The sequence below is a fragment of the Meiothermus sp. genome, assembly GCF_026004115.1.
Taxonomy (GTDB): domain Bacteria; phylum Deinococcota; class Deinococci; order Deinococcales; family Thermaceae; genus Meiothermus.
Map to the genome: position 1 here is coordinate 2969837 of NZ_BPIM01000001.1, position 57671 is coordinate 3027507.

At 59.6% G+C, this 57671-nt stretch carries 47 protein-coding genes, 2 tRNA genes, 1 pseudogene and 1 riboswitch (2 of these 51 running past the window's edge); of the genes and pseudogenes, 24 read left to right on the plus strand and 26 right to left on the minus strand.

The window, feature by feature from the left end; translation table 11 throughout:
- Positions 1-92, plus strand: partial view of an aldehyde dehydrogenase family protein gene (locus tag Q0X23_RS14335; RefSeq protein ID WP_297860910.1) — the 3' end only. The gene continues 1510 nt to the left of window position 1, outside the view; only the last 92 of its 1602 coding nucleotides appear in the window; its start codon lies off the left edge, out of view; its stop codon occupies positions 90-92.
- Between the two features lie 153 nt (positions 93-245).
- Positions 246-707: a hypothetical protein gene (locus Q0X23_RS14340; RefSeq protein WP_297860911.1), complete on the plus strand. Its 462-nt coding sequence runs from the start codon at positions 246-248 to the stop codon at positions 705-707.
- 11 nt (positions 708-718) lie between these two features.
- Here Q0X23_RS14340 and Q0X23_RS14345 read toward each other — a convergent pair whose 3' ends face one another.
- The 7 genes from Q0X23_RS14345 to Q0X23_RS14375 form a co-directional block, all read right to left on the minus strand.
- Positions 719-1939 carry a VWA domain-containing protein gene (locus Q0X23_RS14345; protein WP_297860912.1) on the minus strand — a complete coding sequence of 407 codons (1221 nt, stop codon included), beginning with the start codon at positions 1937-1939 and terminating at the stop codon, positions 719-721.
- Positions 1940-2011: 72 nt separating this feature from the next.
- A complete protein-coding gene (locus Q0X23_RS14350; protein ID WP_297860913.1) occupies positions 2012-2908 on the minus strand; it encodes a MoxR family ATPase in 897 nt (298 codons plus the stop codon).
- Positions 2905-4035, minus strand: a complete 1131-nt coding sequence (locus Q0X23_RS14355; RefSeq protein WP_297860914.1) for an XdhC family protein — start codon at positions 4033-4035, stop codon at positions 2905-2907. Before Q0X23_RS14355 ends, Q0X23_RS14350 begins: the two co-directional genes overlap by 4 nt.
- A 106-nt stretch (positions 4036-4141) precedes the next feature.
- Entirely contained in the window at positions 4142-4591 is a 450-nt protein-coding gene (locus tag Q0X23_RS14360; RefSeq protein WP_297860915.1) for a carbon monoxide dehydrogenase subunit G, read from the minus strand.
- A 95-nt stretch (positions 4592-4686) separates the two neighbouring features.
- On the minus strand, positions 4687-7086 hold the full coding sequence (locus tag Q0X23_RS14365; RefSeq protein ID WP_297860916.1) for an aerobic carbon-monoxide dehydrogenase large subunit: 2400 nt from the start codon (positions 7084-7086) through the stop codon (positions 4687-4689).
- 58 nt (positions 7087-7144) lie between these two features.
- Entirely contained in the window at positions 7145-7633 is a 489-nt protein-coding gene (locus Q0X23_RS14370; RefSeq protein ID WP_297860917.1) for a (2Fe-2S)-binding protein, read from the minus strand.
- A gap of 18 nt (positions 7634-7651) precedes the next feature.
- A complete protein-coding gene (locus Q0X23_RS14375) occupies positions 7652-8530 on the minus strand; it encodes a xanthine dehydrogenase family protein subunit M (protein ID WP_297860918.1) in 879 nt (292 codons plus the stop codon).
- A 301-nt stretch (positions 8531-8831) separates the two neighbouring features.
- Here Q0X23_RS14375 and Q0X23_RS14380 point away from each other — a divergent pair, with 301 nt between their 5' ends.
- From Q0X23_RS14380 to Q0X23_RS14435, 12 genes and pseudogenes are all read left to right on the plus strand, one after another.
- Entirely contained in the window at positions 8832-9731 is a 900-nt protein-coding gene (locus Q0X23_RS14380; protein WP_297860919.1) for a nucleotidyltransferase family protein, read from the plus strand.
- A 301-nt stretch (positions 9732-10032) separates the two neighbouring features.
- Complete coding sequence (locus tag Q0X23_RS14385; RefSeq protein WP_297860920.1) at positions 10033-12630, plus strand: HD domain-containing phosphohydrolase; 2598 nt, start codon at positions 10033-10035, stop codon at positions 12628-12630.
- A gap of 81 nt (positions 12631-12711) precedes the next feature.
- Positions 12712-12888: riboswitch (SAM riboswitch) on the plus strand.
- A 117-nt stretch (positions 12889-13005) separates the two neighbouring features.
- Positions 13006-14299: pseudogene (locus Q0X23_RS14390) on the plus strand (O-acetylhomoserine aminocarboxypropyltransferase/cysteine synthase family protein).
- Between the two features lie 46 nt (positions 14300-14345).
- Positions 14346-15485 carry a homoserine O-acetyltransferase gene (metX, locus tag Q0X23_RS14395; RefSeq protein WP_297860921.1) on the plus strand — a complete coding sequence of 380 codons (1140 nt, stop codon included), beginning with the start codon at positions 14346-14348 and terminating at the stop codon, positions 15483-15485.
- 457 nt (positions 15486-15942) lie between these two features.
- The gene (locus Q0X23_RS14400) at positions 15943-19317 is read left to right on the plus strand and encodes a DNA-directed RNA polymerase subunit beta (RefSeq protein ID WP_297860922.1); all 3375 of its coding nucleotides are present in this window, start codon (positions 15943-15945) and stop codon (positions 19315-19317) included.
- A 72-nt stretch (positions 19318-19389) separates the two neighbouring features.
- Positions 19390-23967 carry a DNA-directed RNA polymerase subunit beta' gene (locus tag Q0X23_RS14405; RefSeq protein ID WP_297861237.1) on the plus strand — a complete coding sequence of 1526 codons (4578 nt, stop codon included), beginning with the start codon at positions 19390-19392 and terminating at the stop codon, positions 23965-23967.
- Positions 23968-24223: 256 nt separating this feature from the next.
- A protein-coding gene (locus Q0X23_RS14410; protein WP_297860923.1) for an IS5 family transposase occupies positions 24224-25065 on the plus strand; the annotation gives its coding sequence in 2 pieces (ribosomal slippage) (positions 24224-24581 and positions 24581-25065; 843 coding nt in all).
- 196 nt (positions 25066-25261) lie between these two features.
- Positions 25262-25867: a class II aldolase/adducin family protein gene (locus Q0X23_RS14415; RefSeq protein WP_297860924.1), complete on the plus strand. Its 606-nt coding sequence runs from the start codon at positions 25262-25264 to the stop codon at positions 25865-25867.
- Between the two features lie 65 nt (positions 25868-25932).
- Positions 25933-26154 carry a hypothetical protein gene (locus Q0X23_RS14420; RefSeq protein WP_119339369.1) on the plus strand — a complete coding sequence of 74 codons (222 nt, stop codon included), beginning with the start codon at positions 25933-25935 and terminating at the stop codon, positions 26152-26154.
- 42 nt (positions 26155-26196) lie between these two features.
- Positions 26197-27066: an alpha/beta fold hydrolase gene (locus Q0X23_RS14425; RefSeq protein ID WP_297860925.1), complete on the plus strand. Its 870-nt coding sequence runs from the start codon at positions 26197-26199 to the stop codon at positions 27064-27066.
- Positions 27067-27182: 116 nt separating this feature from the next.
- Positions 27183-27809 (plus strand): hypothetical protein, encoded by a 627-nt coding sequence (locus Q0X23_RS14430; RefSeq protein WP_297860926.1) that lies wholly within the window; start codon positions 27183-27185, stop codon positions 27807-27809.
- 70 nt (positions 27810-27879) lie between these two features.
- Positions 27880-28332 carry a cytochrome P460 family protein gene (locus Q0X23_RS14435; protein ID WP_297860927.1) on the plus strand — a complete coding sequence of 151 codons (453 nt, stop codon included), beginning with the start codon at positions 27880-27882 and terminating at the stop codon, positions 28330-28332.
- Here the strand turns inward: Q0X23_RS14435 and Q0X23_RS14440 are convergent, their stop codons facing one another.
- Both Q0X23_RS14440 and Q0X23_RS14445 read right to left on the minus strand, forming a co-directional pair.
- A complete protein-coding gene (locus tag Q0X23_RS14440) occupies positions 28333-29019 on the minus strand; it encodes a Crp/Fnr family transcriptional regulator (protein ID WP_297860928.1) in 687 nt (228 codons plus the stop codon).
- A 116-nt stretch (positions 29020-29135) separates the two neighbouring features.
- Positions 29136-29699 (minus strand): TetR/AcrR family transcriptional regulator, encoded by a 564-nt coding sequence (locus Q0X23_RS14445; RefSeq protein ID WP_297861238.1) that lies wholly within the window; start codon positions 29697-29699, stop codon positions 29136-29138.
- Positions 29700-29878: 179 nt separating this feature from the next.
- On the opposite strand from Q0X23_RS14445, the gene Q0X23_RS14450 reads away from it, so the two are divergent.
- Positions 29879-29955 (plus strand) — tRNA-His (locus tag Q0X23_RS14450).
- Positions 29956-30020: 65 nt separating this feature from the next.
- Positions 30021-30105: transfer RNA gene (locus Q0X23_RS14455), tRNA-Leu, on the plus strand.
- Between the two features lie 255 nt (positions 30106-30360).
- Here Q0X23_RS14455 and Q0X23_RS14460 read toward each other — a convergent pair.
- The gene (locus Q0X23_RS14460; protein WP_297860929.1) at positions 30361-31569 is read right to left on the minus strand and encodes an NAD(P)/FAD-dependent oxidoreductase; all 1209 of its coding nucleotides are present in this window, start codon (positions 31567-31569) and stop codon (positions 30361-30363) included.
- 578 nt (positions 31570-32147) lie between these two features.
- On the opposite strand from Q0X23_RS14460, the gene tig reads away from it, so the two are divergent.
- The 3 genes from tig to clpX all read left to right on the plus strand — a co-directional run bounded on the left by tig (position 32148) and on the right by clpX (position 35310).
- Positions 32148-33362, plus strand: a complete 1215-nt coding sequence (gene tig / locus Q0X23_RS14465; protein ID WP_297860930.1) for a trigger factor — start codon at positions 32148-32150, stop codon at positions 33360-33362.
- A gap of 177 nt (positions 33363-33539) precedes the next feature.
- Entirely contained in the window at positions 33540-34127 is a 588-nt protein-coding gene (locus Q0X23_RS14470) for an ATP-dependent Clp protease proteolytic subunit (protein ID WP_119339358.1), read from the plus strand.
- Positions 34114-35310, plus strand: a complete 1197-nt coding sequence (clpX, locus tag Q0X23_RS14475; protein WP_297860931.1) for an ATP-dependent Clp protease ATP-binding subunit ClpX — start codon at positions 34114-34116, stop codon at positions 35308-35310. Before Q0X23_RS14470 ends, clpX begins: the two co-directional genes overlap by 14 nt.
- A gap of 99 nt (positions 35311-35409) precedes the next feature.
- On the opposite strand, the gene Q0X23_RS14480 is transcribed toward clpX, so the two are convergent.
- The 8 genes from Q0X23_RS14480 to aspS form a co-directional block, all read right to left on the minus strand.
- Positions 35410-36096, minus strand: coding sequence for a DsbA family protein (locus tag Q0X23_RS14480; protein WP_297860932.1), 687 nt, complete (start codon positions 36094-36096; stop codon positions 35410-35412).
- 101 nt (positions 36097-36197) lie between these two features.
- Positions 36198-37136 (minus strand): polyamine aminopropyltransferase, encoded by a 939-nt coding sequence (gene speE / locus Q0X23_RS14485; RefSeq protein WP_297860933.1) that lies wholly within the window; start codon positions 37134-37136, stop codon positions 36198-36200.
- A 92-nt stretch (positions 37137-37228) separates the two neighbouring features.
- Positions 37229-37627, minus strand: a complete 399-nt coding sequence (locus Q0X23_RS14490; RefSeq protein WP_374707482.1) for an S-adenosylmethionine decarboxylase family protein — start codon at positions 37625-37627, stop codon at positions 37229-37231.
- Positions 37628-38153: 526 nt separating this feature from the next.
- A complete protein-coding gene (locus tag Q0X23_RS14495; protein WP_297860935.1) occupies positions 38154-38678 on the minus strand; it encodes a hypothetical protein in 525 nt (174 codons plus the stop codon).
- Positions 38679-38813: 135 nt separating this feature from the next.
- Complete coding sequence (locus Q0X23_RS14500) at positions 38814-39626, minus strand: HAD-IIB family hydrolase (RefSeq protein ID WP_297860936.1); 813 nt, start codon at positions 39624-39626, stop codon at positions 38814-38816.
- Positions 39627-39685: 59 nt separating this feature from the next.
- Positions 39686-40510 carry an HAD family hydrolase gene (locus tag Q0X23_RS14505; protein WP_297860937.1) on the minus strand — a complete coding sequence of 275 codons (825 nt, stop codon included), beginning with the start codon at positions 40508-40510 and terminating at the stop codon, positions 39686-39688.
- A gap of 44 nt (positions 40511-40554) precedes the next feature.
- Positions 40555-41466 carry a PhzF family phenazine biosynthesis protein gene (locus Q0X23_RS14510; protein ID WP_297860938.1) on the minus strand — a complete coding sequence of 304 codons (912 nt, stop codon included), beginning with the start codon at positions 41464-41466 and terminating at the stop codon, positions 40555-40557.
- Between the two features lie 72 nt (positions 41467-41538).
- Positions 41539-43281 carry an aspartate--tRNA ligase gene (aspS, locus tag Q0X23_RS14515; protein ID WP_297860939.1) on the minus strand — a complete coding sequence of 581 codons (1743 nt, stop codon included), beginning with the start codon at positions 43279-43281 and terminating at the stop codon, positions 41539-41541.
- A gap of 168 nt (positions 43282-43449) precedes the next feature.
- On the opposite strand from aspS, the gene Q0X23_RS14520 reads away from it, so the two are divergent.
- Together Q0X23_RS14520 and Q0X23_RS14525 are read left to right on the plus strand one after the other, a co-directional pair.
- Positions 43450-43791: a helix-turn-helix transcriptional regulator gene (locus tag Q0X23_RS14520; RefSeq protein ID WP_297860940.1), complete on the plus strand. Its 342-nt coding sequence runs from the start codon at positions 43450-43452 to the stop codon at positions 43789-43791.
- Positions 43788-45296 carry a SulP family inorganic anion transporter gene (locus Q0X23_RS14525; RefSeq protein ID WP_297860941.1) on the plus strand — a complete coding sequence of 503 codons (1509 nt, stop codon included), beginning with the start codon at positions 43788-43790 and terminating at the stop codon, positions 45294-45296. The genes Q0X23_RS14520 and Q0X23_RS14525 overlap by 4 nt, the downstream gene beginning before the upstream one ends.
- Before the next feature lie 221 nt (positions 45297-45517).
- On the opposite strand, the gene hisS is transcribed toward Q0X23_RS14525, so the two are convergent.
- Positions 45518-46804: a histidine--tRNA ligase gene (hisS, locus tag Q0X23_RS14530; RefSeq protein ID WP_297860942.1), complete on the minus strand. Its 1287-nt coding sequence runs from the start codon at positions 46802-46804 to the stop codon at positions 45518-45520.
- Between the two features lie 58 nt (positions 46805-46862).
- Positions 46863-49058 carry a diguanylate cyclase gene (locus Q0X23_RS14535; protein WP_297860943.1) on the minus strand — a complete coding sequence of 732 codons (2196 nt, stop codon included), beginning with the start codon at positions 49056-49058 and terminating at the stop codon, positions 46863-46865.
- 244 nt (positions 49059-49302) lie between these two features.
- On the opposite strand from Q0X23_RS14535, the gene Q0X23_RS14540 reads away from it, so the two are divergent.
- Positions 49303-50919 carry an S-layer homology domain-containing protein gene (locus tag Q0X23_RS14540; RefSeq protein ID WP_297860944.1) on the plus strand — a complete coding sequence of 539 codons (1617 nt, stop codon included), beginning with the start codon at positions 49303-49305 and terminating at the stop codon, positions 50917-50919.
- Positions 50920-50973: 54 nt separating this feature from the next.
- Here Q0X23_RS14540 and Q0X23_RS14545 read toward each other — a convergent pair whose 3' ends face one another.
- Positions 50974-51321, minus strand: coding sequence for a hypothetical protein (locus Q0X23_RS14545; protein ID WP_297860945.1), 348 nt, complete (start codon positions 51319-51321; stop codon positions 50974-50976).
- 121 nt (positions 51322-51442) lie between these two features.
- On the opposite strand from Q0X23_RS14545, the gene Q0X23_RS14550 reads away from it, so the two are divergent.
- Entirely contained in the window at positions 51443-52462 is a 1020-nt protein-coding gene (locus Q0X23_RS14550) for a tyrosine-type recombinase/integrase (protein WP_297860946.1), read from the plus strand.
- A 1-nt stretch (position 52463) separates the two neighbouring features.
- Complete coding sequence (locus Q0X23_RS14555) at positions 52464-52910, plus strand: phosphate-starvation-inducible PsiE family protein (protein WP_297860947.1); 447 nt, start codon at positions 52464-52466, stop codon at positions 52908-52910.
- Positions 52911-52977: 67 nt separating this feature from the next.
- Here Q0X23_RS14555 and Q0X23_RS14560 read toward each other — a convergent pair whose 3' ends face one another.
- The 5 genes from Q0X23_RS14560 to Q0X23_RS14580 all read right to left on the minus strand — a co-directional run.
- Positions 52978-55413, minus strand: a complete 2436-nt coding sequence (locus Q0X23_RS14560) for a chromosome segregation protein SMC (RefSeq protein ID WP_297860948.1) — start codon at positions 55411-55413, stop codon at positions 52978-52980.
- Complete coding sequence (locus Q0X23_RS14565; protein ID WP_297860949.1) at positions 55374-56231, minus strand: AAA family ATPase; 858 nt, start codon at positions 56229-56231, stop codon at positions 55374-55376. Before Q0X23_RS14565 ends, Q0X23_RS14560 begins: the two co-directional genes overlap by 40 nt.
- A gap of 112 nt (positions 56232-56343) precedes the next feature.
- Positions 56344-56868: a GerMN domain-containing protein gene (locus tag Q0X23_RS14570; RefSeq protein ID WP_297861239.1), complete on the minus strand. Its 525-nt coding sequence runs from the start codon at positions 56866-56868 to the stop codon at positions 56344-56346.
- A 5-nt stretch (positions 56869-56873) separates the two neighbouring features.
- Positions 56874-57254, minus strand: a complete 381-nt coding sequence (locus Q0X23_RS14575; protein ID WP_297860950.1) for a hypothetical protein — start codon at positions 57252-57254, stop codon at positions 56874-56876.
- A 10-nt stretch (positions 57255-57264) separates the two neighbouring features.
- Positions 57265-57671, minus strand: partial view of an N-acetylmuramoyl-L-alanine amidase gene (locus tag Q0X23_RS14580; protein WP_297860951.1) — the end only. The gene runs 496 nt beyond the window's last position; the window shows 407 of its 903 coding nt (coding positions 497-903); its start codon lies off the right edge, out of view — the gene reads right to left on this strand; the stop codon is at positions 57265-57267.

Genomic DNA, 57671 nt, shown 5'->3' on the forward strand with positions numbered 1-57671 from the left:
GTAAACTCCAACTTGCCCAGATGGACACTGCCTATACCCAGCCCCAGGCCCCAACTGACTGGGCCAAGTTGCTGGAAGTTTTGGAAGAATAAGGGAGACATGCCTGCGAAGGCATCTAGTGGGTACTCAAGGTTTTGTTTTGAATCGGTGGTGGGAAAACACCACTTGCCCACACTGCGCTAACTTTGTGAAACCCTAACCGACTGGCACCCTTCAAGGCGTAACATAAAACCGGAGGAATACCTATGCGCAACTGGATTGCACTGATGCTGGTAGGCGTTGCCCTCCTGGCGGCCTGTGGCCCTACGGTGCGGGCCGACCCTGGCGAGGTAGTCTACGATGTGGGTAGTGGTTTTCCCCTTGGAAGTGTTCAGGCTGTGGGGGCCGGACATCCGATTATCGTACGGCTATCCCAATCGGTGGCCTCCTACTATGCCCTGGAAGCCCGTCCGCTTCCAGGCTATGGGCGCTGGGTACAGCGTTTGGGAACGGGTTCTACGGCCATATATGTCTCCCAACGGCTCAATGCCCAAGGACAACCGGAAGCAACCATCGAGATGCGCTGGACCTTTGCAGTTCGGGCCGATGGCTTTGGCGCAGTTCGCCTCGAGACCCTGGCCTCGGAAGCCATTGATGTGGGTTTGGTAGAGGGCCCGGCTTTTGCCCGGCTCGATCGTGAATTTCGCCGGGTGGCCAGCGCTCGGTAGGGGTGCTGGGCCTATTTGCGCAGTCGCAAGCGGTGGGTAAGTTGGGCGTATTCCTCGGGGGTGTGGGCAGCGCAGAACCGATCCAGGTAGGGGAGGGCGGTCTTCATGCAGTTGGCGTGGGGGTTGTAGCCTTCGCTCTTTAGCAAAGGGTTCAGCCAGATCAGGGCTGCGCTGCGCTGGTGTATCTGTCGCAGCGCATAGTCCAGTACTTCCGGTGCACCGGTGTCCAGGCCATCGCTGGCAATGATTACGATGCTGTCGCCCCGGATTAGGCCCCCGTACTTTTGCTCCAAATGGAGTAGGTTCTCCCCGATTTGGGTTCCACCCCCCCAGGCCTGACCCAACCGGCTGAGCCTAGGGCGTTCGGAAAAGCTTCCCGCTTTCTCGAGTTCAGGGGTAATGCGCTTCAGACCCGTTGAAAAGACAAATACCTCGACCCGGTTACAGCGCGTGCGCAGGGCAAAGGCAAATTGCAAGAGCCGGTCGGAGTAGGATTGCATCGAGCGGCTTCCGTCCAGCACAAACACAAAGCGAGGCTGGCGCTTGGGGTGGTGCTGCCAGGCGGGATAAAGCGGCTCACCCCCGGTGTGCAGGGCTTTTCTCAGGGTGCGTCGAAAGTGGAAACGAGTGCCCCTGGGTGTGCTAACCCAACGGCGGCTACGGCCCAGCCTGACCTGATTAACCAGTTGCGCCGCAGCATGGAGCATGGCATCCAGGTCTTGCTGGAGAATCTCAACCTCCGGGGTCTCGCTCCCTTGGGTACGGCTAAACATGGCCTTGAGCAGAGGGGCGGCCCAGTCGTCGGTATCGGCGTCTTCAGCCAACCTGGCTTTGCCCTGCGCCAGTGGGCTTCTTGGGTCTAGAAGGGTCTCGGAGGGGTTGTTGCGGGCAGGCTGGCTTTTCTGGCCGGTCTCGCCCTGGTTGCCGGGGCTTGCCTTGTGGGCATTGGGCTGGGCCTCGACTCGCTTGCGGCCGGGCAGAAAAAACTGGAAAAACAGGTCGTCAAAGACCCGTTCTTGCTCGAGGTTGCTACAAAAAACCAGTTTCAAAGCCAGCCTTACTTCCTGGAGGCTGCCCAGCTGAACGGCTTCTAGCGCCAGCAGGGCATCCGCTACTTCTCCAGGGCCAAGGTTGAACCGCTGGGTAGTGTGTCGCAGGTGTTCGGCAAAGGCAATCAGGTTCTCGGGCAGATTACCATACGGAAAACGCTGGGGTTCGATAGTGCTGGACATCGGTTTAACCTGATTTCAAGCTGCCAAACAGCTAGAAGGGCCTCTTTGATATACCACGTCATGCTCCCGGGCCTATGCCACCAGTTCGGCAATGCGCTTTTTGTGGGCCTCCACCAGGGTCAGGTCGTCCTTATCCTTTAGAATCACACCCCAGGTTTGCTCCAAAACCCCCATATCCAGCGCTTCCTGGTGCAACGATACAAGGGCCTCTGCCCAGTCCAGGCTCTCGGCCACGCCGGGGGCTTTGTTCAGGGGAAGTTCGCGCAGGTGCGCTACCACCGTGGCGATTTTCTGGGCCAACCGCACGTTGATACCCGGCAGCTTAGTGCAGATGATTTCGACTTCTTTCTCGAAGCTAGGGTAGTTTTGCCACAGGTACAAGCACCGCCGCCTCAGGGCATCTGACAACTCTCGAGTACGGTTAGAAGTAAGAATCACGTAGGGGCGGTGGGTGGCTTTTACGGTACCCAGCTCGGGGATGGTGACCTGAAACTCGGCCAGAAGCTCCAGCAAAAAAGCCTCAAACTCTTCGTCGGTGCGGTCAATTTCGTCAATCAGGAGCACCGGAGGCTTGTCCTGCGAGATGGCCTCCAGCAACGGGCGCCGCAGCAGGTAGGCTTCGCTAAAAATCTCGGCCTCGCGCTGGGCTATGCTCGAGCCGCTGTTCTCGGTCAGGCGAATGTGCAGCATCTGCTTGGGATAGTTCCACTCGTAGAGGGCTTGAGCGGTGTCCAACCCTTCGTAACACTGCAAGCGAATAAGTCTGGTATTCAGCACCTCGGCCAGGGTTTTGGCTACCTGGGTTTTGCCGACCCCGGCAGGGCCTTCGACGAGCAAAGGTTTGCGCAGGGCCATTACCAACCGCAAGGCAGTGGCCATGGGCAGGTCGGCGATGTAGTTGCGCTCGTGTAAAACGGCCTGGATGCCCTCGACGGTGGTAAGCAGGGGGTTAATTTCGGCCTGGCTCATGCCCTGCCTTTCAGATATTTGTCGGGATTCTTGAGGAACTTGGCCCGGCAGTTGGGGCAGCTGAAGTAGTAGGTCTGGCCCTGGTATTCTGCGCTGACCGCTTTGGCGATTTCCAACAATTCGCCACTGGTTGGGTCTATGGCCGTTCCGGGCGGTAGGGGAGCGGGGGAGGGGGGAGCGGCCGACACCTCAGCCGCAACCGACACCACCTGCTGTATCTCCCTCATGACGCTTGGGTCGTTTTGGGGTGAGAAGGACATGGGCTGGCTCGAGGTCTGGGTGCTGGCAGGAACTTTTTCCATTGCAACCCCAGCGCTATCGGCCCACTCCTTGCCGCTTTTGTGCAAGATAATTTCGGCCAGGATCGAGATGGCTACCTCGTCGCGCCCACGTCCGCCCAGGTCGAGTCCGGCGGGGTATTTGAGTCCTGACAAGGCGGTTTTGGGGACGCCCAGAATCTCGAGGTTATCCAGCACCGTAGCGCCGCGCTTGCGGCTGGCGACGAGCCCCAGGTAGGCGGGATTGGGCATCCACCTGGCAATTAGGGCCAGTGCGTCTTCGTCGTAGTGTCCCTGCGAGGCCACCACGATGCTGGTTTTGGCAGGGTTCTGGTTGGGTAGCCAGCCCTCCAGCGCACGCCAGTCCAGCACCTGGATGTCGGACTCGAGGCTCACCCCGGCCAGCTCTGGCATATCGCAGGCCAGCGTGACCCTGTAGTTCATCCGTGCCGCAATATGCGCTGTCGTGAGGGCGATTTGGGAGCCGCCCACTACCAGCAGGCTGGCCTTGGCAACGAGGGGTTCAATGTACACATCCACCGCGCCCTCGCTCGAGCAGGTCATGGGTATGATGACCTCTTCGGCGTGTTCCAACACCACCTTGGCGGCGGCTTCTGGAGTGATTTTGACCAGACGCGGCTTACCAAGCCGCAAGACCTCGAGGGCCTGCTTACGCACAATTTCTCTGGAGCAAGATCCCCCCACATACCCCTCAAAGCGCCCATCCTCGAAGATCAGGGCTTTATCGCCGAGGTGGGAGGAAACTGGGGCCTGCCGCGAAACCACCGTGGCCAGGGCAAAAGTCTCGCCCTTGCGCCTTAGTTCAGCGATTTTGCTGAAGATGTCCATTTGCTTTACAGCGTAAAACGAGCAGGCTCAATGAAATCTTTCGCTGGCCACAAATGCGCCATTTTAGCTCAGATTTGTCCTGAGCCTGGCGTGTTGTGGAAAGCAGCTAAACTTCGCTCATTTTTTTGCTCATGTTGGCAAACACGGTCTCGATGAGCCGCTTGGCTTGGGCGTCGAGCACCCGTCCGCCCACTGTAGCTGCTGGCCCGCTGACGGTTGCTTGACCTTGCCAGTCCAGGAGGGTGGTTTGGTCATCTTGACCCAGGATGTCAGCACTGGCGGTCAGATCTACCGCACTGCCCAGGCCACCGCCACGAATACGTACCATCACTTTATTTTCTTCGGGATGGGGGTCAAGTTCGATATTGAACTTGAAAGAACCCCGCACAGGCCCTACAGCTACGCCTACCGTAGCCACCATATTTCTTTCATCCTTGAACTCTACTGCCTTCAAGTCAGGCAAGCAGGAGGCGACTTTGTGGGGATCCTGGATAAAGCTCCAGACCTTCTCGGGATTGGCTTGAACATTCTCTTGACCGCTGTACTCCAGTTTCATACGCTAACCTCGAGGATAGCCTATAGCTGATAGCCAACGGCAAAACCAATCTGGGTCGCTATTAGCCATGAGCTATAGGCTATTGACATTCCTCACTAGAACGAATCCACCCCGGCCTGCCGCAGCACCTTCCACACCTTTTCGCGGGTGATGGGCATGTCAATGTGGCGCACCCCCAGGTGGGCTAGTGCATCCACCACCGCATTCACAAAGGCAGCTGGGCTTCCGACCGTGGGTGACTCGCCCACGCCTTTGGCCCCGATGGGATGGTGGGGGCTGGGGGTGACGGTGTGGCCGGTCTCCCATTTGGGGGTCTCGAGCGCGGTGGGCAGCAGGTAGTCGGTAAAATTCGACGAGAGGTTGTTGCCCTGCTCGTCGAAAGCGATTTCCTGCATGAAAGCCATGGCAAAGCCTTCGGTCAGTCCGCCGTGTACCTGCCCCTCCACAATCATGGGGTTGATGATGGTGCCGCAGTCGTCAATGGCTACAAAGCGACGCACCTTGACCTCGCCGGTGCCCTTGTCTATGTCCACCACACAGATGTAGGCCCCGTGGGGGAAGGTCAGGTTGGGGGGGTCGTAGTAGTAGGTGGTCTCGAGGCCCGGCTCCATGCCAGGGGGCAGGTTGGTGTAGGCCGCAAAGGCCACCTCGTTCATAGTCACGCTCTTGCCTGGTACGCCCTTGACCACAAACTTCTTGTCCACCCACTCCACATCGCCCTCGCCCACCTCCAGCAGGTGCGCGGCAATCTTTTTAGCCTTCTCACGGATGCGCCTTGCGCCCAGCGCCATGGCGCCTCCTGCGGTGGGGGTGGAGCGGCTGGCATACGTACCCAGGCCGTAGGGGGCGGTGTCGGTATCGCCCTCTTCCACGATGATTTTGTCCACATCCAGGCCCAGCTCCTCAGAGACAATCTGCGCCCAGGTGGTCTCGTGGCCCTGACCCTGGTGGCGGGTGCCGGCCCGCACGATGGCCGAGCCCGAGGGGTGAACCCGGATTTCAGCCCCGTCGAACATCTTGATGCCCAGGATGTCGAAGTCCTTGGAGGGCCCGGCGCCCACAATCTCAGTGAAGGTGGAGATGCCAATCCCCATCAGCTCGCCTCTGGCCCTTTTCTCGGCCTGTTCCTTGCGCAGCTCGGTGTAGCCAATGCGCTCGAGGGCGACCTTGAGGGTTTTCTCGTAGTCGCCCGAGTCGTAGGTCCAGCCCAGGGCCGAGGGGTAGGGGAACTGGGAAGGCTGGATGAAGTTTTTGAGGCGCAGCTCGGCGGGATCCATCTTCAGCTCGTGGGCCAGCACGTCCATGCTGCGCTCAATCAAATAGCTGGCCTCGGTCACGCGGAAGGAGCAGCGGTAGGCCACCCCGCCCGGGGCCTTGTTGGTATAGACCGCATCCACCTCGGCGTAGGCTTTCTGGAAGTCGTAGGAGCCGGTACAGATGGAGAAGAGGCCCGCCGGATACTTGCTGGGGTCGGCAGCGGCGTCGAAGGCCCCGTGGTCGGCCAGGGTGTAGACCTTCATGGCCGTGACCTTGCCTTCCTTGGTTGCTCCAATCTCGATATCCATGTGGAAGTCGCGGGCAAAGCCGGTGGTGGTGAGGTTTTCTGTGCGGGTCTCGACCCATTTCACCGGCGCCCCCAGCACAATGCTGCCCACGATGGCGCACACGTAGCCGGGATAAACGGGTACCTTGTTGCCGAACCCACCCCCAATATCCGGCGAGATGACCCGGATGTTGTTTTCGGGAATGCCCGTCACCAGCGAGAGCACCGTGCGAATGGCGTGGGGAGCCTGGCTGGTCATGTAGACCGTGAGCCGCCCGGTGGCCTTGTTCATATCGCCGATGCAGCCACACGGCTCGAGGGGGGCCGGGTGGCTGCGGGGGTAGACCATGTGCTGCTTGATGCGGACTTCAGACTGGGCCAGGGCTTTTTCGGTCTCGTCTTTGGAGCCTACGTCCCAGGTCCAGATGTGGTTGTCGTGACGGCGGGGGCCATGCGCACCCGTCATATTGCCCTTGATATCCTCGCGCAAGACCGGGGCATCGGGGGCGGTGGCCTTGAAGGGGTCTACCACCACCGGCAAGGGTTCGTACTCGACCTGTACGGCAGCGGCCCCGTCAGCGGCGGCCTGGCGGCTCTCGGCAAAGACCGCTGCGACTTCCTGGTACTGGTAGAGCACCTTACCATCGGCCAGCACCATCTGTTTGTCGCCAGCCAGGGTCGGTATCCAGGCCAGGCCAGCGCCGGCCAGCTCTTTGGAAGTGATGACCGCTTTGACACCTGGAATCTTGAGGGCTTCGGAGGCGTCAATGTTTAGAATCTTGGCGTGGGCATAGGGGCTATGCACAAGGGCCATGTGCAACATGCCGGGCAGGTTGATGTCGTCGAGGTAGTTACCCTTGCCCACGATGAAGCGCGGGTCTTCCTTGCGTTTAATGGCCTTGCCGAGCCCCTGGATACCCTTGGGCTCGAGGTTCGCGGATTCAACTGCCATTGGTGCTCCTTTCAGTTGCCTGGGTAGCAAAAGACCGATAAGTTATTGCTCGTTTTGTTTAGTCGTCTGCTGCTGCGCCTGCGGGTTGTTGCAACATCTGAGCAGCCTGTTGAACTGCTTTAACAATGTTCTGGTAGCCCGTGCAACGGCAGAGGTTGCCAGAGAGCCCAAAGCGAATCTCTTCTTCTGTGGGGTTGGGGTTGTGTTGCAGTAAAACGTGGGCCGACATGATCATGCCGGGGGTGCAGTAGCCGCATTGCAAACCGTGCTGATCGTAAAAGGCTTGCTGAAGCGGGTGTAGCTTTCCACCCTGGGCCATGCCTTCAATGGTGGTGATTTCGTGGCCCTCGGCCATTACCGCAAACATGGTGCAGCTCTTAACCGCCGTTTTGCCGTCCAGCACCACCGTACACACCCCGCAAGACGAGCTATCGCAGCCGATGTGGGTGCCGGTAAGCCCTGCATCGCGGATGGCATGAACCAGCAGGGTGCGGGGTTCTACATTGAGCTTTTTTTCAACGCCATTGATTTTCAGGGTGATTTCCATGGTTGCTCCCTTGGGTCATCAGGCCACTACCACATTCAAGCGCCGCAGGGCCTTGATCAGGCCCCGGCCCACCAGTACCCGGGCCATGTCTTTCTTGTACTCCGCAGAGCCCCGTGCGTCGGGGTTAGGGTCGGCGATTTTGCGGGCCTCCTCGGCAGCAGCCCGGATCAGCTCGAGTGAAGGCTTCTGGCCGCGCAACAGGTTTTCGCCTTCAGCTACCCGAAGCGCCATATGGGCTACCGCCGTGATGCCGATACCGGCCTCTTTGATGGTTCCATCTGGGTTGAGCTCGATTTGCACGGCGGCGGCGGCGGTGGCGTAATCGCCTACCTTGCGTTCAATTTTTTCGTAGGCGCCCGAGGTGAGGGAGTTTGGCATTGGGAAACGTGCTTCTACTGCCATTTCCCCTTCGCCGATGGAGGTAGCGAAGCTGTCCACTAAAAACTGATCAATGGCTTCGACTCGAGGCCCATTTTTGCCTTGAATGACCATTTGCGCGCGAGCCGCAATGGCAGCAGCGGCCCAGTCTCCAGAGGGGTCGTTATGGCATAGCGAACCCACCACCGTACCCCGGAAACGCACGATGGGGTCGGCTACGACCCTGGAAACATCGCTGATTAGATGATACTTGCGTTGTATTTGTTCGTTGAACTCCACGTCGGTATCGCGTACCAGTGCACCCATGCGGAGCATCCCGTTTTCCTCGTGCATATACCCCAGGTTGGGGAGCTTGTTTATATCCACCAGCACGGAGGGTTGGGCCAGGCGATAGCGCATGGCCGGGATAAGGCTTTGCCCCCCGGCCAGCACTCTGGCGTCGTAGCCAAGTTCAGCCAGGTGGCTGATGGCTTCCTCGAGGGACATCGGGCGCTTGTACTCAAAGGCCGCGGGTATCATGTTGTCCAACCTCCCTTTGGTTTTTTCGCTTTTGCAAGCATGGCCAATCTAAAACCTTGCAGTCAGATTGAGCATGCTGGAGATTACAGTTTGCACCTGAGATCCGGCTTCGACCAGGCAAGGGGTTGTCTTGTGGGAGGGGCCTTGCGGATTCTGAAAGGTCAACATCCGTAGGTTGCAGAGCCTTGGCAGTGCTATTTTGATTTGTGGATCGCCTGAAAGTTTTTTACGGAAAGCCCAACCTCTTTTAGCCAGACCTACGTAACATACCCCGATCACTTTCTCGGCGAGTACCCCGTCTATGCCACCGATCGACGCAATTGTGCTCTCTGCCGGCAGGGCCTCGAGGTTTGGGGTTCCCAAGTTTCTGCTGCCCGCCGGACAGGGCCATATCCTGTTGACTCGAGTTCTGGAGCATGCCCTGTACGTTGCCGATGGGCGCATTGCGGTGGTTTTGGGGCGTGAAGCCAGGGTGGCTCGGTTTGCATTGCAACGGTGGCTGGCAACACAGCCGGGTGACCTTTCCTCGAGGGTTTTCACCGTCCTCAACCGCCACTACCGATATGGCCAGAGCACCTCGCTCAAAGCGGGTATGCGGGCACTTGCCGACGCCCAGGGAGTTCTGGTGTTTCTGGCCGACATGCCCGCAATGGAAGCGGAAAAACTCACACAGCTCAAGCGGGCCATCTACCACCGCGACCCGCAAAAGCTTGCGGTGGTGGCCAGCGAGCAGGGCCAGATACGCCCACCTGTTTTTTTGTCCAGGCAGCTATTTCCTGAAGTTCTAAAACTCAAAGGTGATCAAGGCGCTAGAGCAGTTTTGAATGCCCATCAGGAAAAGATAGAACGGGCGGAGTGGGGCTCCGGGCCCTGGTTTTTTGATATTGATGACTGGCAGACCTACCGGGAGTTGGCCTGGAAACTGGGTTGGGCCAACGAATTGTTTGTGCCTATACCCCGTGAGAAAATTTCTGCCTCGCTAATACAAGCACGGGTGGACGCGGCCCTGGCTTCAGAAACAGTGCCCTGGCTCACGCCTGGGTTGCTGTTGCTGGTCTCGAAAAGTGATGCCCACTGGCTCGAGCTGTCCTTAAGTTATCGAGGTGTGCAGGGGGTCATTCTGGGACCTGCCCAAACACCCGCTGCTTACCTGGAACTGGTTCGTAGGGCCAGCCTGGCGGCCCTGGCAGCAAATAAATAAGCGCAGGATTGCCAATACCTTGCAGAAGGATTTGTTGAAGCCTTCTGTAGCGCAAGCCGGGCCATTACATGCCGTAAGAGCATTTATCACAGCCTGCCAGTGCTTCAGGTCGTAGACTGGGCCTTAGGGAAGACATGGTGCATAAGGTGAATAAGCATGGCCCCACCTGGGTACGCCAACCCAAGGTTTATTTAAGCCTTGACAACCTCCATCAAGGATTAGCATAGAGGCCGTGGTGGTGCAGCGCGATACCGACCCAACAACCGCCGTTTCGATGTCTGCGCTGTCAAGCATCGAATCTTTGCTACGAGAATCCGAGGCGTGCCTGGCCCAGGCACCCCAGGAAGCATCCCGTCTGGCTCAGGAAGCCAGAACCCTGGCTCAGCTGCATCAGGTGCTATCGCTCGAGGTTCAAGCCTCTTTCACCCTGGCCAGGGCTCTTCATTCGCTGGGACAACTGGGCGAGGCTGTCCAGATGGCCCAGGCAGGTGTAGGGCTGGCATCCACATTCGATGAACCCACGCTCAGGCTCGAGGGTTTGCGGCTATCCGCCACCATTTTGCGAGAGCAGGGCGACCTCAACCAGGCCTCGAGCTACCTCGACGAGGCCGCTTTGCTGGCCCAGCAAGCCAATCTACCCGCTGCCGAGGCCGACTGCCTCAACCAGCAGGCCGGAATCCATCACTCCAGGGCCGAGTATGCCCAGGCTCTGGACAAGCTCACTAAAGCCCTCACGCTCATGCGAATCCAGGGCAATCAAGTTGCCGAGGCCAATGTCCTCAACAATATCGGAATCCTGCGCACCGAACTGGGGCAGTATCCGCTGGCCCTCGAGGCATTTCTGGAGGCCTATCAACTGTACCGCCACGAAGGGCATAGCCCTCGCAACCGGGCGGGCAACCTGGCTTCCATTGGCAATCTCTACATGGAAATGGGAAATTTCCAACAGGCCGACCGATACTACGAGCTGGCCCTGGCCGAGATCCGCCGCACCCAGGAGAGATTTATCGAATTGCAGATTCTGCAGCTAATCGCGGAACTGGCCTTCAAGCGCCAGGATTACGCCAGGGCCAGGGATACGCACCAGGGTGTAGTAGTAGCCAGCAAAGAGTTGGGGCTGGAACGGATTTTGCTTACCTCATTAGAAGGGCTGGCCAAGGCGCAGATGGCGCTGGGTGAGCCCCAGGTTGCCACCCAGACGCTGTTGGAAGTGCTGGAACTGGCCCGCTCTAAAGACTGGCGTGCCACCGTTCTGGACGTACTGCTCAGCCTGGGGGAGGTCTGCGTCGAACTGAAGGATCTGCGCCAGGCACAGGAGTACGGCTTGGAAGCCCTGGAACTCTCACGTCAGGCCGAGCGTAAACGCAGTACCTACCTGGCCCACCGCCTGCTGGCACGGGTGCACCGTGCAAGCGGGGAATATCTCCAGGCCATCGAACACCTGGAGGAGTACCATCGCCTCGAGCGGGAAGTCTTCAACGAGGAAAGCGAGCGCCAGCGCCAGACCTTGATGAACCACCTCGAGCTCGAGCGGGTGCGTAACGAGGCGGAAAGCTTGCGGCTGAGAACCGAACTCGAGCGCCAGGCTCGCGAAGAGGCCCAGGCCAAGGTCTTCCAGCGCACCCAGGAGCTCGAGTTTGCCCAGCTCGAAATTGTTTCTCGCCTGGCCCTAGCCGCCGAGTTCCGCGACGATGCCACCGGCGAGCACACCTACCGGGTAGGCCGCAACGCGGCCATGATTGCTAAGGAACTCGGCTGGCCCCAGCACGAAGTCGAAACCCTGCGCCTGGCTGCGCGCTTGCATGATGTGGGCAAAATCGGAATCCCGGACGCGATTTTGCTAAAGCGGGATCGCCTGACGGTGGGTGAGTACGAGCTGATGAAAGACCACACCACTATTGGCGCGCGTATCCTGTCTGGGGGACGCTCCAAAATTCTTCGACTGGCGGAAGAAATTGCCCTGTCGCACCACGAACACTTTGATGGCAGCGGTTATCCACGTGGGTTGGTTGGGGATAGCATTCCCATGTCTGGGCGTATCGTGGCGGTGGCTGACGTGCTGGATGCCCTTACCCACGAGCGCCCCTATAAGCGGGCCTGGTCGGTGGCTGAAGCGCTGGCGGAGATCAAGCGTCAGAGCGGACGGCAATTCGATCCGACCGTGGTCGAGGCTTGCCTGGCGGTCTTTGCGGTAGTCACCGCCGATGTGGAAGAGCATATGCAGCGCCTGGACTCCGACCTTTCGCTCTCGGTACAGCTGGAGAAAGCCCAACTGGGCTGGGTGGATGAAGAAATCGAGCAGCTCAAGCAAAACTTTGAGCAGTTGCTGGCTGAGCGCACCCGCGAACTCGAGCAAGCTCGCCGTGAAGCCCAGGTACTGGCCCGTCGCATGGAGATGATGGCGCATACCGACGTACTGACCGGTCTGGGCAACCGCCGTGCCTTTGAGTCGGACCTCGAGAGTGAGGTAGCGCGTGCGCAGCGGGTCGGTTACTCGCTCAGTGTGCTGGCCCTGGATGTTGATACCCTCAAGCAGCTCAACGACTCCGAAGGCCACGAACGCGGGGATGCTTTGCTGCGTACCTTCGCGCAGGCCATGCAAGAGTGCTTTTTCGAGCTGGGGCGGGTGTACCGAATCGGCGGAGATGAATATGCTGCCATTCTGCCCTATGTAGATGCACGCCACCAGGCCGAGATTCTGAGCCGGATTGAAACGGCTATACTCAATACCAAGAGCCAGGGTTTTCCAACGGCCAGCGTTAGCTCCGGAATGGCTTCTATGCCCGATGAGGCTACCTCCGATGGCGACCTGGTACGGCTTTCTGACCAGCGCATGTACCAGGACAAGCTCGAGCGCCGCAGGGCCCGTGAAGCCAATCCCAATTCAACACGCGACTAAAGCGAAGGGGTTGACAGAGCTTCCCTACCTCTCTAAACTCACCTTTATCCGCGCCGGGGCGCGGCCACAAATAAGCAAGTTCTTTTATCCAGAGCGGCGGAGGGAATCGGCCCAGTGAAGTCGCAGCAACCCACAAAAGAGCTTTTGTTCATGACCAAAAGTTTTTTTGCAAGGTGCTAATTCCGGCTCGACTGCTGAATGTTGTAGGCACACAACGTTCGAGACTTGGCATAGTCTGGCAGTCGAGAAAGATAAGAGAAGGGAATGCACGCATCGTGACCCCCTTCCGGCCATAAAAGAACGCCTGGTAGGGGGTTTTGCTATAGCAAAACTCCTACCGAAAGCGCCCCAATCCCATCGCGGTAGGAGATGATTATGTCGCAAAAACACCGTTTCGAGACCCTTCAGCTCCACGCTGGCTACAGCCCTGACCCCATCACCGGCGCCCGCCAGGTGCCCATCTACGCCACCACGTCCTATCAGTTCAAGGATGCCGACCACGCCGCCCGGCTTTTTGGCTTGCAGGAGTTTGGCAATATCTACACCCGCATCATGAACCCCACCACCGATGTGCTGGAAAAGCGCATTGCAGCGCTGGAGGGGGGGGGTAGCAGCCCTGGCCACCAGCTCGGGCCATGCTGCGCAATTTCTGGCCATCACCAACATCGCCCAGGCTGGCGATAACTTTGTCTCCACCCCCAACCTGTATGGGGGCAGCATCAACCAGTTCAAGGTCACCCTGCCCCGCCTGGGAATTGAGAGCCGCTTTACCGACAGCGCCGAGAGTGTGGAGGATTTTATTCGACTCTCGGACGATAAAACCCGCTTCTGGTATCTGGAGTCGCTGGGCAACCCGGCCCTCAACATCCCCGACTTCGAACTGATTGCCCAGGCTGCTCAGGAACGCGGAATCGCCCTCTTTGTGGACAACACCTTTGGGCATGGGGGTTACCTTTTCCGCCCCCTTGAGTGGGGGGCCAATGTCGTGACCCACTCCGGCACCAAATGGATTGGGGGGCATGGGGCGGCCATTGCGGGCCTGATTGTGGATGGCGGCAACTTCAACTGGGACAATGGGCGGTATCCACTGATCACCGAGCCGCAACCGGGCTACCACGGCCTCGAGTTACACAAGGCCCTGGGGAACCTGGCCTTCATTATCAAAGCCCGCGTAGACGGCCTGCGCGACCAGGGGCAGTGCCTGGGCCCCTTTGAGGCCTTCTTGTTGCTGCTGGGCCTCGAGACCCTCTCGCTGCGCTCAGAGCGCCACGTAGAAAACACCCTGGCCCTGGCTCACTGGTTGCGCGAGCAAGACGAGGTGGCCTGGGTCAACTACCCCGGCTTAGACGACCACCCCAGCCATGCCAAGGCCCAAAAGTACTTCAAGGGAAGGCCAGGGTCGGTGCTGACGTTTGGTCTCAAAGGCGGCTATGAGGCGGCCAAAAACTTCATCAACCAGCTTGAGCTGGTTTCGCACCTCGCTAATGTTGGCGATACCCGTACCCTGGCCATTCACCCGGCTTCCACCACCCACTCCCAGCTATCGCCGGAAGAGCAAGTCCGCGCCGGGGTCAATCCGGAGCTGGTGCGCATCAGCGTGGGGCTGGAAGCCATCGAAGATATTCAGGCCGACCTCAAACAAGCCCTGCGCTCGAAGGTAGGCGTTTGATGCGTTCCAGTAGGGCGCTGCAGGGTTTGTGGAGAGGAAGGCTGCCATGACCGACTTGCTGGTACAAGAGGCCTGGGGCGACCACGAGGCCTTGTTGATCAAGCCACCCAAGAGTCGGGGCCGGGTGCCCCCACCGGTGCCGGCTCAGGCCCTGGTTGCGGGTGGTTTTCGCCTCGAGTACGGCGGAGCCCTGCCGGAGTTGCTCATGCGCTACGAGACCTACGGACAACTCAACCTCGACCGCAGCAACGCGGTGCTGGTGTTTCATGCCTGGACGGGCTCGGCGCACCTGGCCGGCACCTACACCAAGGAGACCCTCAGCAGTCTGCCCAGGCTCGACCAGGCTTTTGGGCCCGATGGTTGGTGGGACGAGCTGGCGGGGCCAGGTCGAATGCTCGATACCGAGAAGTATTTTGTGATTTGCGCCAACCATATTGGTAGTTGTTACGGCTCTACCGGCCCGCTTTCGCTTAATCCAGCCACAGGTCGCCCTTATGGCCCCGATTTTCCTAAACTCACTGTGCGTGACCTGGCCCGCGCCCAGGCCAAACTTCTGGACTTCCTGGGCATCGAAAAGGTCACCCTGCTGGGGGGTAGCTTGGGCGGTATGGTGGCCCTCGAGTTTGCCCTTCTTTATCCACACCGGGTCAATCAACTGGTGGTTCTGGCGGCCCCTCCCTTGCATAGCCCCTGGGCCCGCGCCTTCAATCGGCTCTCGAGGGAGGCGGTGCTGATCGACCCCGGTTACCAGGGGGGCCGCTACACCGAGCAGCCACTGGGTTTGCAGCTCGGTAGGGCCCTGGCCATGCTTTCCTTCCGTTCACCCGACTCCTTCCGGCTGCGCTGGCAGCATCACCCCGAGCGTGGCGAAAGCTACGTGCTGTACCAGGGGGAGAAGTTCGCCCGGCGGTTCGATGCGAATGCCTATCTGGTGCTTTCCGAGGTTATGGACACCCACGATGTGGGCCGGGGGCGGGGTGGGGTCGAGGCGGCTTTGAAGCAGCTTCGGAGTATCCCAAGCTTGTTTGTGGGCATCAACTCCGACGTCCTTTACACTGCCCAGGAGGTTCGGGAGATGGCTGCTTTGAGCGGAGCTATCTACCGCGAGATTCACAGCCCACATGGTCATGACGCCTTTCTAATTGAAACGGATCAGGTTGAGCGTATTCTGGGCGATTTCCTGTAAACAGAGGCCCGTTGGACAAAACCCCATCTTCCTCCCCCAACGGGGGAGGCTAGGTGGGGGCATAACACCCAGAGAGGCCACCTACCTGCGGGCATTTTTCAACACCAAACGTCTGAAGTGCCCCTGGCTGAGGTTTGCGAGGTTTCACGCACCGACCCTGCCTAGGGGCCATACGTACTCCTCAAATATCTCATCTTGTGCTACTATTTTGCACAGCAGCTTGAAGATTCAGGGTGCTTATTGCGTTTATGTGCGCTAATGTGCTAGCATGATATTTGTGTTTTGTGGCCTGCACCCCTGGTGTGTTCCACAAAAAGCGTAAGAATCAGCCGCCGCAGGGAACTTTTTCGCCTGCGGAAGAACCCTGTTAGCTTACGAAAACCCCCCACAAGGCCCAGAGCAAGCTGGATCCGTGCTTGAAAGTGCGGAGAAGAGCCACGGGTTATGAGGTGTTTTGATGAAGATAGAGCGGTTCGGCAAGATTACAGAAGTTATTCCCCTCCCACCCCTCACCGAAATCCAGGTTGATTCCTTCACCAAAGCCTTACAGGCCCATGTTCCCGCCTCCAAGCGGGAAGCCATTGGCCTACAAGCCGCCTTCAAGGAGACCTTCCCCATCGAAGAAGGGGAGAAGGGGCGGGGGCTGGTGCTGGATTTCCTCGAGTACCGACTGGGCGACCCGCCTTTCAGTCAGGATGAGTGCCGGGAGAAAGACCTGACCTATCAGGCCCCGCTGTACGCCAAGTTGCTGCTGGTGCACAAGGACACCGGCTTGCTTAAAGAAGACGAGGTCTTCCTGGGCGACCTTCCCCTTATGACCGAAGATGGCTCGTTTATCGTCAATGGGGCTGATCGGGTGATCGTTTCGCAGATTCACCGCTCGCCAGGGGTATACTTCACCGCCGACCAGACCCGCCCTGGTAAATATGTGGCCTCGGTCATTCCCTTGCCCAAGCGGGGCCCCTGGATCGACCTCGAGTTCGAGCAGTCTGGCGTGGTGGTGATGAAGGTCAACAAGAAGAAGTTCCCGCTGGCGCTTCTTCTAAAGGTTTTGGGCTTCACCGCCGAAACCCTCAGCAAGGAACTCTCGGCCTACCCCGACCTGCTTCCGGGTCTATTGGAAGCCCAGTACCGAGGCAACAAAGCCCTCGAGATGGGCGTGGACGAAGCGCTGCTCAAACTCTTCACCGAGTTGCGCCCCGGCGACCCGCCCAAGCGCGACAAGGCCATCACCTACCTGCACTCGCTGCTCTCTGACCCGCGCCGCTACGACCTGGGGGAGGCAGGCAAGTACAAAGCCCAGCAAAAACTGGGCATCAAGCTCTCGGGCCGCATGCTCATCAAATTTGAGAACGGCGAGTTCAAGGACGAAGGCCTGCTGCCGGTGCTCAAATACCTCTTTGCCCTGCAAAGCGGTGAACCCGGCTACGAAGCCGACGATATTGACCACCTGGGCAACCGTCGCATTCGCACTGTGGGCGAGCTTTTGGCCGACCAGTTCCGGGTAGGTCTTTCGCGCCTGGCCCGCGGCGTGCGCGAGCGCATGCTCCTTGGTACACCCGAAAGCGCCACCCCGGCTAAGCTGGTCAATAACCGCCCCCTGGTAGCCGCCATTCGCGAGTTCTTTGGGCGCAGCCAGTTGAGTCAGTTCAAAGACCAGACCAACCCCCTCTCGGAATTGCGCCACAAGCGGCGTATTTCAGCGCTGGGCCCAGGCGGTCTGACCCGGGAACGGGCGGGTTTCGATGTGCGCGACGTGCACCGCACCCACTATGGGCGCATCTGCCCCATCGAGACGCCCGAGGGCGCCAACATCGGCCTGATCTCCTCGCTGGCTTCGTTTGGTCGTATCAACGATCTGGGCTTCATCCTGACCCCCTACCGCAAGGTGGAAAACGGCAGGGTGACCGATAAGGTCGATTTCATGACCGCCACCGAGGAAGACCGCTTTGCCATTGCCCAGGCCAATACCCCCCTCAAACCCGATGGGCATTTCGATACCCAGCAGGTGGTGGTGCGCAAGAAGGGCGAGCCCATCGTGATGCGTCCTGAAGAAGTCGAATACATGGACGTTTCGCCCAAGCAGATTTTCTCGGTCAACACCAACCTGATTCCCTTCCTCGAGCACGACGATGCCAACCGCGCCCTGATGGGCTCCAACATGCAAGCCCAGGCGGTGCCCCTGCTGCGAGCTCAAAGCCCGGTGGTTATGACCGGCGTGGAAGAGCGGGTGGTGCGTGACTCCCTCACCTCGCTTTACTCCCATGTGGATGGCGTGGTGGAGTATGTGGATGGTTCCAAGATTCACATCCGAGGTGAGGATAAGGGACTGTACGAGTTCAACCTGCGCCGCTTCACCCGCTCCAACCAGGGCACCGCTCTTGATCAACGTCCCCGGGTCTCCAAGGGTCAGAAGGTCAAAAAAGGCGACCTCCTCGCCGACGGTCCCGCCTCCGACGAAGGCCGCCTGGCCCTCGGGCAAAATGTACTCCTGGCCATCATGCCCTTCGATGGCTACAACTACGAGGACGCCATTGTTATTTCCGAAGACCTTCTGCGCCGCGACTTCTACACCTCGGTGCACATCGAACGCTACGAGATCGAGGCCCGCGACACCAAGCTAGGCCCCGAGCGTGTTACCCGGGACATTCCCAACCTTTCCGAAGCTGCTTTGCGCGACCTCGACGAAGACGGGGTGGTGCGAATTGGCGCTGAGGTCAAGGCGGGTGATATTCTGGTGGGCCGTACGAGCTTCAAGGGTGAGACAGAGCCCACCCCCGAAGAGCGTCTTTTGCGCAGTATCTTCGGTGAAAAGGCCCGCGATGTGAAGGATACCTCCCTGCGGGTGCCTCCCGGCGAGGGGGGCATTGTGGTGCGCACCCTGCGCTTACGTCGGGGCGACCCTGGGGTGGAGCTCAAGCCCGGTGTGCGAGAGGTAGTACGGGTGTATGTGGCCCAGAAGCGTAAGCTGCAAGTGGGCGACAAGCTGGCCAACCGCCACGGCAACAAGGGCGTAGTTTCCAAGATTCTACCCCCCGAAGACATGCCGCACATGCCCGATGGTACCCCGGTAGACATCGTGCTCAACCCACTGGGCGTTCCCAGCCGCATGAACCTGGGGCAGATTCTGGAAACGCACCTGGGATTGGCCGGCTATGAGCTTGGCCTCAAGTTTATTACTCCGGTGTTTGACGGCATCGCCGAAAGTGAAATTAAGGAGATGCTGGGCAAGGCCTTCGACAAGAAGTGGGAGGCCCGTACCAAAGCCGGTTTTGGCCTTGACAACCGCGAGCGGGAAGTGCTGGCCAGAGCCGCCAAGCTGGGCCTTGTGGACGGTACGAAAGACCCCGCCGAACAGTTACGCGAAGTGGCTCAACAGGGCAAGAGCGTGCTGTATGACGGACGTACCGGTGAGCCCATCGAAAGCCCCATTGTGGTGGGAGTGATGTACATCATGAAGCTTTACCACATGGTCGAGGACAAAATGCACGCCCGCTCGACGGGCCCTTACTCTCTCATTACCCAGCAGCCCCTGGGCGGCAAGGCGCAGTTCGGGGGTCAGCGCTTTGGGGAGATGGAGGTGTGGGCGCTGGAGGCCTACGGTGCGGCGCACACGCTGCAAGAAATCCTCACCATCAAGTCCGACGATATTGAGGGTCGAAACGCGGCATATGAGGCCGTGGTCAAAGGTGAAGATGTGCCCGAGGCCAGCGTACCGGAAAGCTTCAGGGTGCTGGTGAAGGAATTGCAGTCGCTGGGCCTGGATGTCGAGACCTACGACGAGAATGCCAGGAATCTAGACATCTTTGAAGGGTTGGCTAGCCGCCGATGATGATGCGGTTCACTAGCCAGCAACTACCACTCGGCCTATGACTTGAGACACAAGTTCACGGAGTGAACGATGATTAAACGAGAAGTTCGCAAAGTAAGAATCGGACTGGCCTCCCCCGATAAGATTCGGAGCTGGAGCTATGGCGAGGTTGAGAAACCCGAGACCATCAACTACCGCACCCTGAAACCCGAACGCGATGGGCTTTTTGACGAGCGCATTTTCGGGCCGCAGAAAGACTACGAGTGCGCTTGCGGCAAGTACAAGCGCCAGCGCTTTGAGGGCAAGGTGTGCGAGCGCTGCGGGGTGGAGGTCACCAAGAGCATTGTGCGGCGTTACCGTATGGGGCACGTGGAGCTGGCGACCCCGGTGGCGCACATCTGGTATGTAAAAGATGTGCCCTCCAAGATTGGCACCCTCCTAGACCTTTCGGCTCAGGAACTCGAGCAAGTCTTGTACTTTGCCAAGTACATTACCATTGACCCCAAAGGGGCCATGCTGGGCGGTGTGCCGGTGCAGAAGCGCCAGCTCCTCACCGACGACGAGTACCGGGAACTGCGCTTTGGTAAGCAAGAGACCTACACCATTCCGGCCGGGGTGGAGACCTTTGTTAAAGACGGTGAAGAGGTCAAAAAGGGCCAGGAGCTGGCACCGGGGGTAGTGAGCAAGATGGATGGGCTGGTGCTTTTCCGCTTCCCCCGTCGCATCCGGGTGGAGTACGCCGACAAGGAACAGGCCCGCCTGACCCTCCCCAAAGCTGCCTGGATCGAGCAGGACAAGTACAAGCCGGGCGAACCCCTGGCCGAGCTCGAGGCCTCCTACCAGATCACCTCTGAGGACTCCGGTGTGGTGGATGTGGAAGAGGTGGGCGATGGGGCCCTGGTCAAAATCCTGGACCCCGACACCAGTACGGTTAGCGCTATTTATCTGATTCCCGCGGGAATGCACCTCAAGGTGGGTCAGGGTGAGCTGGTGGGCAATGGCGACGTGCTGGCCCAGGGCAAGGGCCAGCTCAAGATGCCCAAGGGCCTCAAAGTGGAAAAGCTCGAGGCCGAAACTGCCAAGAAGGAAGTACACCTGAGCTTTACCCTCGAGCGCCCCCGTGTGGCCGACTATCCCCTCCAGCCCCACATGCACGTGCTGGCGGCCGAGGGTGCGAGCGTGCGCAAAGGTGACAAGCTGGTGGGCGCCATCGAGCCTGAAGAAGAGGTTCACGCCGAGGCCGATGGGGTGGTGCACCTGCACGAGCCGGCCTCCATTGTGGTGATGAAGGCCAAGCTTTACCCCTTCGAGGACGATGTGGACGTGACCAACGGCGACCGGGTCTCGCCCGGCGATGCCCTGGCCGACGGCGGCAAGGTGACCTCGGAAATTTATGGCCGGGTGGAGGTGGACTTCATTCGCATGGCCGTGCGGGTCATCGAGTCCTACGACATCGATGCCAAAATGGGGGCCCAGGCTATTCAGGAACTGCTCAAGGACATTGACTTGAGCGTGCTCGAGGCCGAACTGGTAGAAGAGATGAAGCACCCCAGCCGCGCCCGTCGGGCCAAAGCCCGCAAGCGGCTCGAGGTGGTGCGGGCCTTCCGCGACTCCGGCAACCGCCCCGAGTGGATGGTGCTGGAGGCGGTGCCGGTGCTGCCCCCCGACCTGCGCCCCATGGTGCAGGTGGACGGAGGGCGCTTCGCGACCAGCGACCTCAACGACCTCTACCGTCGCCTGATCAACCGCAACAACCGTCTGCGCAAGCTGCTGTCGCAAGGCGCGCCCGAGATGATCATCCGCAACGAGAAGCGCATGCTGCAAGAAGCCGTGGATGCCTTGTTGGACAACGGGCGGCGCGGCACCCCGGTCACCAACCCCGGCTCCGACCGGGCCCTGCGCTCGCTCACCGATATCCTCTCGGGCAAGCAAGGCCGCTTCCGCCAGAACCTGCTGGGCAAGCGGGTGGACTACTCGGGCCGCTCGGTGATTGTGGTGGGGCCGCAGCTCAAGCTGCACCAGTGCGGTCTGCCCAAGCGCATGGCCCTGGAGCTCTTCAAGCCCTTTTTGCTCAAGAAAATGGAGGAGAAGGGCATCGCTAACAACGTCAAGAGCGCCCGCAAGATGCTGGAGCGCTCCCGCGACATCAAGGACGAGGTGTGGGACGCCCTGGAAGAGGTTATTCACGGCAAGGTGGTGCTCCTGAACCGGGCGCCCACCCTACACCGGTTGGGCATTCAGGCCTTCCAGCCGGTGCTGGTCGAGGGTCAGTCCATCCAGCTTCACCCCTTGGTTTGCGAGGCTTTCAACGCCGACTTCGACGGCGACCAAATGGCCGTGCACGTGCCACTCTCGAGCTATGCCCAGGCCGAGGCCCGCATCCAGATGCTCTCGGCCCACAACATCCTCTCGCCGGCCTCGGGTGAACCCGTAGCCAAGCCGGCCCGCGATATCATCCTGGGCCTGTACTACATCACCCAGCTCCGTCGCGAGAAGAAGGGCCAGGGCCTGGAGTTCAAGGCCATCGAAGAGGCCTTGCAAGCCTACGAGGAAGGCAAGGTGGCCTTGAACGCCAAAATCAAGGTGGCGGGCAAAGAAACCAGCGTGGGTCGCCTTAAGTACGTCTTTAGCAGCGTGGACGAAGCCCTCCTGGCCGTGCAGAGCGGGGTCGTGGATCACCAGGATGTGGTCACGGTGCGCCTGGGTAATAGACTGCTGGAAACCTCACCGGGACGCATGCTTTTCTTGCGCATTGTCAGTGAGGCCGTTGAGGACGCAGCGGCTGCGGAGGAGCTGGTGAACCTCGAGGTTGCCCAGGAAAAGAACTCGCTCAAAGACCTGGTTTACAAGAGCTTCCTGGTGCTCGGGGTGGAAAAGACCGCCAAGCTTCTGGACGCGCTCAAGTACTACGGCTTCGTGCTCTCGACCACATCGGGCATCACCATTGGCATCGACGATGCGGTGATTCCGGCTGAGAAAAAGCAGTTCTTGCAGGAAGCCGATGCCAAGCTGGCCCAAATTGAACAGGCTTTCGAGCTGGGCTTGATGACCGAGGAAGAGCGCTTCCAGCAGATTCTGCAGCTCTGGAGCCAGACCACCGAGAAAGTCACCAACGCGGTCTTCAAGAACTTCGAGGAAAACTACCCCTTCAACCCGCTCTACGTCATGAGCCAGTCGGGGGCCCGCGGCAACCCCCAGCAGATTCGCCAGATTTCCGGCATGCGGGGCCTGATGGCCAAGCCTTCGGGCGAGACCTACCCGGTGCCGGTTAAGGCGTCCTTCCGAGAGGGTCTCACGGTGCTGGAGTACTTCATCTCGACCCACGGGGCCCGCAAGGGCGGTGCCGACACCGCGCTGCGTACCGCCGACTCGGGCTACCTGACCCGCAAGCTGCACGACGTGGCCCACGAGGTGATTGTGCGGGAAGCCGACTGCGGCACGCCCGACTACATCTCGGTGCCGCTTTTGCAGTTCGACGAGGCCTTCCGCAACAAGCGGCTGCGTAAAAAGAGCGATATCGAGTCGGGGCTATATGGCCGCACAGTGGCCCGCGAGTTTGAAATCAAGGGCAAGGTGTTTGCCGAAGGGCACCAGCTGAGCCTCGAGGATGTAAACCTCATCGTTAAGGCCGCAGAGGAGCGCCTAATTGAAGAAGTGCCGGTTCGTTCGCCCCTGACCTGCCGCACCCGCTACGGGGTCTGCCAGCACTGCTATGGCTGGGATCTGTCGGCGGCTAAGCTGGTCTCCATCGGCGAAAGCGTGGGGGTGGTGGCTGCTGAGTCCATCGGGGAGCCCGGTACCCAGCTCACCATGCGTACCTTCCACACCGGCGGGGTGGCTACCGGCACCGACATTACCCAGGGCTTGCCGCGCGTAATCGAGCTCTTTGAGGCCCGGCGCCCCAAGGTCAAGGCGGTGATTGCCGAGATCGACGGCACCATTCACATCGAAGAGCACGAGGACAAAACCAGCATCTTTGTCAGCAGCGAGGGCTTTTCCAAGGAGTACAAAGTACCCAAGGAAGCCCGTATTACCGTCAAGGAAGGCGAAACGGTGGAGGCCGGACAGCCCTTGACCCGTGGGGCCATTGACCCCCACCAGCTGCTAGAAGCCAAAGGCCCTGAGGCGGTAGAGCGCTACCTGACCGACGAAATCCAGCGCGTATACCGGGCCCAGGGGGTGAAGCTGCACGATAAGCACATCGAGACCATCGTGCGACAGATGCTCAAGTATGTAGAGATCACCGATCCCGGCGATAGCCGCTACCTCGAGGGCCAGGTGATCGAGAAGTGGGATGTGGAATCGGCCAACGAGGCATTGATGGCCGAGGGTAAAGCCCCCGCGAGCTGGAAGCCCATGCTGATGGGCGTGACCAAGAGCGCCCTCTCGACCAAGAGCTGGCTCTCAGCGGCCAGCTTCCAGCACACCACCCACGTGCTGACCGAAGCGGCTATTGCCGGAAAACTCGATGAATTGATCGGCCTCAAGGAAAACGTGATTCTGGGCAAGCTGATTCCCGCCGGTACCGGCTCCGACTTTGTGCGCGATACTCAGGTGGTTGACCAGAAGACCCTCAGGCGCCTCGAGGAGGCCCGCCGCGAGGCCGAGCAAGTGCCGGTTGGGTCGCGGCGTCCGGGTGTGCGTCCCGAACAACCCGCTCGCGAGGCCTAGACCGAGCTCGAGGTACAGGCTGTAGGTGTCGGCCTACAGCCTATAACCTGTAGCCTTTGTGATAGCCAAAAGCGGCTTCCAAAAAGAACGCAAACTCTAATACCGGATTCAAAAAGACAGTTCACAAAACCAAAAACCCCATAGGTTGTCTTTTTGAATCCTAGAGCACTCCCTTCGATCGGGTTAGTTCGTCACCCTTCGATGACGAACTAACCGAATCTGAGAGGCTGTCGTAAAAGGGGGCTATACTTGAGGGGTGGTTCTTCGCAGAGCCTACCCCAGCGACCTGACGGATGAGGAATGGGCCATCCTGGAGCCCTTGATCCCTGCCCCTAAAGCTGGCGGCCGTCCTGCCAGGGTGCCGAGGAGGGAAATAGTTAACGCCATCCTTTACGTCCTGGAGAACGGCATCAAATGGCGGGCCATGCCCCATGATCTGCCCCACTGGTCCACCGTCTACCACTACTTCCGCAAGTGGCAGAAGGAGGGCGTATGGGAGAGAGCCGTCCAAACCCTGGCCCGCCAGGATCGGGAACGAGAAGGGAGACAGGCTTGCCCCAGCGCCTTGGTCATAGACAGTCAGTCTGTGAAGACCACGGAAAAAGGGGGCCCCGGGGACATGACGGGGCGAAAAAGGTCAAGGGAAGAAAGCGGCAGATTTTGACGGACACGGGGGGCCGGTTGCTGAAGGCCTTCGTGCACCCCGCCAACGAGCATGACAAGTGGGGTGGGCAGGCCTTGCTCCTGGGGATGGACCTCTCCATGTGGCCCCGGGTGCGCAAGGTCTTTGTGGACTGGGGGTACCGGGGCCTCAAGGGGCTGGCTTCTTCCCTGGGGCTGGAGCTTGAGGTGGTGGCCCGTCCCTACGCGGGGGTGCGGGGGGTCTGGGTGCGGGAGGGGGAGGAGGTGCCGGAGATTCCGCGGGAGGAGGGGTTCAAACCTTTGCCTCAGCGGTGGGTGGTGGAGCGGACCTTTGCCTGGCTTGGGCGGAACCGGCGGCTGTCTAAGGACTACGAAGAGAACCCCCGGGTGAGCGAGGCCTGGGTGTATCTGGGCATGCTACGCTTGTTGGTGAAGCGGCTGGCCAGGGCCGCGTAGCTTCCGTGGAGGGCTTTTACGACAGCCTCTGATATAGAGCACATCCCTCCCTGTAGGTCGGCGAAAAAAGCATCTGCCTTCCAAGGGGCGCTATCGCCCTCCGCTACGCGGACAACTTCGGCCCTGTTGATTCGTTACCGTTCGGCAACGAGTCAACCGAATCTGGTATAAATTCATGCCATAGGGCAAATTGCTTATGAAAGCCAGCCTTTACCTCGCTTTCCAGCAGATTGGTGCCGATTTATTCTCGGCCGGACTGGCCTCGGCCACTTCGGGGAACTACTCGGTGCGGGAAGGCAATGGGCTCTGGATTACCCGCTCAGGCGCGCAGAAAGCCCATCTGACCCCCGACGACCTGATGTTTTTGCCCCTCGAGCCGGACCCTGAGCGAGACCAGGGCGCCTCGGTGGAGCGGGTGATACACCGGGCCATCTACCGGCAAACTGACGCAACAGCGGTGGTGCATGCCCACCCCCGCCATGCAATTGCGCTGTCGTTTCACCTCGAGTCCATCCAACCCATCGACCTCGAGGGCCTATACTACTTTGGCCAGATTCCGGTGGCCGCCCCCAAAACCGCCTCGGGAACCCAGGAAGCCGCCGAAGCTGTAGCCCTGGCGCTAAAAGAACACCCCGCTTGTGTGATTCGTGGGCATGGGGCCTTTGTCAAAAGCAGCCTGGAAAATCCCGATAAAGCTCTCCTGCAAGCCTACTCGCTCATGACCAGCCTCGAGGAAGCCTGCGAGGTGCTGTTTTTGGAACATTTGTGGCGAGGAAATATCGCCCGAGCTTCCTCGAAATAAGCGTTTGGAGTGCAGCCGAAGCGCTCTCCCGCTTGAGACTTGCAAATGAAAGGGTACACTAGCAGATGAAAGTACTTTTTGTGGAGGGTAAAAACCTCGATGTGCTGCGAGGTTTAGCGCGGCAATTTCCCCATCCCTACCGGCTTTTGTACCGTGCCGAACAGGAACTCTATCTGCTCGAGGTCTGGGCCCATACCCCTGAGATGGAGCGCGCTGCGGCCGGGCTGGAGGGTTTTCGCAGCTGGAGTTTTGAGTTGCTCGAGGAGGGGAGTCGTCAACCGGGATAGTGGGGGCTTTCAGTCACTGACTCTAAGCCGTTAAGGAACCTTATGCGTGAAGAAATAGATTTGATTGCTGTGGACGATGGGGTGGAGGTCTACCTCGAGGACACCGGCCCCTTGGATGCCCCGGCCATCTTGGTACTGCATGGGGGGCCTGGGGGAAGTAGTTATACCCTGCGCGAGGGGCTGGAGGAATACCTGGAAGGCTTCCGGGTGCTCTACCTCGATCAGCGGGGGGGAGGCCGCAGCCCCGCACTGCCGGAAGAACCGGGCCTTTTTACCATCGATGCACTGGTCGGCGATCTTTTTCATCTGCGCGATCACCTCGGCATGGATTCTTGGACCCTGCTGGGCCACGGTTTTGGTGGGCTGCTGGCCCTGGACTATGCCCGCCGTTTCCCAAAAACCACCGAGCGACTGGTGCTGATTAACCCCTGGACCAACTTTCCCTGGCTGGCCGGCCAGCTCTACCGGGCCTCGCTGGGGTTGCGGGGTATCGAAAGCCACGAAATCGAGTTGGAACCTGAAGACGCCTACCGGCTGCTCCAGGAAGCTTTTGCCGAGGTAGAACCTAAAGCGGCCTTTGACAAGCTCTTGTTTCCCAACCAGCACAGCCGCATGGAGTACGAATGGATGGCGGAGGGCTCTACCGTGATGGGCGCCGATACGCCTGGGCGGATGTTCGTGCTAAACGGGCTATGGCGCCTGGACTACACCCCTTTTTTGCTGGAAATACAAGTGCCCTGCACGGTATTGTTGGGTGCTTTGGATGCCAGTAGCTACCCCGAAGCCCAGACCATTACCGATCTGGTCGGCGGGCAGCTCGAAATTATTGAAGGGGCGGGCCACTACCCCTGGATCGACCAGCCCCAGGCTTTTGCCGAGGCCATTCACAGCGCGCTGCTTGGGGTGCACTAATACCGGAGTACCGAATTGTAAGACCGTTACGGTTTGTACGAGCAGGCGCCCTTTGTTCAGGCCCAATCTTAGCCCTATGCACACCCACGGGGCCTATTTAGCCGCACCCTTAAAGAGTGATTGACCTGAGGGGCTTCCGGGGTTGGGCTAAGTTGAATGAGCAGCCCTTCTTGCGTCTATTGCGCGAGGAAAAAGTCTCCAGGCGTGCTTTTGAGCGCTGGTTGGCGCAGGAGCAATACCTGTACCAAGCCATGCTGGACCTGCAGACCGCTTTGCTACGCCAGGCGCCGCAAAAACACCGCCTGATTATGGTCAACGCCCTGCTGGTCATGGTAGAAGAGCTGGACTGGCTGGCCGACCTCGAGCTGCCCCCCGTGCCTGTCCACCCCGCCCGCCAGCATTACCTGGATTTTCTGCAGGGTCTCGAGCACGTCCCTTATGCCATGGGTTGTGTAGCCCACTGGGCCAGGCACCGGGCTTTTTTCGATGCCTGGAGTTCCCACCCGCCCCAAGAGGCACCAGGCGGTCTGGCCGACCAGGTAGCCCAGCACTGGATGGCCCCTGAAGCGCAGGCCCTGCTGCACGATTTGGGTAGTCTGGCCCTCGAGGCTTGCGAAGAACTGCGTCCTGCGGAAGTGGATGGGGTCGTGGGCCGGGTGCTGCAACTCGAGCAGTCGGCCTGGGAGATGGCCCTGGAGTTTGCTCTGGAGGATAGCCTGGGCGAGGGGTCTGGTAAAGCCTAGCGCCTATGTGTTAAATCCGATACACAAAGCCCTTCAGATACTACTTAGCCTTAGTCCTGGGAGGTAACCCATGAAAAAGTGGATGCTGTTGCTGGGACTAATGCTGGTAGGCGGGGTATTGGCACAGGTGGCCAGTCTGGCAGAGAATATTCGCGGGTATGCGGGTTGGACACGGGTTAATGTCAATAAAATCAACACTGCTGGGGCCCACCCCTTGGGTAAGGATGTCTACGTTAATCTGCCCCCGGATCGGCTTGTGGGTGCGAATGGTAGCTACAATCTGCCCTTCGCCCAAGGCACCATTTTTGTTAAGGAACGTGTCGATCCTACCAGTTTGACCGTTACCAATATTTATGTGATGCAAAAGCGCAGCAACAGCGCAGGCGACTGGGCCTGGGCTGCTTATGAGCGTAAAGGCGATGCATTCCAGGGCGGTGCGCTTTCCAACCCGGCCATGTGCGTAGACTGCCATCGACAGGCCAGTGCCACCGACCAGGTTTTTACCTCCTGGGGTCGTCGCTAGTTAGGCACCATCGGCAAAGCCCTCGAGCCAGGCCTCGAGGGCTTTCAGGTTGACCTGGTAGCGCCCACGGGTTCCTTTGACAAGCCCCAGGTTGCGCAGCTCGCCCAGGGTGTGGGTCACCGTTACCCGGGTGATGCCGCACATGGCCGCCAGGTCTTCTTGCTTCAGTTCCATGGGCAGATCGCGCCAGGGCGAAAAATCGGGCATGCTGAAGCGCTGGGCCAGCCAGGAAAAAGTCCGGCCCAGACGAAAAGCAGCCGGTGCCGACGCGACCTCGAGCTGGGCCTCTAGCTGACCTACCCGTTCTGCCAGCACCTGGGCTAACCGCAGGGGAACATTGGGCAACTCGCGGGAGACCTGCTCCATCTGGCTTTTTTCTACCGGACAGACCATGACCCGGCTCAAACAAACGCCGGTGGACGAGTGAATTGCAGCCTGATCCAAAAAGTTGATACCCAGCAGATCTCCGTTTCCAGCCACGTACACAATGCGTTCCTGGCCCCCCCCGGCGACCCTCGAGAGCTTTACCTGGCCTTCAATCAGGATGAGCAGGCTCTGGCAGCTGTCCCCCTCACGGTGCAGCAACTCGCCAGGCTGAAAGACCCGCGGCGGGCAAATCTGCCCCAGCCGCTGCCGCTCGTGTTCGCTCAGGCGTTCTAAAAAACCAGGTTGATGAAGATAAGGCATGTCTTATCCGGATTGTACCGGATACCCCGTCGGTCCTGCTTCGCACTCGGGGGTTAGGTTGTCCGCCAGGGGAAAGGCAAAGCGTGAGCAGAACCAATGCCGTTTGGGGCCTCTGGCTAACAGACCCCTAAGGTCTTGAAAACCAGTGTGCAGTAGTGCTTTGAAAGGGACTCGAGGGTCAACTTACCGCCAGGCCGGTACCAGTGATAGGTCCAGTTCAAAGCCGACAGGACAAACAGAGTCGCCAGCCGTACATCCTCTACCTGAAACTCACCTTCTCTGACCCCGGCTTCGATAATCCTACGGAAGTGCGACTCGTAGTCGTCCCGGCGAGCTTTGATTCGGCTTTGCAACTCGGGGTTGAGAAACTTCCATTCGTGAAAAAAAACCGTAGCGTTGTCCAACTCGCGCACAATCACCGCCAGATGCCCTCGAATGAGGTGCTCGAGTTGTTCCTTGGGGGATAGATGGGTCGGAATCGCCCGCGCGTTGCTTAAGAACTCATCCGCTGCGCGGTTCACCAACTCAAATAACAGCTCCTCTTTCGACTCGATGTGGGCGTAAAGGCTACCCCCTTGCAGATTAACCGCTCGAGCCAAGTCCCGCATCGAGGTAGCGTGAAATCCCTGGCGACTAAATAGCAGACCGGCGGCATCCAGGATTTCATCCCGTCGGGTCACCTTTTCCAGCTTATCGTCTTCAAACGAACGGTTGTTCGACACCTTGGCGCAGAGTATAGGTTGTGTTCAGGGCAGCGTCAACGTATAAAAACAGATTTTGAAACCTCGAGGTCTCTGAGTTTGCGCTTCTTGACGCATTAGAGTGCCACGTCTACAATACTTTTTGCTGTTGCGGCGCGGTGAGCGTAGCTCAGCCGGTTAGAGCACCGGTCTGTGGAACCGGGGGCCGTGGGTTCAAGTCCCATCGCTCACCCCAAATCAGGGAATAGAGGTCAGGGAACAGGTAAAACTAAACCTAACCCCTGCTCTCTATCCCTACCTGCGCGGATGGTGGAATTGGTAGACACGCAAGACTTAGGATCTTGTGCCGCAAGGTGTGGGGGTTCAAGTCCCCCTCCGCGCACCACCGAACCCCGGAAGATTCTGGGGTTTCTTGTTTTCATGAGATCGATTCCCAAGACCGCGAGGTGCAGACCTTGTGCTCGAAACAATCAAGATAATACCAGATTCGGTAAGTTCGTCACCCTTCGGTGACGAACTTACCCGACCGAAGGGAGTGCTCTAGGATTCAAAAAGACAACCTATGGTTTTTTTGAACTGTCTTTTTGAATCCGATATAAAACCCCCCTCCCATCGGGAGGGGGGTGGGGATGAAGGGCCCTTACGGCAGGAACGACCAGCCGTTGCGATACTTGAGCAACAACATTTTTTCCACCAGCACCTTGTTGAAGTCGCCTAGCACGTTGGGCAGCATGACCTGGAACTGGCGCGGCGGGTAGAGGTGGTTGCCCAGGATGATCACTTCTTTGTTGCCCGCATCCATTACGCACACCGCCGGCATGCTGCCAAAGGATTTGCAGTGCAGGTTGTTGACATTGCCATGCAGGATTTCACGAATGTTGTGCGCCGCAGTCTTGGCCATTTCGTCGGTGGGGAAGCCGGTTTTGGGCACACCAAAGGCCACATCGCCCTTGAAGGGGTTGGGCACCTTGGCCGCGAGCCCCACCGCAAAGACGTTGGGATAGTGGCTACTTTGGTAGCCGTCAGAGACTTCCACAAAGCCTTTGGAATCCACCAGTTCTGGGGTTTTTTGCATCACCTCCACCCCTTCGAAGGGGGGTACCAGCATGGTGAACTTGGAAGGCAGTACTTCTCCGGTGGAGAGCACCACGCCGTCCGGACGCACTTCGGTGATGGCCGCATTGGCCCGGTAGTCAATGCCTTGCATCTTCAAGAACGTTTTAAGCATGGCTTCACCGCCGGACATACCGCCAATGCCAAAGTGGCCGAGCTTGGGTTCGGGCGTGACCCAGGTAATGCTGACCTGGTTACGTTTGCCGGCTTTACGAACCTGGTGGTCGAAGTTGAAGAGGTATTCGTAGCCAGCCCCCATGCAGCTAGCTCCCGGAACTGCGCCGATCACCACCGGGCCTGGGTTTTCCAGGAATTTTTTGTAGGCTTCGTAGGTTTTCTCGGCATCGGGGGGGGTGAAAATGGAGTGTGAATAGCCTTTGGGCCCCAGTCCCGGAACGGCCTCCCAGGCCAGCCTGGCGCCGGTGGCGATGACCAGGAAGTCGTAGTCCAGAACAGTGCCATCGGCCAGCGCCACCTTATTTTCCGCAGGTTTGATTTGGGTGGCTTCGCCTAAGATAAACTCGATGCCCCCGCGCCGGAAGGTACTCTCTGCATCAAAAGTAATGTCCGAGACCTTGCGACGACCAAAGGGAACCCAGATGAGAGAGGGGATGTAAACAAACTCTTTTTGCCTCGAGACCACTACAATTCGTGCTTCTTTGCCCAGCTTGCGCTTAAGCTCGAAAGCACTGGTCATTCCGCCGAAGTTTCCGCCGATTACCAGTATGGTTTTCATGGTTTGCTCCTTGTTTCACAAGGTACTACATACCTATAGGGGGTATGTAGGGTCAGTTGTCCTGTCTGTGGAAAGAAAGCTTTGAGCGCAGCGTTCTTCAATTCTGTATGCAGTCCCTTTGCGTGCTACTTGGTCAGTACCCTTCAGATGTGAAAGAAGAGGAGTGATACCGGATTCAAAAAGATAATCATCCAAACCAAAGATCCCCAGATGCTATCTTATTGAATCCTAGAGCACTCCCTTCAGGCCCTGTTGGTTCGCCGCCATCCGACGCCGAACTAACCGAATCTGGTATTACAGGGGTGGCAAGCAACTTTGTCTTTCTGCCAGGGTTGGTGCATAAAGTAAAACCACGCCTTCCCCCCCCAACGGGGGAGGCTAGGTGGGGGCATAACACCCAGAGAGGTCACCTACCTGCGGGCATTTTTTCAGCACCAAACGTCTGAAGTGCCCCTGGCTGAGGTTTGCGAGGTTTCTCGCACCGACCCTCGTCTTTCTGCTTTGGGTGTACCTAAATCCTGCCATATGGTTGTAAACTAAGCACTTGGCGACCCCAGGGGTCGAACTTGAGGTGTGTTGTGGCAGAAATTCTGGAACGCGAAGGCTACAGGGTGAAAATCAAGGTAGAGGTTCCGGCCAGCCAGGTCGAGCAAACCTATCAATCGGTGCTGAACAGCTACGCCGGCCGGGTCAAGCTACCAGGTTTCCGCGCAGGTAAAGCCCCGGCAAAGGTCATCGAGGCCAAGATTGGTAAGGAATCTCTACTTGACGAGGTAAAGGAGGCCCTGCGCGACGAGACCTTTCCCAAGGCTGCGCAGGAACTATCGCTGCTGCCGGTGGGGGCCAGGGTACTTGAAGAGAGCCTGACTTTTGGGCAGCCCTTTGTGTATACCGTTGAAGTTGAGAACTACCCCGAAGTCAAGCTGCCCGACTGGCAAACCTTCAAGCTCGAGGTCGAAACGCCCGAAGTCACCGATGAAGTGGTGAGCCGCGCCCTGGACGATTTGCGCAGTCGCTATGGCGAAATGATAGCGGTAGATCGGGAAGCCCAGGAAAATGATCATGTTTTCATCGAGACCGATGATGGGGGGCGCTTCCCGGTGGTGATGGAGAACGCCCAGCCCCACGTTCGCGAGGCCCTGCTCGGCAAGAAAGCTGGCGACGAGGTGATGGTACCGGTCAAGGATGGCGAAACTGTTGTGCGCGAGGTCAAGACCAAAATTCTTGAAGTCAAAGCCTTGCAACTGCCTGAACTGGACGACGAATTCGCTAAAACGGTGGGTGAAGATAACCTGGAAGCCCTCACCAACAAAGTTCGGGAGAGCCTCAAAGCCCAGTTTGAACGCGAGGCCCGCAACGCCAAGGCCAATCTGTTGCTGGATAAGCTTGCTGAGGCCATCGAAGCCGAGATTCCGCCTACCATGCTGGCCCGCGAGGAGCAAAGCCTGCTGCAAAGCCTGGCCGATGACCTCAAAGAGCAAAGGCTTGAAATAAAGGAATATATTGCCCAGCTCGAGAAAGACGGTAAGCTCGAGGAGTTCAAGCAAAACCTAAGCGAGAGCGCTGCCAAGCGCTTGCGCCGCTCGCTAGCCGTTGAGGCCCTGGCCGAAGAACTCAAAACCGAACTGAGTCAAGAGGAGTTTGAAGATTTCCTGAACGAGATGGCTCGCTCCTACCGCATCACTCCGGCCCGCCTGCAAAGCGAACTAGGCCGCGATGCCATTGCCCGTCTGCGTATTCAGCGTCTGCACGACAAAGCGCTTCTCGAAGCAGTGGCCAGGATTGAAAGCTGAAAGTCTGCTCAGCGTAAAGGCTCCTGGTGCGCTCCCGGCAGGGAGCGTACACTGCTTGGGATCCATAAGCCTGCCGACTTTGCATTGGTATTTGAGTAGCCCACATTGTGCGGTAAAAAATCGTTATGTGCGCCAACGCCCTCTTGACCTGCCATTCAGGCATACAATAGAGCCGATATGGTAGTTCCCTACGTCATCGAACAAACTGCCCGTGGTGAGCGCGTCTACGATATCTATAGCCGCCTGCTCAAAGACCGCATCATTTTCCTGGGTACGCCCATAGACGCGCAGGTAGCCAATACCATTGTGGCACAAATTCTCTTCTTGGCCGCGCAAAACCCTAATCAGGAAATCCGTATGTATATCAACTCACCTGGGGGGGATGTGGACGCCGGGTTGGCAATTTATGACACCATGCAGTTTGTCTCGGCGCCGGTCTCGACCATTTGTGTGGGTCTGGCCGCTTCCATGGGAGCGGTTTTGCTTGCGGCGGGGGCACCCGGCAAGCGCTATGCACTGCCGCACTCCAAGGTCATGATTCACCAACCCTGGGCTAGAGGACTGGGCGGACAAGCCACTGATATTGCCATCCAAGCCGAGCAAATCCTTAAGACCCGTAAAGTCCTAAATGGTATCATTGCTCGCCACACCAATCAGCCCATGGAAAAGGTCGAGCGCGATACCGAGCGTGACTACTACCTTACCGCCGAAGAGGCCGCCAGCTATGGATTGGTAGACCAGGTGGTTACCCGTGAGACGCAGTAAGCCTTCTTGTAGTTTCTGTGGGCGCAAACACCCGGAGGTCGCCCATTTGATCGAGTCACCGCTGGGCGAGGTCTTCATCTGCAATGAATGCGTGGAACGGGCCAACGACCTGCTGGAAGCCGAACCCAAGCAAAGCTTTGTCGGCCCCAGCCATCTGCCCAAACCGGCCGAGATTAAGAGCTTCCTAGACCAGTACGTAATCGGACAGGAATTGCCCAAGAAAACCCTTTCGGTAGCGGTATATAACCACTATAAGCGCCTGATGCACCCCGAGGCCGAGGTGCAAAAGTCCAACGTGCTCCTTATTGGCCCTACCGGAACCGGCAAAACCCTGCTGGCCGAGACCCTGGCCCGGATGCTGGATGTGCCTTTTGCCATCGCCGATGCCACTACCCTGACTGAAGCCGGTTATGTGGGCGAGGACGTAGAAAACGTCTTGCTGCGGCTTTTGCAGGCAGCCGATTTTGACGTTCAGGCTGCCGAGAAGGGCATTATCTACATTGACGAAATTGATAAGATTGCCCGCAAGTCGGAGAACCCCAGCCTGACCCGAGATGTCTCGGGAGAGGGGGTTCAGCAGGCCCTCTTGAAGATTGTGGAGGGCACCATTTCCAATGTACCGCCCCAGGGTGGGCGCAAGCACCCCCACCAGGAATTCATTAGCCTCAATACCAAGAACATTTTGTTCATTCTGGGCGGAGCCTTCGATGGCCTCGAGCGCATTGTGCTTTCCCGGGTAGACCAGAACCCCATCGGCTTCACCCGCCCCAAGAAAACCGAAGAGAAGCCCGAGCCCATCCCGGAAGATCTGGTGCGCTATGGTCTGATCCCCGAGTTTGTGGGCCGCATGCCGGTCATGGTACAGCTCGAGGCCCTTGACGAAGAAGCCCTGGTTCGCATCCTGACCGAGCCCAGGAACGCCCTCATACGCCAGTACCAGGAGTTGCTTCGTATGGAAGGCATTGATATTCGCTTCACGCCGGGCGTGCTACGCGAAATTGCCCGCCGGGCGCTAAAGCGCGGCACCGGGGCCCGCGGCCTGCGGTCGGTGATCGAAAAGGCTATGGTCGAACTGATGTACGAGCTGCCCGGCTCTGGGGTTTCGGAAGTGGTTTTTGACCTGCCCCACCTGGATAAACCGCTCATGGCCCTCGAGGAAGCCCGGTTGCGCCAGGCTTCCTGAGCAAGCTGGCCAACAGGTCGGCTGAGTCATTCAGGATTGCTTCTGGGAACCTCCTCACAACGACTGGCGCTAAAACAAGATTAGGCCAGCACGATGCGCTCAGGGCTTGGCCGGGCTACTGGCCCCACCCTGGTCATTGCCCGAGGCTTGACCCGCTAGCGCTTTGTCGAGGATTTCCCGCCAGCTATCGTAAGATCGCTGGCCGGTGTATTTTTCGCCATTCACAAAGAAGCTCGGCGTGCCGGTCAGCCCCAGGTCGCCTGCCAGCTTCTGGTCAGCCAGCACGCCTGCCCGTTTACTACCCGATTTGAGGCACTGCGAGAAGGTTGCGGGTGCCATCCCGATCTGACTTGCTAGGTCGGCCAGGTAGTTATCGAGGGCCTCTCCGCTAAAACCCGCCCACTGCAGTTGCGCCCGAAAAAGGGCTTCGTGGTATTCAATGTACAAGTTATTGTCGGCAGCGCAGGCAGCGGCTTCACCTGCCCGAATAACGTTTTCCTGTCCCCCAAAGGGAAAATCACGGAAAATATAGCGTACCTTACCGGTATCTATGTAGTCCCGCTTGATGAGGGGAAATACATCGTTGGCGTGATCTCGGCAGTGGCCACACAGGTAGTTGGAGAAGTCCACCACCGTCACTTTGGCATCGGGGTTTCCGATCACAAACCTAGCGCCCTTGGCTGGGTCGGCGACATTGGCAGAGGGTTGGGGGCGGAGCACTATGAAGAGCACTGCGGCGATAACAGCAGCCAGGAGTGCGACCACAATAAATAGGGTTCTTTGCATACATTAGATTCTATTGCTTACAGATGAAAAAATGCACCAGGCAACCCAGTGGCCGCTCTAGCGGTTGTTGCTTGTTGCCCACCGCCGGGCCCGGCAGCCCCTCAGGCCCCGGACTGCCGGGCCTCACCCTCTTCGCTTAGCCAGAAGGGTCGGGCATCGCTGGAAACCATCGTTTCGGCGGCGATGGCCTCTTTGAGGTCTTTGGGCAGGACGAACATGGCCTCGATGTAGGGGGCCTCGAGGTGCCTGAGCGGTAGGCTACGCTCCAAAATACGGGCTTCCAGGATGCCCTCGCTCAAGCCCGTAATATCCACAGCGTCCGAGGCCGCAATAAAGCCAAAATTAAGCATGAAGCCAGGAATGTAGTTTTGATAACTGCGGGTGTACTTGAAGACCTGCTTGACGGTGTGGTGCACCACCGGGTGCATTTTGTGATGGGTAAGCAGGATCATCCCGGCCTGCATTGCCATTAGGCCTCCCGGGTTGAGGCGGCTCTTGAGCAGCTGATAAAACTCCACCGTGAAGAGCATTCGGGCTGGGTTATCCTCACCCACCGGATCATTCAGATCCACAATGATCACGTCGTAGGTGTCGGAGTGTTTCTCCAGATAGCCCCTGGCATCCTCGGTGATGATCTGGGCCCGGGGATCGTCAAAGGCGCCCTGGTGCCACTCGGGCAGCAGGGCGCGGGCCATTTCCACGAGTTCATCGTCAATATCGCACATCACGGCTTTCTCGATGGTGGGATGCCGTAAAACTTCGCGCAGGGTAGCGCCTTCACCGCCGCCCACAATGAACACCGAACGCGGGTTGGGGTGAGCCAGCAGGGCCGGATGGACCAGGGTTTCGTGGTAGATGTACTCGTCGCGCTCGGTTGACTGTACATCCTTGTCGAGCACCAGCACCTTGCCAAAGGCACCGGTCTGAAAGATGAAATAATCCTGGAACCTGGTTCGCCCGGCGGCCAGCACCTTGTCCATGCGGCGGTAGATGGCTTCATAGGGGGTGACTTGCTCGAGGTAGTACATTCCGTATTCCATGGTTTCTCCAGAAAAGACTAGGGTTTAGGTCCAAAGTTGGTAAAGAGAGGCTGGCCAGGGTTAGACGACTGGAAGCACAGCCTTCCTGCGAATTAGCGATTCGATCTACTGGCGTTGCCCTGGCTTCTGCGCTTGATTTCGTGTTCGCCTCCCCGCCATAACCGGAAAGCCGACTCCTCCCTGGCCCCAAAAGCCCTCGCCAAGCCCCGCAATACCGATTCGGGGTCTACGTCGGGCTTATAAAAGTAAAGATCGAGGGCTGCCGAGGCGTCATCCTCGGGCCAGGTGTGAATCATGACCGCTGCAACGGGCGAAAGAATGGCTGCCGAGAGTCCCTGGGGGTAGAACTTATAAACCGTGGCCTGCACACTTCCAGGAGGCGCCCCCAGCTTGAAGACCGCGTCCTTGAGCGCAACCTCCACCAGCTTGGGATTTTCCAGCACTTCCAGGTTGCAGCCATAAATCTCGGCCACCCAGCGGCCCCCAGTCATCGCTGTCACGGCAAACTATAGTAACACATGGGGATAAGGCCGCAGATTCTAACCGTCGAGCAATCGCCTTTGGCCGAGCTATAGAGTTATCTTGATGGTATACGAAAAACTGCCGTACTCTGCTTCGAAACAAAGCCCCACCTCGAGGGGCCTCGAGTAAAAAAACTTCGCAGTGGTCTGGTAACCAGGAATTCGGTATGCACAGCAGTCCTTCTCGATGAGCTGCACATCGCAATTTTGGGCAGTCAACGTGCTTCAACACGTACCGCAAAATAAGTTACCTATGCACTAAGTACAACAACGTTAGGAATTTGCTCTACCCGAAAAGGGGAGCCCATAAGCTGCGCCGCTTTAAAGACCGGCCACTTCTTTCACCGAGACCGTCACCACAAAAAATCTAATGTGGGCGCACTTAGGTAGCTTGCAACCGTTTAGACAGGCTTCGGTACCGGCTTGCTCGACAAACCTGCGCAGACCCATACGAAACTGGTTTTTGGCTACAAGTTGGGACTTGCCCAGGCCTGGCTTAAATAACCTTGGACCGATTGGCCTGGGATGGGGTAGCTTTGGGAAGAGCGGGCTCGGTTTGCACAAGCCAGCGCAAGGTCAGGCTGATTTGCACGAGCAGCACTAAGAAAATCAGAACTCCAATGGTATCGGTGGGCTCGGCTCCACTCATCAACCAGCCGACGGGGCTTGGTGCGGGCAGGCCAACGGTGTGGGTCAGGATATAAATCAGGGCCGTCAGACCGCCTACTACGAGCGCAATCAGCAAAAAAGGCCGGGCCTGGGATTTTGGAATCGTGCCGTTGTGCATGAATCCCAGCATCAGTACAAAAAACCCCGTAGCCATTAGCAGCGAGATGCCCCACAGCATGATTTGAGCATAAAAGAAAGCCTGGGGCTGCTCGAGCAACAACTGATCCAGCCCAATAGCCCCACAAGGCCCTCCACCCAGTGGCGTACCCGCCCAGCCCAGCAACTGCAGGGCGAAGGGGGCAAACATCAAGCCGACCAGTAGCCCCAGTTGGCGGTCGCTAATACCGAACATGTGCTAATGGTGGCCTGATTCTTGAGGGTTGTGTAGGGAGAAATATCCCGATGTATCCCTCCGAAACCAAACTTACCCATAAAGGCCAATCAGCTTTCTGTGCTGTAGCTGAGCGAAGCGACCGATGAGGGCAGCTCAGGTCTGCCCATTGAGGGCCAGCACATGCGCGATGGCTTGAGCGAAGCCATCCTCGCGCACGTGGCCGGTGACGTGGTCGGCCACAGCGATAATTTCATCTACTGCGTTGCCCATAGCAATGCCGAGTCCCGCATCGCGGATGGCCTCGAGGTCGTTATGGCTATCACCAATCATGGCCACTTCCTCTAGAGAAAGCCCGTAATAATGGGCCAGCCAGCGAAGCCCGTACAGCTTGTTCACCCCCTTTTTGATGACGCCCACAATGGCCTCGCGGGGGTTCAGGTACTCGGCCAGGTCAATCTCGGTTAGGGCTTCCAGGTCGGGCTTGACCGTTTCCCACAGGCTCAGATCGGGCACCACAAACCACAGCCGCACCAGAGTTTCCTCAATTTCCTCAACCAGGGCCGAGCGGGCCGTCACCCCGGTGGTCTCGATGTGGGTCAAGAGCTCGGGAGGCATGAGCGCGTCTTCGTAGTAGCGGCCACCCTTGGCCCCCATGAGGTCAAAGGGCAGCCGATATTTGCGAGCAATAGCGATGATTTCCTTCAAGTGGGGTACCGGCTCGGCATGGAGCGACCTGCCCCCGGCGTCGCAAATGGAGGCGCCATCGTTGAAGACATGGGGCCCGTCGGGTTGCAAGCGTTGGGCGTATTGCAGGCCATGGCCCCCCTGCGGACGACCTGTACAAACCGCAAATTTCAAGCCCGCCTTTTGGCCTTGCTCGATGGCAGCCCAGGCCGATTCGGGCACGCCCAGGATGCGTCCGGCGTAAAAGGTTCCGTCGAGGTCCAGGGCCACAAGTTTGATCATAAAAGAACTCCTTAAAGCATAAAAACTTCACAAGCATGTATTATCGTGAATAAAATCACTTACTGCTGCGCAGGTGACCTCATCAAAATATCCAAGGCTTGCTCGAGGCCACACTCGTCAACTTTCCTTACCACCAAGTCGGCGGCTTGCTGCACGCTTGCAGGCGCGTTGCCCATAGCGATGCCCAGTCCGGCGGCCTGGATTAGTTCAAGGTCGTTTTCACCATCACCAACCATGGCGCACCGGCTCAAATCGAGCCCTAACTGAGCCGCCACCCATTCCGCGGCCGCCCGTTTGGAGACCCCCCTTGCGGTTACTGAACTAAAACCTACCCCAGGCATACCCGGGCTGGTAGCTTCGTGGAGCTCAACCTCCGGCATGCGCAGAATCTGCTCGCGTATCTGCGACCAGGCGGGGGAGGGGCGCCAGACAAACTGCACCCGTACCACCCGTTCGGCCACCTCACCCAAATCGTGCTGCTCGGCTTGGAAGCCCAGCATGGTTTCGTGGTAGAGCAGGTCGGGGTGCGTGCTCTCGCGGTAGAAACTGCCCTCGGCGGTGTATACCTCAAAGGGAACCGCGTGCAGTCGGCTGAGCTCGAGCAGCCTTTTATAAGCCTGCATGGGCAGCGCCGAGACCTGTACTACCTCTCGGTGCCCCGAAACAATCACCGCCCCCGACTCAAAAATATGAAAGCCTTGGGGGTCAAGCCGCTCGGCGTACTCGAGGGCGAAACCGCGCCCGGGCCGCCCCGTGCAGATGCTCAGATGCAGCCCTGCTTTTCTGGCGCGTTCTGCGGCCTCCCAGGCGCACTCGGGCACACCGCCGGGGCCGAACAGGGTGCCATCCACGTCTATCAGCACAAGCCGGATCGATCTATTCATAAAAGTCTGCTTTGGCAAGCGATAACTGTAAATGCCGGAGGTGCTCAGTTGAGGCTGCCGCCCAGCTCCACCACGCCGTTTTCCGCTACCACCGCGGTGCCGCCAATGAATACGCCCAGGATGTTCCCGGCAGGGCCATACTCCACCCGTACATCCACCTGGCCCGGGCCGCCCATGCGGTGGCCCTGGGTAACGGTCAGGTTGACCTCACCCTCCCAGCGCGGCACCACCCCTGCCCGGGCCAGCAGCGCACCCAGGGCCGCGTTGGGTGAGCCGGTCACAGGGTCTTCGGGGATGCCCAGGGCTGGGGCAAAGGTGCGGGCATAGAAGCGACGGGGGCCATAGGGGGCGTAGACATGCACGGCGGCGACCTCGAGCTTGCTGGACAGCTCGGCCAGTTTTTCCATGTCGGGCTCCAGAGCATCCACCAGCCCCGGCGCCACTACCGGCATGAAGAGCGTCCACAGGCCGGTAAAGGTGATCCCATAAGGCAGGCCCCGGTGCAGGTAACGTTCATTGGCGCCCATCAGCTCGATAAACTCCTGTAAAACCTTCCAAGAAGGGGGGTCACGGAAGCGGGGGCTGGGGCTTTGCACCCGGGCCCGGCTGTCCTCGAGCTCTGCCGAGAGCGACTCCCCGATGGTGCGCAAATAGATTTTTTTGACCCCCGCAGGCAGCTTTTCTTCTCTGGCCAGGGTGACCACCAGGGCCACCGCAGCATGACCGCTAAACTCCACCTCGCCGTTGGCCGCAAAGAAGCGCACCCCAAACCCGGTGCCATCCCAGTCGGTCACAAAAGCGGCCTGGGGCTGCCCCAGTTTGGTGGCCACAAGCTGCATCTCCTCGGTGCTCATGCCACGGGCATCCAGCACCAGCGCTACCCGGTTGCCCCCGCCGGGGATTGCTGTAAATGCATCGACCAGCAAGTATGGGATGCGGTACTGGGCGCTAGACATGGCTTACCCCCATCGCCGTTCGGTTCGGAATATCCCCCAGGTTGGGGCATGGGGTTATGGTGTCTTTGGGTTTCATGCCTTACCCCGTATGGCCAGCCCGACCGCAGCCAGCTGGGTCTCGTCCACAGGGGCAGGGGCGCCGGTGAGCGGTTCTTTTCCCTCTTTGTTTTTGGGGAAGGCAATGACCTCCCGAATAGAATCCTCGCCGGCCAGGTGCGCTACGAAACGGTCGAGTCCCCAGGCGATGCCGCCGTGGGGGGGTGCGCCGTAGGAGAGGGCCTCGAGCAAAAAGCCAAACTTCTCCTGGGCCTCCTGGGGGCCGATGCCCAGCAGGCTAAACATGCGCTCTTGTAAGTCGCGTCCATGGATGCGGATGGAGCCGCCCCCAATTTCGCTGCCGTTGAGTACAAAGTCGTAGGCGTAGGCCCGCACCTGGCCGGGGTTGTTCTCCAGCAGCGGCAGGTCTTCGAGGTTGGGGCTGGTAAAGGGGTGGTGCATGTAGGTCCACCGGTTGGCTTCTTCGTCCCACTCCAGGAGAGGGAAGTCCACCACCCATAAAAACTTGTAGCCGGGCTCGATCAGCTTGAGCCGCTTGCCGAGCTCGAGCCGCACCGCCCCCAGGCCCTCGACCGCCTTACGCCAGGGTCCGGCCACGAACAGTACGGTCTGGCCCTCCGATACCGCTATTTTCTCACGCAGGTCGGGCGGTATGAACCTGGCAATACCTCCCGTGAACGCGCCATTTTCCAGCCGGGCCCAGGCCAGACCCGCTGCCCCTTTGGACTTGGCGAGGGCCTCGAGCTCCTCGATCTCCTTGCGGGGTAGCAGGGCCGGCACCACCAAGACCTTGACGGTCTCGGCGCTGGCAAAGGCCCTGAACTCACCGCCTTTGAACACTTCCGTTGCGTCTTGCAACTCCAGGTCAAAGCGCAGGTCGGGTTTGTCGGAGCCGTAGCGGTTCATCACTTCGGCATAGGTGAGGCGCGGGAAGGGAAGGCTAAGCTCCACCCCCAGGGCTTCCTGGAGGATGTAGGCGGCCAGCCGCTCGTTGAGGGCAATGATGTCCTCCTGGGTCACGAAGGACAGCTCCATATCGAGCTGGGTGAAGTCGGGCTGGCGGTCGGCCCGCAGGTCTTCGTCGCGGAAGCAGCGGGCGATCTGGAAATAGCGGTCGTAGCCCGCCACCATCAGCATCTGTTTGAAGAGCTGGGGCGACTGGGGCAGGGCATAAAAGTGGCCGGGCTCCAGCCTCGAGGGCACCAGAAAGTCCCGCGCGCCTTCAGGGGTCGAGCGGGTCAGGTAGGGGGTTTCCACGCCGATGAAGCCCTCGGCATCCAGAAAGCGGTAGATTGCGGCAATCACTTTGTGCCTTAGCCGCAGGTTGTCGTGCAGCCGCTTTCGACGGAGGTCTACCACACGGTTTTTCAGACGCACTTCCTCATTTACGCTCTGGTCCTGCTCACCCCGCCAGCCAGCATCGATGGGGAAGGGGGGTGTCTTGGCTTCAGCCAGCACCTCGAGGCCCTCCGCCACCACCTCCACCGCACCGGTGCTCAGTTTTGGGTTGACCTGTTCGGCAGGGCGGCTACGAACCACCCCCTCAATCCGCACCACCCATTCCGAGCGCACCTTATCTGCTTCACTAAAACAGGATGAATCGGGCTTGACGATAACCTGAACGATGCCCTCGCGGTCCCGCAGGTCAATAAAAATGAGCCCCCCCAGGTCGCGCCTGCGGTTGACCCAGCCTTCCAGGACTACTTTTTCTCCGACGTGTTGTTCGCGTAATTGGCCACAATAGAGCGTACGGCGCATAGGCTTTAGCATACCTTTTTGTGAAAACTTCTCAAATTGCGAAGACGTATATAGCTAGTTAGTAAAGATTTCACGAGCTTTGATTATCGTGAAAATGTACACAAATCAAAGATATAGGTGGGGCTACGCGAACTTGCAAATATTGTAATATTATACTATAATTATATCATGGCGGAATCGGCCCTCCATCGCTTCAAAGCGGAGTTTTTCAAGGCACTCAGCCACCCTTTGCGGCTGGCTATTCTAGACAGCCTGCGCAAAGGGGAGAAGAGCGTAGGTCAACTGGTGGCTGAACTTAATGCCGACCAGCCTGCGGTTTCGCAGCAGCTATCTGTCTTGCGCCAGCGGGGGTTCGTGGAAACCCGAAAGGAAGGCACCACTATCTTTTACCGCACCGCTGACCCGGAGGTGTACGTCTTTCTTGACCTGGGTCGAACCATTTTCGAACGACAACTGGCCCAGTCCGGCGAGATGCTGGCCCAGATCCGACGGGAGGTGAAGCCGGGGTGATTGACAACAGCTGGCTGAAGAGCCTCGAGCTCCTCAACCCCATTCCAGCCTGGCGCCAGGAGTTCGCCGACTACAACCCAACCCGCCTCCAGCAGGACCTGCTGGCCGGTCTGACCGTGGGGGTAGTTGCGCTACCCCTGGCCCTGGCTTTTGGGGTGACCAGTGGGGCGGGAGCTGCCGCCGGACTTTTTACCGCCATTGTGGCTGGCTTCACAGGCTCGGTGATGGGTGGTTCCCGTTACAACATCACCGGCCCCACCGGAGCCATGACGGTGGTTCTCCTGCCAATCATTGCCCAGTACGGGGTAGACAAGATTTTTCTGGTAGGCATCATGGCCGGCCTGATCCTGCTGGTCATGGGCCTGCTGCGCTTTGGTCGCCTCATTCAACTCATCCCTTACCCGGTGGTGATTGGCTTTACCAATGGCATTGCCATCATCATTTTCCTGCAGCAAGTTCCGGCGATGCTGGGCGTGGCAACGCCCAGAGGCGAACATATCCTGCCCATCACCCTGAAGGCTTTGCAGGATTATCTTCGCCAACCCGAAATGGCCGCCCCGCTCCTGACTCTGCTCACGGTGGGTCTAATTTTGTTGTGGGGCCGCTATGTCAAGCACATTCCAGGTAGCATTGTGGCCCTCATTGCAGTAACGCTGGTGAGCTTACTTTTTGATGTGCCCCGCATCGGCGAGATTCCTACCACTCTGCCTGCGCCCCATCTGCCCGCCTGGAGTTTTACCGATGTGAGCCGCCTGTTCAGCCCTGCTTTGGCGGTAGCTCTGCTGGCCGGTATCGAAACCCTGCTTTCGGCTGTTGTGGCCGACAGCATGACTATCCGTGAACGCCACGACCCCGACCGGGAGGTGATTGGCTCGAGCTTCGCCAATCTGCTGGCCCCCATCTTTGGGGGAATTCCGGCCACCGGAGCCATCGCCCGGACGGCGGTCAATGTTCGCTCGGGGGCGCAAACCCGACTTTCGAGCATCATTCATGCGCTCTTCTTGCTCCTGGTGGTGGTGCTGCTGGGGCCGCTGGCGCAAGTGATTCCCCTCGCTGCCCTGGCGGGCATTCTGATGATGGTGGCGGTGCGGATGATCGAGTGGGAGGCTGTGCAGGCCATCTTGCGCTCGACCAAAAGTGACCTGAGCACCATGCTGGTCACCATGGGCATGACGGTGGCCTTCGACCTGGTGCTGGCCATCGAGGTGGGGTTGGTGCTGGCCGGGATTTTGTTCATCCAGCGAATGCGTAACTCCCTGAGCCTGGAGCCCATGGATCTAGCACCCCAGGTTCCGGCGCACCTCGAGGTCGACCACGACCTGCTGCGCGAGCGGGTGGTGGCTTTCCGGGTAGACGGGCCGCTGTTCTTTGCGGCAGCAGGCGAGTTTATCAACAACCTGACACAAATCTCCAAGGTAGACGCGCTGATTCTGCGGATGCGGCGGGTTAAGGTCATCGATGCGAGCGGGGCCAACGCCCTCTTGACCATGAAGCAAGCCCTGTAGCGAAAAGGCATTAAGTTTCTTATCTCTGGGTTACAACCGCAACCCAGGGAAGTGCTGGCGCGCATGGGCTTGCTTGACGAAATAACGACCCATGGGCACCACCTGTTCGAAACCACCGACCAGGCCATCGCCCACGCTTGGAGCCACGTAGAGCGAAACCGACCAGCACAATCAGAAAGTAAACCCATCGGCCCCTAGCGGGCTGATGAAAAAGGCAATGGCTACTTGGGGTCGGGGCCCTCAAAGAGGCTGTGCAGTTGCAGGGGCTCGAGCTCCTTCTGCGCACCGCTTTCCAGGTGTTTGAGGGTGATGACCCCCCTGGCCCGTTCGCCTTCACCCAGGAAGCCCACGTAGCGGGCTCCTTTCTTGAGGGCGTCCTCGAGGGCCTTGCGCGGGCTTTTGGGGGTATAGCCAATCTCCACGCTCACCTTAGGACGCAAGCTTTCGGCCAGGGCCAGGGCCTCAATCTGGGCGGGTTCGTCTAGGGGGGCCAGGTAAAGCGTGGGGGAGGGGTCGGGAGGGATCGCAACGCCCTCTTGCTCGAGGGCAATGGCCACCCGCTCGATGCCTATGCCAAAGCCCACCCCCGGTACCCGGGGACCGCCCAGCATTTCGGAAAGACCGTCGTAGCGACCTCCACCCCCCAGGGCCGACTTGGCCCCGATCTGAGCATGGTGGACTTCCCAGGCGGTGCGGACATAGTAATCCAGGCCGCGCACAATGCTGGGGTCAACGCTGAACGAAATCCCCAACCGTTCCAGGTAGGAACACACCTTCTCGTGGAAGGCCCGCGAGGCTTCACCCAGAAACGCCAGCATGGGCTTGACCTGCAAATCGGCCACAATCTGCTGGTCGATCTCGCTCTTGGAGTCCAGAATCCGCATGGGGTTGGCTTCCAGGCGCACCCTGGAGTCCTCCGAGAGCTTCTCGGCGTGGGGCCTGAACAGCTCCCGCAGGTACTCGTTGTAGCGCAGGCGGTCTTCGGGGTCGCCGACCGAGCCCAGCTTGACCTCGAGGTTTTTCAAGCCCAACGTTTTGTAAATGCGCACCATCAGCGCAATGGCCTCCGCGTCCAGGAGAGGGTCAGCGAGGCCCAGGGCTTCGTAGTCTACCTGATGAAACTGCTTGTAGCGACCCTTTTGCTGGCGTTCTGCCCGGAAAATGGGCCCCCAGGTAAAAAGCCGCACCGGCTGGGGCCAGACCTTCATGCCGTGTTCGTTGTAGGCCCGCACGATGGAGGCCGTGGGCTCCGGACGCAGCCCCAGCACCCGGCCTCCACGGTCCTCGAGCACGTACATCTCCTTCTTGACCACAATGTCCGAGGTCAGGCCCACGCCTTTTTGCAGAACCTCCAGGTACTCGAAGATGGGGGTATGGATCATCTGCGCTCCGGCCCCCCGCAACACCTCCTCGGCAGTCTGGGTAATGTAGCGAAAGACCGGCTCACGGAAAGGGTATTCTCTGGCCTGGGCAAAGATGTCGTTGGTTCCGGGTACCGCCTTCAACATGAATCTTATTCTAAGGGGCCCGCGTGCTCGGGGGCCCTCCCGCAAGCAGGCTAAAGCCTTACCCAACCCCTTTTTTATCGTCGTACATGCGCCGATCGGCCAGGTTGAGCAGCATCTGTGCGCTATCGGCTTCCTGGGGGAAACTGGCCGCGCCGATGTTGGCTGAAAGGCAAAAGCCTTCAAAGCAGATGGTTGAGAGGGCCTCGAGCAGCCGGCTGGCTGCAGCCCTGGCCCCCTCCAGGTCGGTCTGCGGCAACAGCACTGCAAACTCGTCGCCGCCCCAACGGAAGACCATATCACCTAAGCGTTGTTCCTGGGCCAGTACCCTGGCCACCGCCACCAGGGCCTGATCCCCCACGGTGTGGCCAAACTGGTCGTTGATGGGCTTGAAGTTCTTAAGATCAATCACCAGCAGCGAGAGTGGATACCGGTAGCGCCGGGCCCGCTCGAACTCCTCCCGCAGGCGCAGATCAAAAGCCCGTCGGTTGTAAAGGCCAGTGAGCCCATCGGTCAGCGCGGCTTTTTGCAAAGTCGACCGATTTTGCAGTTCGTGTATCAAAGTGGCAATCGGCACAGCAAACAAACGGGCTACCGCCAGGGAGTCTTCGGCAAATGCCTCGGGGTCGTGCAGGCTATCCAGATTAAGATAGGCCAGCACCCGGCCCTGATGGCCCACAGGAAGGCACAGGTTGGCCTGTAAGCCCGGACGCAAGGTTTGTTGACCGCTGCGAATGCGGGGCTGGCCTGAAAGCGCCTTGGCTGGTTCCAAACCAAACCACTCGATAAAGCTGCTCTCGTCCTGCGTTTCTTCGCAGGCCTGCCCAGAGCCCACCCAGGCCCCACAGCGATAGGCGGCCCCATCCCACACCCACAGGCTCCCGGCCTCGCTGCCGGGTACCAGCTCCACAGCCGCCTCGAGGATATGGGCATAGACCTGTTGGGAGGGCACCGACCAGGCCTCGGTGAGCAGGCGGCTAATCCGCTGGTGCAGTTCCTCCAGCAGGGCCCGCTCCAGGGCAGAGCTGAGGAGCCGCTCTACCCCTAAAAGAATTTCCCTTTTGCCGCGTGACCAGGCCACCCGGGCCCGCTTGCCTAGAACCAGCACCACCCGGCCCTTCATGGCGTCGCGGACGTGTACTGGGTAGGCCACCAAGGTTTCAAAACCGAGCTGCTGGAGTTCCGGCAAGGCCGCGGGATGGACAGAATAGTTTTCCGCAAAGCAAGGCTCCCCGCTGTGGTAGGCCTGCCAGGCGACACTCTGACGGTTGACGAGTTCTTGGGCTAGAGGGGTCAGGGCGGGCCGCAAATCTTTGGGCAGGTACCAGGCAAGACCCCGCAAGGTGCCTTTTACATACTGCATTACTGCGCCGGCTTCCATATCCAGCGCAGACAACAGGTGGCGTAGGGCCACCTGGGCCACTTGTTGTTTGTTGCTGGCGGCCGAGAGCTGGTCGGCCACATTGAGCAGAAGCCTGCGCAGCTCGAGGTCTTGCAGGTGCTCGAGCTGGCGGCTCACGGTCTGGGCTAGGCGGGAGAAAAGCTCGAGTTCCTCCGGGCGCCAGGCCTCCCCCCGCAAAAACTGCAATACCGCGACCGGCTCGTCCCGCATGCGCAGGGCCACCGCCAGTTCGTAGGGGCCCGGGGTGTCTAGCCTTCCGGGAGCAGAATGGCCCAGTTTTTTGGGGCCTCGTCGCGCAGCGTCCATGTCGGGCCAGACCAGGTGGCGAACCCCCAGGGCCTGCCGCACCAAAGGTGTGGGCAGGTCGCTGGTGTTGAGCGGGCCTGTCTGGAGGAGCTCCAGCTGTTGGGCCCCCCGGGGAATCCAGATACGCAACTGGCTGCCCCGCAAAAGCTGCGAGAACATGCCCGGCAGCTCCCGCAAAAGCTGCTCGCGGCTCAGAAAGCGTGGCACGAGTTCCAGGCCTTGTAAAAAGACATCCTGAATTTGCGCCAGCTGTTTGGCCCGCCGGTGGGCCTTGCGCAGGCTGTGGCCAACCTGGTCGGCCAGGTAAGCCGACAGCAGCAGAATGAAGGCCATCACCAGATAATCCTGGGGGTTGGAGGGGTAAAAGTTTAGCAAAAGCACCGCGCCCAGCGCTGCGACCGTGCCGATCCAGAGGCCGTGCACGCTGGCCGCCGTTGCCGTAAAAAACATGAACCAGGGCAACGCATAAATGCCGGCCAATCCCAGACCATAGACCGCTGCAGCTGCGGCCAATGAGGCAGCAAGAATAGCGGGGTAGGGGATGGTCATCTGCTTTCCTATAATGGCCCCCAGTTTAGCAAATTAAGCGCTTCAAAACAGGCTAGAATAACCATCAGCCTAGCCTGACTGGATTTGACTTGAAATCCGGTCTGCAAGCGGGCGCGCCTTCGGACAAACGCACCACCGGTTTCAATCAGGCCCAGGGATGCCAGAAGGTGGACTCGAGTCCACGTAACGCTTATTGGTGATGGATGGGTAATACTTCACTTTGCTAACAGCTAGTATTTCCTTCATGAGATTTTTTGTATACGTAACGTTTGTTGTAACATTGTGGGCTGGGGCTCTACCCAACGACATACCCAAAGACCACTGGGCTGCGCCCGCCGTGGCCGAAGTGGTAGCGAGAGGCTGGCTGCAGGGCTACCCAGGGGGTGCATTCAAGGGTGAGCTGAGCCTGGATCGCTACCAGCTGGCCACCACGCTGGCTCGAGTGCTTGCCGACAGCCCTTTACCCGTGCGCGAGAGCGAGGTGCGCTTTAAGGATGTTAAGCCCAACCATTGGGCCTTGCCGGGTATTCGGCGGATGGTAGGGGAGGGACTTGTGCTGGGCTTCCCTGATCAGACCTATCGGGGAGCGTCGGTTCTTACGCGGTACCAGCTTAGCCTGGTGCTCGACAAGCTATTGCAAAGTCTGGGAATCGCCGCTCCGGCCCGGGCGCTTCGTCCGGACGATTTACCGGCCGGTCACTGGGCCGAAGGAGCGGTGATGCGGATGATCGGATTGGATGTTTTGCCCATGGGCGCAGACGGTTTATTCAGGGGAAACCAGCCGGTCAACCGTTACCAGATGGCCCGTGCGCTATGGCGTGTCGGGCAGCTTGGGTTGTCGAGCCAGGAGGCGTCTGCCCAGATTGGCGTGGCGTCCGCCTTGCCGAACAACACCCCACAGTCCCCTAGCTCGAGCGCCCTACCTGCTGGTCAAACCGGGGTTAACTCCAGTGTCCAAGCGAGCCAGCAGACACCGTTGGTTCCGGTGGAGGTTACAACGGCCTCGGTTCCAGAGGGTACGGCGCTGTCCAGCCTTAGCGCAGCACCTTTGCCAGAGGGATGGGCTTCGGCCATCCTTGAGCAAAGCCTGATTCACCTTGGCCAGGATCGGGGGAGTGGCCGGGTCTGGGCAACCCTCAAGCACCAGGGACAGCAGGCCATTGCCCTATTGAGGTTGGATGAAAGCCCCCGCCTCGAGGCCTTCTATCCCCTCAACGAGGCCGTGGCCGTGGCCAGCGAGGGTTGGGCCTGGCTCGAGGGGGGTCGGCAGCTTCTGTTCTGGGATGCTAAAGCTCAAAAAACCCGGCTCTATGGCCCCATTGGGCAGTCCGGGGCGCGCGAGGCCCTGCCGCCGGTGTTTGCCGCCGGGGTGCAGGAAGGCTTGCTGGGCGGAGTAGCCCTGGACGAAAGCCGCAACTACCTGGCCCTCATGAGCGGGCGGCCCCTCTGTTTGCCCGATTGCGAAAAAGCCGCCTCCTCGCAGGTGCTACGGCTGGTGCTCCTGGGCCTGAACCCCGATGGGCTTTTCGCAGAATACGCCTACTTACTGGACGACCCCAAAAACCGGGTGGTGGGCCTGGCTTGGCCCAAGCCTCGGTTGTTGCTGGTACATGAGCACGACGGCCAGAAAAGCCGTATCTATAGCGTGGATTTGAACCAGGCCGACGACCTGGCTTTTACCGAATGGGACACCCCCGAGGCCGGCCTGGAACTCAGACCCCTGGTCAAGCCCTTAACCAAAAAGCTTATTTTGGAGGTTCCCCTAACCAACCCCCGTGGGCTGGCGTTGCTTAGCTCAACAGAGGCGGTCATCCTTCAGCAGGGCGTCCTACGCCTGAAGCTAGATAAGCCGCTGTGGTGAGCAAATTGGGGTGAGGTTTTCGCTTCGTTTCGCGAACTGCGCACTCGAGGGCTTTCAGCCGGGTATGGTGAGGCGGGTGGGGTTGGGAGCGAGCTGGGACTCCTCACGCTCGGCCCGCCGCACGACCTCCTCGTTGCCCAAGAACTGTACAAGCTGGGCCCTGGTTACCAGTTGGCCAGCGTACATGTACACCAGGCCCCGCCGCTGGTGGGTTACTACAAAGGGTGTGCCGTTGTAATAGCGTACCAGGGTGTTGTGACGGCGGGCGTGCCGGGACATCCGCGCCAGGGCCCGTACCCCTTGATCCATCTTGCGGTTTTGCGCTTGTGGATACCAGATCGAAAAAAGAATCAAAAAGGCCAGCCCGAGCATCAGCAAAACCACAGCAAAGTTGATTTCCATAAGTATCACCAGTATAAAAACAGGCTTTCACGACCTCGGTGTTAACTCAAAGAAAGCTAAAGCTAAGATGAAATAAAAAGCGCACTTATAATCCTAAGTACGCATTTGATATACTGGTGGCATGCTGGTGCCGCTGGCGAACTGGAACAACCCGGCCAAACGCCGCCTCGAGGCCATCCGGGCCGCCCACGAGCGCAGCCTGGAGGGTTTGCTCGAGTTGCTCGAGGCACACCTGGTTCTCAAAGGCCGAAAACGCGCCACGCTGAGCCCGCGAACCCTCGAGAACTACCGTCTGGCGGTGCGCGACTTTCTGGCCTGGGCCTGGTCAGATACCCAGTCGCTGGAAATCCTCAAAGCCACCTCGGACGACCTCGACCGCTACATCGCCGATCTGCAACTGCAGGGCGGCCACCTGCAAAACTCTGAGGGCCAGCGGCTCAAGCCCGGTTCTATCGCAACCTACGTAGCGGGTGTTCGGGCTTTTTACCGGGCGCTCGAGTGGGCAGGCGCTGCCGTATTGCCACAGGTGCATTCACCCCACGACCCCACACCCCCCGAGGAACGTCGGCCAGCCTTACCCCAGGGTCTATATCAAAAACTTTTAGGACACCTTGCGGGTGGTGAGCCACAAACCTACCGGGATCGCCTGGCGGTACGGCTCATGGCCGAGGCCGGACTGCGTATTAGTGAACTTGTTAACTTGTGGGTGGAAGATATACACCTCCAGGAGCGACTATTGCTCATCCGCAGCGGTAAGGGTGGCAAACAGCGCAGTGTGCCCCTCTCACGCTCAATGGTACAAGAGCTCGAGGGTTGGCTGAAGCTGCGGCTGGCTCACGCCGTCGCGGGCGAGCGCGCCCTGCTCATCAATCTGGGGGGGCGCAAAGCCAGTGGCCAGGCCATGACCGACAAAACCCTGCGGAAAATTCTGAACCGACACTACCGAGCCCTGGGTTTTCCCGAGCGCTACTATGGGGCCCACATGCTGCGCCACACGGCCGGCACCCGCTTTTACAAAAAAAGCCGCGACCTCCACGCCACCGCCCGACTTCTAGGGCACACCAACATTAACACCAGCGCCATCTACGCCAAGATGGATCTGGAAGGGCTGTTTGAGATTGTCGATGGGCTTGAGGAATAGTATGAATAGCCAGCTTATAACTCAAAAGAACCTGCTCACCTTTTTTCGGATAACCACCCGCATCATCTTTAATCTGTCCCTCGTTGCGCTACTGTTAGGCCTTCTGGTAAGCGTTGGCCGCACATTACTGGATCTGGGCCTGGCCTTTACTCAACCGACCGTGCGTCTGGGCCTTAAGGATCTGGTAACCAACATTTTGTCCCTGGTGGTAGTGCTCGAGCTGGTACGGGCTTTTGTGGATTACTTCGAGTTCGACCGTATCCGGCCAGAAATACTTGTAGAGGTAGCGGTGGTGTTTCTACTGCGGGAGATGATGCTGGGCCTTTTCTCCGGAGATATCAAGGGCTGGGATGTACTGGTTTGGAGTGTCGGTATCCTGGCTCTGATTGCAGCCAGGGCCCTGGCCATTGCTTTCCCTTACAGCAAGGAGAAAAAACATGCGGGTTGAGGAGAGTGTGTTGCCGGGAGTTGGACGTAAGTTTACAAGGTGAAGATTGTGCGCTGCTGGGGCAGTTTTAGGCCAGGGCTTCCTCGCGCTTGATGCTGTACACCCGGCTCACGCCCTTCTCGGTCGTCACGCCATACAGGGCATCGCAGGCTTCCATGGTGCGCTTCTGGTGGGTCACCAGAATAAACTGGGTCTGGCCCTTGAAGTGCTGCAAGAAGCGGCAGAAGCGCTGAATGTTGGCTTCGTCTAGCGGGGCGTCTACTTCGTCCAGGACGGCTATGGGCAGGCCTCCGCTCCCCTCCCCTACCTCCGAGAGAGCAAACAAAAAGGCCAGGGCGCCCATGGTGCGCTCGCCCATGGAGAGCAGGTTCAAGTTAACCGTGCGCTTGCCGGCAGGCTTGAGAATCAGCTCGAGACCCTGATGGGTGCGCTCGAGTTCGACCTCGGCGTCCAGTAAAGCGCTGGCGTAGTGGGCAAATTTTTCCTTGAATGTGGCATATACCTGCTGCATTCGCTCGCGGTATTCGGACTGCACCAGGTGAAGCTCGGCCTCCAGTTTGCGCACTACCGTTTCTGACTCCTGCAAGGCCACCTCGAGTTTCTGGATGTCCTCGCTCAGAAGGGCATACTCCTGTTCGGCCAGATGGTTGATGGGGCCCAGGGCTTCCAGGGCCGCCTCGGTTTCCGAAAGGGCGCGGGCCAGGCTGCGCGAGGAGCCCTCCTCCACCCGGTACAAGGAGGCTGCGCCGTCCCGAAGGGGATCGTCCGGCCCCGGGAGCGGGGGTAGCTCGGCCAACTCTTGCTGAAGGGTCTCGATGGTGGCCTCGCGGCGGGCCTGGGTCAGGTGGAGGGCCTCGAGGTCGGATAAAAGCTGGTTGGTGCGTGCAATGAGCCGAGTTTCTTCCTCTGACAAGGCCCGGGTACGGCCACGGGCCGCATACAAGGCCCCTTCCAGGTGGCGCAGGTTCAGGCTGCGCTGGGCCTGCTCGAGTTCGGTTTTGCGGGCCTGAATGGCGGTTAGTTTTTGCCCCAGTTCACCCTGCTCACTGCGCAGGCGGTGGAGGCGGGTCTCGAGCTCACCCATCTCCTTGTGGGCCTGGTGGTAGCGCTCGAGATCTTCCCGGTAGCGCTGCCACTGGCTTGACACCTCTCGCTCCTGGGCCATCTGAGCATTCAGGGCTTCGCGCTCGTTACGCAGGGCCTGCAGGCGTTCAGGCTGTGGAGGGGCGGCAGGTGGGGGGGCCTGGGGTGCGGGGCTATGCGAGAGACGCGAAAAGCTGGCTTGCACCGCCTTGAGTTCAGAGCCAAGCTCGGTCTGGCGCCGCAGAAGGTTGGGCAGATCCAGCCCGGCCAGTTCGGCCCGCAGGCTTTCGGTCTGGGCCCGGAGGGCCTCCGCCTCGGCGTTCAGGCGCCGGGCCTCGGCCTGGGTCTCCTGGTAGCGTCGGCGCAGGGCGAGCATCTGCCCGCCCCGTTGCACCCGCCCGCCCGTGATGGCCCCGCTGGTCTCGAGCAGTTCGCCTTCCAGGGTAACGATGCGGGGGTGGTCAGGGTGCGTTCGCACCAGCGCGAGCGCAGCATCCAGACTCTCCATGACCAGGGTTTCACCCAGCAGCGAGGGCAGGGCCTCGGGGCAGGCCGGTAGCTGTACCAGTCGGCGGGCCACCCCCACCACGCCCTGTACCTTGCTCCAGTCGCGCTCCCGTTCCCGGAACGCTCGCAACAGGGTACGCGGCAGAAAGGTGGCCCGGCCCCCGTGTTGTTTGAGGTGTTGCACGGCGGCCTGGGCGGCCTGCTCGTGCTCGGTTAGCACCCATTGCATCCGCCCACCCATGGCCACTTCAATGGCCAGCTCGAGCCCGGCGGGCACCTGCAACAAATCCGCCACCACCCCGATCAGTCCGGGAATGCCAGCCTCGCGGGCCCGCTTGGGGCCTTCGGCCAGGTCGGAACCCGAGCGCAGCATGGCCTCGAGGCGACGCGCCTCAGACTCCGCAGCACGGGCTTCGCTCTGGGCCTGGCCTTCTTGCTTGACCCGTTCATTCAACTGAGCACGCAGCTCATTTTCACGGGCCTGCAACCTCGCAAGCTGGCCCTGCAGGTGTTTCAGTTCGGCCTCGAGACGGCCCCTATCGGCCTCCAGGGCCGATTTTTGCGCCAGCATCTGCTCGTAGGCCTGTTTCTGGGCTTCGTAGGTGGCCTGGGCTTGCAGGTAGCGTTCGAAGGCTTGTTGCTGGGCCTTGAGCTGGTGTTCCTCTGTCTGTATCGCGGCTTGCAGTTCCTGCAGGCGTTGGCGGTAGCCCTGCATGACCTCGGGCGTGGGCTCCGGCTCGCTGGGGGCTACAGGCTCCGACAGCGAGCGCAGCCGGGTCAAGCGGGCCTCACTTTCGCCCAAATCCTGCGCCAGTCGGCGCAACAGCCCCTCGAGCGAGGCCCGCTCCTGATCCGCTAGCCGCAGTTCCCCGCTCAAGGGCTTCGGCTTGCCGGAGGGCCTCGCTGTGGGCATTCTGGGCGGCTTCCAGGGCCTCCAGGGCCTGGCTTTTCTCGGTCTCCAGTTCGCGCAAACGCTGGCTGGCCTCGGTGCGCTCCTGTTCCAGCGCCTGGGCCTTCTGCCGCGCAGCTTTGGCCTCCTGGTCGGCCTCGCGAATGCGGGCCGCCAGCACACTGCGGCGCAGCACCAGGCTGCGGGCGGCCAGGGTAGGCGGCTTTCTGGGCGGCCTCGGCCTGCTGGGCTTTTTCGGCCACCGAAGCTTTGCGCTCGGCTAGTTCCTGCGCGCGGGTTTGCAGCTCGAGGGTAGCGCTCTCCAGGCGTTCGTGTGCGGTCTTGCTGGCCTGGGTGACGGCCCGCAGACCGGCGGCTTCTTCCAGGTAGGAAAGCAGCACCTCGGGCCCGGCCTGCAAAATTTGCCCCACCTCACCCTGCCCCACAATGGCGTAGCCGGTGCGGGAAAGCCCCGTGCCCATCAGGGCTTGCTCCACTTGTCGCAGGGTGCTGCGCGAACCGTTGAGCCGCACATCGCTGCTGCCGTCGCGCTCGAGGCGGCGGCTCAGATTGACCCGCCGTCCGTTGCCCCCCAGCTCCAGCCCCACCTCGGCAAACCCCAGCGGCGCTCTGCCATCTGCGCCGTGGAACAAGAGCGAAAGGGCTTCCTCCCCGCGCAGTTCGCGCGCGCGCGCCCCCACCACCCAGCGCAGCGCTTCCACCAGGTTGCTCTTACCGGAGCCGTTGGGGCCCACAATGCCATAGATGCCGGGGCCAAACTCGAGGCTGGTGCGTTCGCCAAAGGACTTGAAACCTTGCAGGATGAGTCGCTCGATCTTCATAAGGGTTCGGATACCTGAATAGGTCGCCGGTCAAAATCTGTTTGGGATACAGGCAGCAGGATGCTTATCGGAGTCTGCCATTGACCATGGACCATCGACTGTTGAACGCTGTTCACGGCTTTTGTCGCTTGAACGGATCCAGAAGGGACAGGTGCCCCAGGCTTTCAACTTCCTTGCCTTCCAGCAAAAACTTGACCTGCTGCACCTCTTTGAACTCCAGCAAGGTGTTGGTGATGCCGTAAATCAGGGCCAGTTCACCCGCAGTGCCGTAGTTCAGCCGCCCATAGGCTGCCGGTAAGTCTACCAGAGCGGTGCTGTCGCGCAAGAAAACGGTGGGTGCAGGGGTTCCCGCCGGAACCAGGGGTGCGGCCCCTTGCATCTGGGGCCCCCGCACCAGTTCTTCCAGCACGCGCCCCAGGACATATTCTCCCTCGGCAATCTGTACGGTGCGCTCCTCCACCACCAGGCCGTCCTCGGTGTCTTTGGCAAAGTATAGTTTGATGTTTCGGGGGCCCCGGTTTTCCAGGTCGGAGGGGAGGTTAAGCGACCTCGAGCCGCTATCGCTCTGGAGCGACCACAAAGCCCAACCCCCCAAAGTTAGCACCACCAGGCCCAGCAAGTTGGTAAAGCTCAGCATCCGTCTCACGGCCTGGCACCTCCGGTGGGGCCTGGGTTCGGCGTGGGAGCGGCGGTGCGCGGGGGGGAGGCTTCGGGCAGGCCCAGGTAGGAGAAAATGGCCCTGGCCAGCACCTCGGCCACCTGTTCGCGGCCCTGCGGGGTGCGAAGTTGTTCGAAGCCCACCTCGAGCAAGATCGCCGCACCGCCGGCCATCGAGAGCACGTACATGGCGTCCTGGCTGGTGGTAGCTACTATCCCGGCGGTGGCAAAGCCCTCCGACACCCCCTGGGCAAACCGCGCAGCCGAGCCTGGAGCCGCCACATAGCGCTCCAGAACCGCCCGCTGGTTGGCGGGGGTGCGGGCCGAGAGCTCACGGCCTTTTTCCAGCAGGCGCAGGGTCTGCACCTCGGGGTGGCTAAAGACCGTAACCCGGTTTCCCGCCGCTCGCGTGCAAGCTGATAAATACCTGGGCCGAGGTGGCGTACTGGGCCCTGGCCAGGAGCGGCACGGCGCGGTCTGAGTTGCGGGTCAGGATTACCTCGAGCCTGCCCTGGAGCAACTTCTGCAAACGCTGGCTCACGCTCAAAACCAGATCCTTCTCCCGCAGGCTGCCCACCACCACCCCGGTGTCGGTGCCCCCATGCCCGGCATCCAGAACCACCCGGGGCAACCGGGTAAGGCCGCCCCGTTCCACTACGACTTGTTTGGGCAAAAACAGCAGTCGGGGAGGGTCGTTGCCTTGCGGCAGGTAAATCTCGGTACCCCAGTCCTCCCGGCTATAGCTAACGGGCGAGTCGGGCGGCGCATCCGGTACCTCGCGCA

Coding starts and splice junctions, on each gene's coding strand:
- Q0X23_RS14340 (WP_297860911.1), top strand. CDS start 246: ATGCGCAACTGGATTGCACTGATGCTGGTAGGCGTTGCCCTCCTGGCG.
- Q0X23_RS14345 (WP_297860912.1), bottom strand. CDS start 1,939: ATGTCCAGCACTATCGAACCCCAGCGTTTTCCGTATGGTAATCTGCCC.
- Q0X23_RS14350 (WP_297860913.1), bottom strand. CDS start 2,908: ATGAGCCAGGCCGAAATTAACCCCCTGCTTACCACCGTCGAGGGCATC.
- Q0X23_RS14355 (WP_297860914.1), bottom strand. CDS start 4,035: ATGGACATCTTCAGCAAAATCGCTGAACTAAGGCGCAAGGGCGAGACT.
- Q0X23_RS14360 (WP_297860915.1), bottom strand. CDS start 4,591: ATGAAACTGGAGTACAGCGGTCAAGAGAATGTTCAAGCCAATCCCGAG.
- Q0X23_RS14365 (WP_297860916.1), bottom strand. CDS start 7,086: ATGGCAGTTGAATCCGCGAACCTCGAGCCCAAGGGTATCCAGGGGCTC.
- Q0X23_RS14370 (WP_297860917.1), bottom strand. CDS start 7,633: ATGGAAATCACCCTGAAAATCAATGGCGTTGAAAAAAAGCTCAATGTA.
- Q0X23_RS14375 (WP_297860918.1), bottom strand. CDS start 8,530: ATGATACCCGCGGCCTTTGAGTACAAGCGCCCGATGTCCCTCGAGGAA.
- Q0X23_RS14380 (WP_297860919.1), top strand. CDS start 8,832: ATGCCACCGATCGACGCAATTGTGCTCTCTGCCGGCAGGGCCTCGAGG.
- metX (WP_297860921.1), top strand. CDS start 14,346: ATGACCGACTTGCTGGTACAAGAGGCCTGGGGCGACCACGAGGCCTTG.
- Q0X23_RS14400 (WP_297860922.1), top strand. CDS start 15,943: ATGAAGATAGAGCGGTTCGGCAAGATTACAGAAGTTATTCCCCTCCCA.
- Q0X23_RS14415 (WP_297860924.1), top strand. CDS start 25,262: ATGAAAGCCAGCCTTTACCTCGCTTTCCAGCAGATTGGTGCCGATTTA.
- Q0X23_RS14420 (WP_119339369.1), top strand. CDS start 25,933: ATGAAAGTACTTTTTGTGGAGGGTAAAAACCTCGATGTGCTGCGAGGT.
- Q0X23_RS14425 (WP_297860925.1), top strand. CDS start 26,197: ATGCGTGAAGAAATAGATTTGATTGCTGTGGACGATGGGGTGGAGGTC.
- Q0X23_RS14435 (WP_297860927.1), top strand. CDS start 27,880: ATGAAAAAGTGGATGCTGTTGCTGGGACTAATGCTGGTAGGCGGGGTA.
- Q0X23_RS14440 (WP_297860928.1), bottom strand. CDS start 29,019: ATGCCTTATCTTCATCAACCTGGTTTTTTAGAACGCCTGAGCGAACAC.
- Q0X23_RS14460 (WP_297860929.1), bottom strand. CDS start 31,569: ATGAAAACCATACTGGTAATCGGCGGAAACTTCGGCGGAATGACCAGT.
- Q0X23_RS14470 (WP_119339358.1), top strand. CDS start 33,540: ATGGTAGTTCCCTACGTCATCGAACAAACTGCCCGTGGTGAGCGCGTC.
- Q0X23_RS14480 (WP_297860932.1), bottom strand. CDS start 36,096: ATGCAAAGAACCCTATTTATTGTGGTCGCACTCCTGGCTGCTGTTATC.
- speE (WP_297860933.1), bottom strand. CDS start 37,136: ATGGAATACGGAATGTACTACCTCGAGCAAGTCACCCCCTATGAAGCC.
- Q0X23_RS14490 (WP_374707482.1), bottom strand. CDS start 37,627: ATGACTGGGGGCCGCTGGGTGGCCGAGATTTATGGCTGCAACCTGGAA.
- Q0X23_RS14495 (WP_297860935.1), bottom strand. CDS start 38,678: ATGTTCGGTATTAGCGACCGCCAACTGGGGCTACTGGTCGGCTTGATG.
- Q0X23_RS14500 (WP_297860936.1), bottom strand. CDS start 39,626: ATGATCAAACTTGTGGCCCTGGACCTCGACGGAACCTTTTACGCCGGA.
- Q0X23_RS14505 (WP_297860937.1), bottom strand. CDS start 40,510: ATGAATAGATCGATCCGGCTTGTGCTGATAGACGTGGATGGCACCCTG.
- Q0X23_RS14510 (WP_297860938.1), bottom strand. CDS start 41,466: ATGTCTAGCGCCCAGTACCGCATCCCATACTTGCTGGTCGATGCATTT.
- aspS (WP_297860939.1), bottom strand. CDS start 43,281: ATGCGCCGTACGCTCTATTGTGGCCAATTACGCGAACAACACGTCGGA.
- Q0X23_RS14520 (WP_297860940.1), top strand. CDS start 43,450: ATGGCGGAATCGGCCCTCCATCGCTTCAAAGCGGAGTTTTTCAAGGCA.
- hisS (WP_297860942.1), bottom strand. CDS start 46,804: ATGTTGAAGGCGGTACCCGGAACCAACGACATCTTTGCCCAGGCCAGA.
- Q0X23_RS14535 (WP_297860943.1), bottom strand. CDS start 49,058: ATGACCATCCCCTACCCCGCTATTCTTGCTGCCTCATTGGCCGCAGCT.
- Q0X23_RS14540 (WP_297860944.1), top strand. CDS start 49,303: ATGAGATTTTTTGTATACGTAACGTTTGTTGTAACATTGTGGGCTGGG.
- Q0X23_RS14545 (WP_297860945.1), bottom strand. CDS start 51,321: ATGGAAATCAACTTTGCTGTGGTTTTGCTGATGCTCGGGCTGGCCTTT.
- Q0X23_RS14550 (WP_297860946.1), top strand. CDS start 51,443: ATGCTGGTGCCGCTGGCGAACTGGAACAACCCGGCCAAACGCCGCCTC.
- Q0X23_RS14555 (WP_297860947.1), top strand. CDS start 52,464: ATGAATAGCCAGCTTATAACTCAAAAGAACCTGCTCACCTTTTTTCGG.
- Q0X23_RS14560 (WP_297860948.1), bottom strand. CDS start 55,413: ATGCCCACAGCGAGGCCCTCCGGCAAGCCGAAGCCCTTGAGCGGGGAA.
- Q0X23_RS14565 (WP_297860949.1), bottom strand. CDS start 56,231: ATGAAGATCGAGCGACTCATCCTGCAAGGTTTCAAGTCCTTTGGCGAA.
- Q0X23_RS14570 (WP_297861239.1), bottom strand. CDS start 56,868: ATGCTGAGCTTTACCAACTTGCTGGGCCTGGTGGTGCTAACTTTGGGG.